Below are 54,951 nucleotides of genomic sequence, written 5' to 3' on the forward strand. Positions count from 1 at the left end.
CTTCAACAAGCTCAAGCACTTCAGACGCATAGCCACTCGATACGACCGGCGTGCCCTATGCTTCCTCAGTTTCGTCCAACTCGCTTGCGCAATGCTATGGATGCGGTGAATGTCGATTCAGCCTAGTCCTGTTTCGACGCGCCCGCATTGAACTTGCGCCGGGCGTTTTCCAGATGCTCGCGCATTGCTCGTCCCGCCGCTTCCGGGTCGTGACGCTCGATCGCCTCGAACACCGCCTGGTGGCCGGCGAAACTCCGGCGGTTCTCGACCTCTGTGTTGGCCATGTGGATGCGCTGGTTGATCAGCCATTCCACCAGCGCCTCATGCGCGGCGAGGAAGATCGGATTGCCGGGGATCTCGGTCAGCACGCGGTGGAAGGCGACGTCGGTTACGGCGAAGGCGCGGGCGCGGGGAATGGCGCGCTCGTTCTCGGCAAGTGCGGCAGCGAGTGCCGCAATCTGCGCTGATGTCGCCACCTCGGCGGCATGGCGCGCGATCGAGACTTCGAGGAACAGGCGCAACTGCTCGAAATGGCCGATGCCGTCGGGCTGGTCCATCAACAGATGCGCCGTTCCGGTCAGCTGCTCCAGCATGCTGCGCGGCGTCGGCCGCGTCACCTTCGGCTTCTCGCCGCTGTTGATGCGCACCAGCCCCATCTTCTCCAGCGCGAACAGCGCCTCGCGCACCGAGGGGCGGCCGACGTCGAACATCGTCATCAGTTCGCGCTCGGACGGCAGCGATCCGCCGACCGGATAGACCTCGTCGCGGATCATCTCCTCCAGGCGCAGGCGAACCTCGTCCGACAATTTTTTTCGTACCGGCATATTGTGCATGGTCTACCTTTTAAGCTAGTATACCAGTCGTCGCAAGTGAGGACTTGCGCGACCGAAGGGTTGGAGGGCCGCTGCTGGCTGATGGCGCGGCGGCCGGCGCGACAGGCGAGGCTGGCGCGGGAGCAAGCCCGGAGCAGGGGCATGCCCCCGATTTCGGCCGCCGGAAAACAACGGGAGGAGAATTCCATGAGACGATTGTTGATGAGCCTTGTGCCGGCTTTGGCCATGATGTTTGCCGCCGGTGCCGCCAAGGCGGATGGCGGCACGTTCCGTTCGGCCATGCGCACCGGCTGCATCGAGATGGGCACGCTGCACACCACTTGCGGCCACCGGCTCGACGAGACGGTGCTGCAGGGCCTCGTCCACATCAAATGGACCGGCGACGACGTGCAGCCGATCCTGGCCGAAAGCTGGAAGACGCCCGACGGCGGCAAGACCTACATCTTCAACCTGCGCCAGGGCGTCAAATGGCATGACGGCACGGCCTTCACCGCCAAGGACGTGATGTTCAGCCTCAACCTCTACGCCAACCCCAAGGTCGGCTCGCCTTGGTCGCAGAAGCTTGGCGCGGTGGCCGGATACAAGGCGTTTCAGGATGGCTCGGCCTCCTCGCTTGCAGGGGTGAAAGCACTTGACGATATGACCGTCCAGGTCGAGCTCGACAGCGCCAAGCCGCTCTGGGTCCAGTTGCAGCTTATCGCCATCAGCATCTTTCCCGAACACATTCTGGGCAAGGTCGCTCCGCAGGACATCAAGGGCAATGCCTTCTGGGTCAACCGCGTCGGCACCGGCCCGTTCATCTGGAAGAAATACGAGAGCGACCAGTATGTCGAGGTCGACCGCAATCCCGACTATTTCCTCGGCGCGCCCAAGCTCGACCGCATCATCTACCAGATCTACAAGGACGTGCCGCCGATCATCGCCGCGCTGGAGACGAAAGAGGTCGACGCCATGTCCTATGAGGGCGGCGGCGTGCCGATCTCCGAACTCACCCGGCTGCAGAAGCTCGACTATCTGACGGTGTTGCCGAAATTCTCCGCCGGCCTGCCGACCTATCTGCAGTTCAACCTGGCCGACAAGCGCTTCGCCGATGCCAAGGTGCGTCAGGCGATGCTCTACGCGATCGACCGCAAGGCGATCATCGAGACGGTCAAGCAGGGCGCCGGCGAATTGTCGAACACGCTGTTCCCGCAGGACTGGGCGCGCGCCAAGGACCTCGAGCCCTATGACTACAATCCCGACAAGGCCAAGCAACTGCTTGCCGAAGCGGGCTGGGACGGCAGCCAGCCGGTCGATTTCATCTACTATTATTCCGACCAGATGAACGTCGACACCGTCACCGCCATCCAGAGCTATCTGGCCGCCGTCGGCGTCAACATCCAGCCGCGCCTGCTCGATCCGGCAGCCATCAACCAGGTCTATGCCGACGGCACTTTCCAGATGGGCTTCTTCGCCAACGGCATGGGGCTCGATCCCTCGCTCGGCTCGCCGCTGGTCGTCTGCGGCGCCAAGCCGCTGGGCTTCGGCTACTGCAACCCGAAGCTCGACGAGCTGTTCAACCAGGGGCTGGAGTCGGCGGATCGTGAGGTGCGCGCCGAGGCGTACCAGGAAGCCTCGCGCATCCTCAACAAGGAATTGCCCAAGGCCTGGCTGTGGAACGAGGTGCGGCCGCTCGCCTTCAACAACCGCATCGTCGGCCTTGCCCAACACTTCAAGGAACAGCCGCTCGTGATCTTCAACCACGCCGTCTACAACGAAGTCGAGAAGTGGGAAGTGGCCAAGTAGATCGCCGCCAAAACACCCTCGACTGCATGGGGCTCCGGCCCAGCGGAGCCCCATGATTCCCCGCTTTCAACACTCGCGCTTGGCATAGGAGAGGCCGGTGCTCAGCTATCTCTTGCGCAAGCTCCTGCTCGGCGTGCCGGTGCTGTTCGGGGTCACGATCATCGTCTTTGCCATCGCCCACGCCATGCCGGGCGATGCGGTGCTGGCGATGATCACCGCCGAGGCGCCGTCGAGCGAGGAGCTGATCGCCATGCGGCGCGGCGAGCTCGGCCTCGACCAGCCGCTCTACATCCAGTACCTCAACTGGATCGGCCAGATCCTGCACCGCAATCTCGGACGCTCCTTCGTCAATGGCCGCAGCGTCGCCGCGATCATCGGCGAACGGCTGCCGATGACGCTGGAGCTGATGGGCGTGGCGCTGCTTGCCGCCTTCGTCATCGGCACCACGCTCGGCGTCATCTCGGCGCTCCGGCAATACAGGCTGACCGACTATGCGCTGACGTTGGGCGGCTTCGTCGGCGTCTCGATCCCGGACTTCTTCATGGGCCTGCTCTTGGTCTATGTCTTTGCGCTGGAATTGCGCTGGCTGCCCTCATCGGGCATCTCGACCGCGGGCGACAGCTTTTCGCTGGCCGACAATCTCAGGCACCTGATCTTGCCGGCGGCAGCACTTGCTCTGTTCCGCGCCGCGATCTTCATGCGCTATGCGCGTGCCGGCATGCTCGAAGTGCTGAACCAGAGCTATATGCGCACCGCCAGGGCCAAGGGGCTCAAGCCCAGCACTATCGTGCTGCGCCACGGCCTGCGCAACGCGCTGATCCCGCTGGTCACCGTCTTTGGCCTGGCGTTGCCGACTTTGTTCGGCGGCTCGGTGGTGATCGAGACCATCTTCCAGTGGCCGGGCATCGGCCTGATGTTCATCGACGCGGTGGTCAACCGCGACAGCCCGGTGATCATGGGCTACGTGCTGATCACCGCCATCATCGTCATGCTGGCCAACCTTGCGACCGATCTCGCCTACAGCGTGCTCGACCCGAGGGTGAGCTATGACTGACGCCGCCATCGACGCCGGCATTGCGGCAGGCGCCTCGCGTGGCCTGTGGGGCGAGGCGGCGCGCCGCTTCCTGCACCACCGGCTGGCAACGGTCGGGCTGGTGGTGCTCACCATCATCGTGCTCGCCTGCATATTCGCGCCGCTGATCGCCCATTACGGGCCGAACGACATCGACCTCAGGGGTCGCAACCAGCCGCCGGGCGGCGTCCATTGGCTCGGCACCGACGGCACCGGGCGCGATATCTTCGCCCGCATCCTCTATGGCGGCCGCATCTCGCTGTCGGTGGGCTTTATCGCCGTGGCGATCTCGGCTGCCATAGGCATCTTCGTCGGCGCCGTCGCCGGCTATTTCGGCGGCAAGGTCGACCTCTTCCTGATGGGCCTGATCGACATGGTGCTGACCTTTCCGCGCCTGGTCATCATCATCGCCTTCGTCGCCGTGGTCGGTCCCAGCATCGTCAACACCATGCTGGTGATCGGCCTTCTCAGCTGGCCCTCCATCGCCCGGCTGACACGCGGCGAGATCCTTTCGCTGCGCAACCAGGAATTCATCCTCGCCGCGCGCTCACTCGGCACCTCGCCATCGGTCATCATTCTCGAGCACATATTGCCCAATGTGCTGAGCCCGATCCTGGTGGCGATAACCCTCGACGTCGCGACCGTCATCCTGCTCGAGGCATCGCTGTCCTTCCTTGGCCTCGGCGCCCAGGCGCCGGCCGCCAGCTGGGGCAACATGCTGCGCGACGCCCGCACTTTGTCGATCCTGGAGAGCCAGCCCTGGATGTGGATCCCGCCCGGCGCCATGATCGCCATTGCCGTGCTCAGCATCAACTTCGTCGGCGACGGCCTGCGCGATGCGCTCGACCCGCAGCATATCATCGGCGGAGGCGGCAAATGATGCACGCCGATACGCTTGCGCGTGACAAGGTGGAAGCGGCCCGGCAGGGGCCATTGCTCGACGTGCAAGGGCTGAGCGTCGCCTTCGGTCCCGAAGGCCGCGCGGTCTATGCCGTCAACGACGTCTCGTTCCAGCTCGCCGAGGGCGAGTCGCTGGCGATCGTCGGCGAGAGCGGCTCCGGCAAGTCGGTCACCGTGCAGACGCTGATGGGCCTGATCCGCAAGCCGCCGGGCCGGGTGACATCAGGCCGCGCGCTGTTTCGCGGCAGCGACCTGCTCGCCATGCCGGACAGCGAGCTGCGCCAAATCCGCGGCCGCGACATCGCAATGATCTTCCAGGATCCGATGTCGTCGCTGAACCCGGTGCTGACCATAGGCCTGCAACTGACCGAGGCGCTGCGTGAGCACCAACGCCTCAGCGAAAAACAAGCCGAGCACCAGGCGCTCGACATGCTGGACCTCGTCGGCATCGCCAATGCGGCGCAGCGCATGCAGGCCTTTCCACACCAGTTCTCAGGCGGGCAATTGCAGCGCATCGGCATTGCCATGGCGCTGGTCTGCAAGCCCTCGATCCTGATCGCCGACGAGCCGACGACGGCGCTCGACGTCACCATCCAGGCGCAGATCGTCGAGCTGGTCGCCCGCCTGCAGAAAGAGCTCGGCATGGCGATCATCTGGATCAGTCACGACCTCAGCCTCGTCGCCGGCTTCGTCGAGCGCGTGGCGGTGATGTATGCCGGCAGTCTCGTCGAGACCGCACCGGTGGAGCGGCTGTTCGCAGCACCCACCCATCCCTATACGATCGGCCTGCTCAACTCGATCCCGTCGCTGACGGCGGCAAACACCAGGCTGGTGCCGATCAAGGGCGCGCCGCCCAACGTCACGTTGGCGCCGACCTTCTGCGCCTTCGCGCCGCGCTGCGATCATGCCGTCGCCCGCTGCCGCGAGGCAAAGCCGGTGCTGGAGCCGGTCGTATCAGGCCACGCCGCCGCCTGCTGGCGCTGGCGCGAGTTGCAAGGTTTTCCGCGCGCCCCGGAATCAGTCATGGCGACCGCACGGGCATCCGGCGCCGCGCCAAATGAGCCGCTGCTCACCGTCGCCGGCCTGAAGGTGCATTTCCCGATCCGCCGCGGCGTGCTCCGCCGTCAGGTCGGCGCGGTGCGCGCCGTCGACGGCGTCAGCTTTGAGGTGCTGCGCGGCGAGACGCTGGCACTGGTCGGCGAAAGCGGCTGCGGCAAGTCGACGACCGGCCGCGCCGTGCTTGGCCTCGAACGTCCGAGCGAAGGTGAGATCCTGTTCGAGGGCCGGGACTATGCCGATGCAACGTCCGAGCGGCTGAAAGAGCGCCGGCGCGACATGCAGATGGTGTTCCAGAATCCGTTCGGTTCGCTCAATCCGCGCATGACCGTCGGCCGCATCATCGGTGAGGGCTTGCGCGCCCAGAAGATCGGCACCCGCGCCTCGCGCGAGGCGCGCGTTAGCGACCTGCTGGCGCTGGTGGGTTTGCGCGAGGCGTTGCGCGACCGCTATCCGTTCGAGCTCTCCGGCGGCCAGCGCCAGCGCGTCGGCATCGCCCGCGCGCTCGCCGGGAGCCCGAAATTCATCATCGCCGACGAACCGATCTCGGCGCTCGATGTCTCCATCCAGGCGCAGATCGTCAACCTGCTCGACGATCTGAAGGCGCGGCTTGGCTTGACCTATCTGTTCATCGGCCACGATCTGTCGATGATCCGCTATCTCAGCGACCGCGTCGCGGTGATGTATCTCGGCCGCATCGTCGAGACCGGCACCACGGCTTCGGTATTCGGCACGCCGCTGCATCCCTATACGCGGGCACTTTTGTCGGCGATCCCGGTGCCCGATCCGAAGGCCGGCGGCCCGCGCCGGCGGATCGTGCTTGGCGGTAGCGTGCCCGATCCGTCGAAGCCGCCTTCCGGCTGCCATTTCCATCCGCGCTGCCCGAAGGCGACCGAGATCTGCGCCAAGGTGGCACCCGAGCCGCGCGACTTCGGCGCATCCATCTCCGGCCAGCACCTTGTCACCTGCCACCATGCCGGGGAGGCCTAGGCGATGCCTCTGAACCGCAGCCAGCTGCCGGAAAAGGTTACACTGAAACAAGACGATAGAGCCGGAACCGGAATCACTGGACCAGGCTCCGATATCTCCTGCAAAATCCTGAAAGCACCGAGGATCCCAGAATGAAGAGAGAATTGGCGGGCATGTATGCCGCCTTGATGACCGGCCTCAGCGACGCGGGCGAGTTCGATCCGCAGCGCCAGCGCAACATCAACGACTATGTGCTGCGCCAGGGGCTGGCCGGGCTCTATGTCGGCGGCAGCAGCGGCGAGTCCGGCCTGCTGACGGTCGACGAACTGCTGGCCCAGCAGGAACTGGTCGCCGAGAACGCCAAGCCAAGTGGCACAACGCTGATCGCCCATGTCGGCATGCCCAATCTGCGCGATTCCGTTCGCCTGGCGCGGCAGGCCGAGAAGCTGGGCTACCACGCGCTGTCGGCGCTGCCGCCGCATTCCTACCCGTTCTCCGACGAGGAAGTGTTTGGCTACTACCAGGCCTTGGCCGGTGCCACCGGCCTGCCGCTGATCGTCTACGAGATCCCCTTGCGCACCGGCCGGCCGCTGCCGCTGGCGCTCTTGGTGCGGCTGCTCGATCTCGCCAATGTCGTCGGTATCAAATACACCTCCACCGATCTGTTCAAATATTCGCTGCTGCGCAAGCGGCAGCCGCGAAAGCTGTTCTATTACGGTTTTGACGAGATCTATGCTGCCGCCGGAATGCTCGGCACTGAGGGCGGCATCGGCACTACCTACAATCTGCTGGGGCGGCTCTACGTCGCGGTGGACCAGGCGGTGCGCGCCGGCGACCTTGTCCGTACCCGCGCCTTGCAGATGGTATCGCAGGACTTTGTCGAGGCGCTGATGGAAACCGGCGTGCTGCCCGGCATGAAGGCGGCCTTCCGCGTCATCGGCGTCGACTGCGGCCCCACCCGCGCGCCGATGACGCCTGCGGTCGCCGACGCCGAAGGGCGCATGCGTGAGGTCCTGGCCCGCCCGGCGATCCGGGAATGGCTGGCCTGAGGCAAGCGCCGTTGACGCTCAGGCTGGTGCGTAACGCAGCAGCGTCACGCCTTGGGAAAGGCTTTCCGTGCCAAGCGGCGTCAGCTTAAGCGACAGGCCGGCGTGGAAGTACGGCTTGCCGCCGCCGAGCACGACCGGATGCATGTAGAGCCGGTACTCGTCGATGAGGCTCGATCGTGCCAGATGCGCGGCAAGTTCGGCGCCGCCGACGACGATCTGGCCATCCGTCTCCGCCTTGAGATCCCTGGCCACGGTCTCGGCGTCACCGCTCGCCAGCCGGGCGTTCGGGCCAACGTCCCGCAGCGTCGTCGAAAACACGATCTTCGGCGTTTCTCGCCAGGCGCGGGCAAAATCCCGCTCGACTTCGGCGCCGGTCTCGCGGTCCGGGCTGTCCCAGAAGCGCATCGCCTCATACAGCCGCCGTCCGCAGAGCATGATCGAGGTCTGTCTCATCTCGTCGTTGAAATGCTGGTGCAATTCCTCTTCGGGCACCGGCAAGTCGATGTTTCCGTCCGGCCCGGCAATGTAGCCGTCCAGCGACATCAGCATGGAATAGATGATCCTTCCCATTGGGGTCTCCTTGTTCACCAAGGATACAAAACAGATTGCATTTTGCAATCGGTTTTCACGTGACGGGTAAAAATCACCCGACGCGGCGCAGCGCCGAAAGGAACAGCAAAAGCAGCGCCAGCGCATTGAGGCAGGCGGCGGCCGCATGCGAATATTCCCACTGCCGCCGCAGCATCTCCCAATTGTCGGGCAGCATGGTCCAGTTGTGGGTCGCCCGGTTGACTGGGAACGTAAACGTCCAGAAAGCGAACTGCGTGGCGCCGATGGCGATGAAGGCGAGGGCGACGAGGCCGAAGGCGCCGCCCGAACGGTAGAGCAGCACCGCAAGTGCTGCGGTCGAGAGAAGCGCTCCCAGCACGACGATACCGAACAGGCTCCAGCCGTCATAGGCGCGCTGGGCGGCAAGGTAGCTGGTGCCGTCGAGCCTAAGCTTGTTGAACATCGCAAAGACATGCGCGCCGGCCGGCACGAAGGCCAGCGCCGCGAAGATGAAGCTCACCACCCTCAGACATAGACCGCCATGCCGATCTTCCTTTCGAGGAGACAGCTAGCGCGGCAGGCAGGCTTGGGAAGGAGACGAGGCGGCTGGCGGAACTGCCGGAGAAGGGAACCTGTCGGTCGCCCCTGCCGTTGTGCCGTAAGCAGGGAGGTGCGTTATGAACAAGTTCGGCAAGGACAACATTCCGCGAGACGATCAGACCATCGACCCGGACAACGTGCTGGACGTCGAGGCGCTGGCGCTGCGAACCGGCATCACCGGCGATCAAGCGCAGGCGCTGGTCGACCGCATCGGCAATGACCGCGCCGCATTGGAACAGGCGGCGCGAGAGCTGAAGCAGCAGGAAAGTGAAAAACCGTGACGGCCAACCGCAAATCCGTACGCAAGTCAAAGACCGAAAGCGTGGAGCGGAAGGCAATGCGCCTGGCCGAGACCACCGATGTCTCGCCCAAGCAGGCCAGGGATTTGACGCGCGAGCACGGCAAGGACAGCGAAAAGGTCGACAAGGAAGCGAGGAATTTCAAGGCTGAAGGCTGAGCCTTCGACGCCTCGGTTCAGAAGCCGAAGAACTGCTTGCCGACCATGTAGCCGAGCGCCACCACCGCCAGCGGGAACAGCGCCGGCGCTACCTTGCCGAGGGGCGACGGCCTGGTCTCGTTCGCTGGACTGTTGGGCTTGGCGTTGTTGAGGTTCTTGGTCATTGGCTCGTGGTCGACGGATCAAGCATATTAGCTTGTCCTCAATAGCTTAATTTTTGGCAAACAGGATCTGGCAAACGAGTGGCTGGTCGGCCGTTTGTCCTGCCGCCAGGCCTTCCGCCTGACACCGCGAATGGTCGCGCAAACAACTCGTTGCCGCGCGCATCAGAACGCGCCGGCAAGGGCATCACACCCAATATTTCATTAGTGAAATCTAATATGATCGATTCAAATGGCTGTTCCGCGCGCCCGCTCGTGCCGGGGTTTCTTGACTTGATCAGCAAAAACGGGCAGCAAGGCAACTGAGGGAGAGCATTTTTACCATAGCGAAGACTGTGGAGGGCTCTTTTATCGTATCGACCGCCGTGCAATCGGCGACCGATGGAGGGATTGGTTAACCAACTTTGTCCATCTTTTGATTCAATCGGCAACAGACGCAGGAAGGTGCAGGGGGCACCAGGCGAACTGTAATCGAGACGGATGCCAGGTCCATAAGCCGGCACGCCGATTGAGAGTGGTTGTATGGCGTTTGTGCGTTTGAAAGACCGGGGCGACAATCCTGATCGTGGATTGACTTCGAAGAAGCCCGGCTTGCGCTGGGTCGCGGTTCCCGCCGTCGGCGCGGTGATCGCTCTGTGGTCGGTGGCGACCATGGCCGGCCTCGATTCCGTCGGCACCTCCCTCACCGCCGCTTCCAACGGACTGCCGCAAAGCCTGCTTGCGCCCAGAACCGTTGCGCTTGCCGACCCGCGCCGGACGCTCGCCTGGGCGCCTCAGCTTTCCGCCGGCGGCCGGTCGGCTTCGCTGCTCGGCCAGTGCGATGCCGGCTGCCTGCGCGCGGCTTCCAGCTTCGGCCATGACGGCAAGATGGCGCGGCTGCAGCCGGCGGCAAAACCGGATAGGATCGCGCCGAAGACACCGAATGCGGTAGCGCTTGCCGCTCTGCCCGGCGACCGCTTCGACGGTGTGGTGGCGAGGGCAAAACTGTCGCCGCAAAAGCTCGCTGCCGCCTTTGCCCGCGCGCAAAACAGGCCCTTCATGCTGGCGAGCCTGCCATCCGATGCCCGCTTCGCCGAGCCCGTTGTTCGCCTGCCCGACCAGAACGGCCCGGCTTCAGTGCGCTTCGGGCCGCAAGTGGCTGAGATAGAACGCTCGTCGCGCCTGGCCCTTGCGCTGGCCAATGCCATGCCGGAGGCCGCCGATATGTTGTCGCCGCCGCCGTCCGTTGCGCTGGCAGCGCCTGACACGCAGCAGGCCGAGGTTCAGGTAGCCTCGCTGCCGCCACAGGACGAGATGCCGGACGCAATTCCGTTGCCGACTGGCCGGCCGCAGGCGGAGATCGACCAACCGGCCCAATCTCCCAAGATCGAGTCCCCCAGGGCCCGTGCCTCCAAGACAGAGACCGAGGCGCCAAAGGCTCAAGTCCCAAAGGCGCAGGCTACAAAGCCCACCAGGACCCAGTCGGCCAAGGCCGCGGATGTGCCGACGGCCGAGGCACCCCGCGCGCCGGCCATGTCGCCACGCAGCGCCGAGCACGGGGTCCTGCCGGGCGTGCAAGCCAACCAGGTCGTGCAAGCCAGCCAGGGCAAGCCGGCCAAGCCAGCCAAGCGGTCGAAGGCTCAGGACGGCGAAATGCTGGCCTATGCCAAGCCCGACATGCCCGAGCGCGGCGCAGGCGGCGTGTTCGGCAATTTGTTCACCAGCCGGCCCAGCATGGGCAATGGCGTTGCCGTCTACGACATCTCGGCGGCGACGGTCTACATGCCCGATGGCTCGAAGCTCGAGGCGCATTCGGGGAAGGGCGCCATGGTCGACCAACCGCGCTTCTCCAACCGCAAGAATTCCGGCCCGACGCCGCCCGACACCTACAATCTGTCGCTGCGCGAATCGCGCTTCCACGGCGTCGAGGCCATCCGGCTGACGCCGACCAGCGGCAGGAACAAATATAACCGCAACGGCCTGCTCGCCCATACCTATCTGCTGCGCAACGCCCCAGCCCAATCCAGCGGCTGCGTGGCCTTCAAGGACTATGGCCGCTTCCTCGCTGCCTTCAAGAAGGGCAAGATCAAGCGCCTTGTCGTGGTGCCGCGCATGTCCAAGCCCTTGACGCAGGTCGCCCAGGAAGGCCGCCAAGGCTAGGTCCGACTTGAATCGCAACGGAGCCCGGACTGCGGTCTAAACACTCACTGCGTCATTTCCGCCAGCGCCCGCTGCAGCGGCGCCGGTGAGATTTGGATCGGCCCCGAAAACGGCAGGTCCATATCCAGGATCAGATAGAGTGCCGAGGCGACAAGTGCTGCCGACACGATGAAGGTGCCGACGACGGTGGCGTTGCGCGGCGCCCGGAAGCCGAAACTCGCGAAGATCAGCGTCAGCCACGCGACGAGCAGCGCGATCAGCGGTGCGGGGATCGCGCCTTCCGATTGTTCGACAAGCACCCAGCGTTGCTCGATTACCTTCTGCAGCTGCTGGGTCGCATTTTGCAGCAGGGCCGCATGCCTGGCCTCCGGCGGCGTCAGTGCCGCCAGCATGTCGCCGACCTGGTTGAGCAGCAACTCGGACAGCCGGTTGGCGACGGCCGGGGTCTGCTGGCTGGGGGAGGTGGCATCGACAACCCGCTGCGCGTAGGCGGCGAGCGACTGGCGTGCCGGGTCCGTCTCGGGTCCGTATTGCCTGAGCGAACGGTCGAGCAGGATCAAGTCCGTTGCGAAGACGTGGACGTTGTGGTCGATGGATTCGAACGTGTTCTTGGCCGAGTTGATCATCAGGCCGAGCACCAGCGAAGACATCACCACGAACAGGTTCGCGGCATGCCACACGACGGCGCTCGTGTCGTCCTGGCGATGGTGGCTCGGAAATCTCTCATAGATCATCAGGCTGGTCAGCGAAGCGCCGGCCAGACAGATGAAGATCCCCAATCCAATCAGGCCCTCCCTCATGACTGATATTGTGCACGACATTGGGCAAATGTCGCGCTGAATCATTTTGGCAGGACTGGCGGCTACGGCATTGCGCGGAAAGCGCTTTCAATGCCAGCCGAAGGCACTATGTATGACCGGGGCGGCTCCGGCTTCACACCATCAAGAGGATATCATGACAATACGCGCTGTCGTCTGGGGCGAGAATATCCATGAGCGCACCAATGAGGTCGTCGCCTCGATCTATCCCGAAGGCATGCACGCCACCATCGCCAAGGCGTTGAACACGGACACTGGCATTTCCGCCTCGACCGCGACGCTGGAGCAGCCGGAGCACGGCCTGCCGGCCGCGCTCCTGGCCGAGACCGACGTGCTGGTCTGGTGGGGCCACAAGGATCATGGCGCCGTCGCCGACGAGGTGGTCGAGCGCGTGGCGCGCCGGGTCTTCGAGGGCATGGGGCTGATCATTCTGCATTCCGGCCATTTCTCGAAGATTTTCAAACGGCTGATGGGCACGCCCTGCACGTTGAAATGGCGCGAGGCCGGCGAGCGGGAACGGCTCTGGGTGACCAGCCCGAGCCACCCGATCGCCGAGGGCGTCGGCGAATATTTCGAGCTCGAGAACGAGGAGATGTATGGCGAGCAGTTCGCCGTGCCGGAGCCGCTGGAGACGGTGTTCATCTCATGGTTCCAGGGTGGCGAGGTGTTCCGCTCGGGGCTGACCTACAGGCGCGGCGCCGGCAGCATCTTCTATTTCCGGCCGGGCCATGAGACCTATCCGACCTATCACGATGCCACCGTGCAGAAGGTGCTGCGCAACGCCGTGACATGGGCGCACAACCCGCAAGGTGCGAAGCCGGCCATCCTCGATGCGCCGAACGTGCCGGTCGACAAGGCGCTGGAGCCTATCGTCGAGCGCGGCGGAAAACTCCACGCCGCCGGCGAAGCCGGCTTTCGCTAGCCTATGAAGCTTCGGTTCTGGCAAACATCGGACAAGACAGAACCCGTCACGCTGGAAGGTAAAAAGATGCGACTTCTGATACTCGGCACCGGATGGATGGCGCAGGAGCATGCCCGGCAGTTCGGCAAGATAAAGGGCGTCGAAATCGTCGCCGCCGTCGATGTCGATGCCAAGCGCGTCGGCGACTTCGCCGACAGCTTCGGCATCCCCAACCGCTTCGCGTCGCTGGAGGAAGCGCTGAACTGGGGCGCCTTCGACGCGGTCGCCAATGTCACGCCGGACCGCATCCATCACCCGACCACCATGGCGCTGATCGCCGCCGGCAAGCCGGTGCTGTGCGAAAAGCCGTTGGCCGAGAATTTCGGCAAGGCCAACGAGATGGCGGATGCCGCCGAAGCCGCCGGCATCGTCAACATGGTCAACCTCACCTATCGCAATATTGCAGCACTGCAGAAGGCACGCGCCATGGTGCTGGCGGGCGAGATCGGCACGGTCAGGCATGTCGAGGCGTCCTATCTGCAGAGCTGGCTGGTGTCGAAGCACTGGGGCGACTGGCGCACCGACCCGAAATGGCTGTGGCGCCTGTCGCGCGACCATGGGTCCAATGGCGTGCTCGGTGATGTCGGCATCCACATCCTCGATTTCGCCAGCTACGGTGCCGCCCTCGACATCGACTATGTGTTCTGCCGCCTCAGAGCCTTCGACAAGGCGCCCGGCAACCGTATCGGCGAATACGGGCTCGACGCCAATGACAGCTTCGCCATGACACTGGATTTCGCCAATGGCGCCTTCGGCGTGGTGCATGCCAGCCGCTGGGCGACGGGCCACTTCAACGAGTTGAGGCTGCGCATCTATGGCGACAAGGGCGGCCTCGAAGTGGTGCACAATCTGGAAGGCTCGGAACTCAAGGCATGCATGGGCGCCAACATCGAGACCGCCAAATGGCAGGTGCTCGATGCCGGCACAGTGCCAACCAACTACCAGCGCTTCGTCGACGCGGTGCTGAGCGGCGTCCAGCCCGAGCCGTCCTTCCACCATGCCGCCGAATTGCAGAAGGTGTTGGACCTCGCGGTGGTGTCGGACGAGAAGCGCGCGGAGCTGAGGGCAAACGCGGATACGCAGTGAGGCCATTTTGCCTGGTCTGGAAAGGAGCCCGTCTTGGTCACGCGTCGCGCGGAATGTTCTTGCGGCCAGCTATCGGCCACTTGCGTGGGCGAACCGGTCCGCATCTCGGTCTGCCATTGCCTGGACTGCAAACGGCGCACCGGCAGCGCCTTCAGCTTCAATGTCCGGTTTGCCGAGGAGGGCGTATCGATCCAGGGGCGATCGGCGGAATTCACGCGCATCGGCGAAGCGGGCGGCCGCGTCACCTACAATTTCTGCCCTGACTGCGGCACTACGGTGCATTATCGGATCGATGTCCAGCCCGGCGTGATCGCCATCCCGGTGGGCGCCTTCGCCGACCCATCGTTTCCGCCGCCCTTCCAGTCCTTCTATCACGACAGCCGGCGCTGCGAGTGGATTGAGATCCGCACCGAGCCTCTGGCGACCTTCGGGTGAAGACGCCGGCCGGCTGAAGCCTAATGCCGCAGGATCTTGCTGAGGAAGGCGCGGCTGCGGTCGGTCTTCGGCTGCGAGAAGAATTCATCGGGCGTGCCGCTCTCGACGATGGCGCCGGCATCCATGAACACCACACGCTGCGCGACCTTGCGGGCAAAGCCCATCTCGTGTGTCACCACCATCATGGTCATGCCCTCCTCGGCCACCGCGACCATGACGTCGAGCACTTCCGAGATCATCTCGGGGTCGAGCGCCGATGTCGGCTCGTCGAACAGCATGATCTTGGGGCGCATGCCGAGGCAGCGCGCGATCGCCACGCGCTGCTGCTGGCCGCCGGACAGCTGTGAAGGATAGGCGTTGACCTTGTCAGCCAGGCCGACCTTGGCCAGCAATTCGCGCCCGGCTTGTTCGGCCTCGGCGCGCGCGATCTTGCGCACATGAATCGGCGCCAGCGTCACGTTCTCCAGCGCTGTCTTGTGCGGATAGAGGTTGAACGACTGGAAGACAAAACCGATTTCGGTGCGCAGCCGTGTCATGTTGGTGGCGGGGTCGCCGAGCCGCTGGTCGTCGACCACCAGGTCGCCGTCCTTGATCGTCTCCAGCCCGTTGATGCAGCGGATCAAGGTGCTCTTGCCCGAGCCGCTCGGGCCGCAGACGACGACGACCTCGCGCGGCTCGACGCTGAGCGTGATATCCCGAAGCACGTTGAGCGCGCCGAACCATTTGTTGACGCCGCGAAACTCGATCATGCTGGTGCGACCTTTGGGTTTGGGAGATGACTTCACAGCTGCACCTCGCCATGCGCCGCACCCATGCGGCGTTCCAGCCGGCGGGCCAGCATGATCAGCGGGTAGCAGACGATGAAATAGCCGAGGCCGACGAGGAAGAACACCAAGAGGCCGTTCGGCACACGCTGCACCACCAGCCAGCCGACGCGGGTGAGGTCAGTGAGCCCGATGGCCGAAACGACCGAGGAATCCTTGATCAGCAGCACATATTGCCCGACTAGCGGCGGCAACACGATGCGCATCGCTTGCGGCAGCACCACCTGGCGCATCCGCTGCCAGCGCGACAGGCCGGATGCAAGTGCTGCCTCGACCTGACCGGTCGGCACCGAGCGGATGCCGGCGACGACGATCTCGCAGATGAAGCAGGCCGCCAGATTGGTCAGCGCGATGATGCCGGCGGTGAAGGCGTCGAGCTCGATGCCGAATTCCGGCAGGATGAAGAAAATCAGGAAGATCTGCACCAGGAACGGCGTACCGCGGATCAGGTCGACCCAGGCGCCGATCACCGCACTGATCAGCCGGTTGCCGCCGGTTCGCAAGATGCCGAGACCAAAGCCGAGCAGCGTGCCCAGCACCAGGCTGATCAGCGACAGCACCACGGTCATGCCGAGGCCGCGCAGCGCCAGCGGATAGCTTCCGGCGAGGCTTTGCAGCTGCTGCCAGATCATGTGCTGCTCCTTGCCGGCTGCAAGCCGAGCCAGCGACTGGACAGCGTCGCCAGCCCCTTCAGGCTGTAGTAGAGCAGGAGGTAGAAGGCGGCGATGGTGACAAAACCTTCTGCCGGCATGAAGCGGTCAGACGCCAGCAACTGGCCGGCGCGCGTCAGTTCGGAAACCGAGATCAGCGACAGCAGTGCCGAATCCTTGACCAGCACGATCGCCTGGCCGAGCAGTGGCGGGATCGTCACCTTGAACGCCTGCGGCAGGATGACCAGGCGCATGCGCTGGACATAGGTCATCCCCGAGGCGACGCCGGCTTCCATCTGGCCGCGCGGGATCGACAGGATGCCGGCACGGATGATCTCGGCGACATAGGCGCCGCTGTTCAACGACAGCGCGAGGATGCCGACGACCAACTCGGGCAGCACGAAGCCGAGCCGGGGCAGGCCGAAATAGAGGAAATAGAGCTGCGCCAGCAAAGGCGTGGCGCGCACCGCGTCGATATAGGCCTTGGCCGGGACGCGAAACAGCCAGCCGCGCTGCAGGTTCATGGCAGCGAGCACGATGCCGACGGCAAGCGCCCCGGCAAAGGACAGCGCCGACAGCCACACGGTCGTGACGAGGCCCTGCCCGAACAGAGGCAGATATTCGACGATGGTGCGGAAACTGAAATTTTCGAGCATCGCTAAACGGAGTCCCCGAGACGAACGAAGCGGTGGACAAAGCGAATTCCGAGCGGTTTCGCGCCGCCGAGGCGCGCGAAGCCGCTCGGATCTATCGCTGCTTAGTGGTCTTTCTTCCAGGCGTCGGAATTGACCCAGTAGTCGAGGTTCTTCTGCAGGCGGCCGTCGACGCTCACCTGGTCGAGGAACAGGTTCATCCAGACCAGCAGGTCCGGCTCGTCATAGCGCGTGGCGAACGCAAGCGGCTCCTTCGACAGGAGGTCCGGCATGATGGTGAAGCTGCCGGCCGGATAGGCGGTCGACTGACCCTTGACCGCCGAGACGTCGTTGACGCCGCAATCGGCTTGGCCGTTATTGACGGCGTCGAGCAGCAGCGGGCCGCCGCCCTTGTAGCTCTTGATGTCGGCATCAGGGAAGGCGGTCTTGGCCTCCTTCTCGCCGGTGGCGCCAAGCAGTACGGCGATCTTGGTGCCCTTGGCCTTGCAGTCCTCGGTGGTCTTGAACTTGCTGTCGGCCTTGGTGAAGACGGTGCTGCCCGTATACATGTAAGGTTTGGTGAAGGCGACCTTCATGCCCCGCGCCAAGGTCGGCGTCATGTCGGCGACCAGCAGATCGGCCTTACCCGACAACAGCGCCGGGATCAGCCCGTCCCAATCAAAGTCGAGGAAGGTGATCTTGACGCCCATTTCCTTGGCCATCAGTTCGGCGAGTTCGACCGAACTGCCTGTGCGTTCGCCGGCGGCGCCGACCAAAGAGAAGGGCGGTCCCTGCGTCTGCACCGCGACGCGCAACTCGCCGCGCTTGGTGATGTCGTCGAGTGTCCCGGCACCGGCAGCAGTGGTGAGGCCGGCGAGCGCAAGGCCGGCGATGAAAAGCTTGGCAATCTTCATTGGGCATTCCTCCTTGTTGTCGTTGTTATTTTCACCCTTCGGGGTGCTTTTTGAGCGGCAGCGCCGTTGCCGGCGGCGACCACCGTCCGAAAATCTGTCTCCTCAGTCCCAGTCGACCGTTTCGGTCACCCGGATGCTGCGCCTGGCCAGTTCGTCGAAGAAGCGGCCGTCGGGCACATGCAGCAGCGGGTTGAGCAGGCCGGGCGTGGTGATCTCGCCCCGCGCCAGCATCTGCGCCACGATGCTTGCGGGGTAGCCGACGCCGAGGCTCATGCCGAAAAGGCCGGATTGGAGGTCGCGTTCGATGATCAACTCCGAGGTCACCGTTTTGCGGCGGCCGCCTTCGATGCCGGAAAAGACATTGCGCATCACGCAAAGGTCCTTCTCGTCGGCGCCGTACTGCAATTGCGGGCCGAGCAGCCGGCCGAGAAATTCGCGCGGGCTGGCGCTGGTGCCGGGCACTTTGTCTTCGGAGAGGAAGCCAAGCTCCTTCAGCGGCGCCCAGAACGCCGACCAACCGGGCCATCGCAGCGTGTAGCGGCCTGAGCGCTGCAGCCCCTTGGCGGCGGCCAGCATCTCGACGTAATGCAGCGCGTCGCCATTGGGGAAGGCCTCCAGCCGGCCCAGGCCCGTGACCTCGATCTCGTGGATGAAGCGGTTGTCGTGTTGCCGGCCGGCCGGCACCGAGACGCGCTCGCCGTCTTCGATCATCACGCTGTCGCGGTTCTGGCTGACCAGAACCATGTCGAAGTTCCAGCTCACCTTGTAGCAGAGCGGCGTGGCCATCGCCTTGGGTTCGGGGATGCCGCCGCAATAGGAATCGATCGATGCAATGCTGTCGAACTGCCTTGCGGCGCGCGCGTAAAGCACAAGGTCGATGCCGGGGTCGAGCCCGCATTCGGTCATGATCGAAACGCCGGCCTTTTCCGCCGCCGGTGCCAGATCGGCGATGGCCTTGCCGTAATTGGTGGTGACCAGCGGCGTACGCGTCGCGATCGCCGCCAGCACCGCCTCGCGCATCAGCGGCTGCGGCAACAGATCGATGACCGCATCGACATCGGCCAGCACTTCAACGAGTGCCGGGCCGATCGCACCTTCGGGCACGACGAAACGCACGCGCGAAAGGTCGGTCAGGCCCTCAAGCCGGGCTGGGCCGTCAGAGGCAGTGTCGACGCAGACGACTTCTTCGACGCCGACGCTGGCGACGAGATCGGCGATGGCTGCCCGGCCTTGCAGGCCAAGGCCGCCGAGAACCGCAATCTTCATGCCGGCTCCTTGCGCGCCGGTGCTTCTTCCGACCAGCAGCCTTCCGGCAGGCTGACCCATTTGTTGCAGGAAGCCATGACGACGAAGGTCTCGCTGCGCACGACTTCGCCCGGAATACCCGCGCCGGGGATCAACTCGCTGGTGATGCGGTAGAGGTCGGCGACATCGCCGGCCACGGTCACGTCGACGATGATGTCGAAGCGCCCGGTGACGACGGAGGCCGAGTTGACGAAAGGCAGTTCCGAGATGCGCTGCGCCAGTTCGCGGGCGCGGCCGCGTCCCTGCGCATTGATGCCGACAATAGCCGAGATCAATTCAGGGCGTTCGGTCAGGTTGAGCAGTCCGACGATCTTGAGCAGGTTGCGGTCGAGCAGGTTGCGCAGCCGCGTGCGCACCGTCGGCACCGAGACCGCCATTGTCTCTGCGAGCCGATTGATGCCGGGCTGGGCATCCTGCGACAGCAATTTGACCAGTCGGCGGTCGGTCTGGTCGAGGTGCTCCCGCAAAGGCTAAAACTTTCACAAAAGAGAAGAATTTTGAGACGTTTTCTTTCTTATATGAAAATATCATAGGGACAATATTTTAAAACAGCAAGAGCAGTTCCGACGGTTGTCAACACGCCGGATACACCCGACGCCCGACCAGGTCGCATCGCCGCGCGAAACATCGTTTCGGCGCAAAGGGTCTACCTGGATGGATCAGCGACTATCGCCCAGCGCGGAAGATCGCCACCGCGGCCGCCGTCAGTGCGGCATTGCCGGAGGCCACCGTTCCGTCAGGCAACTCCTTGCCGTCTTCCAGCCCGACGCGCGTCGACCTCTTCCGCTCCGCCGCCCGCTCGACGAAGGGCCACACGGTCGCGTTCTCGCCATGCAGCAGGATCGAGCGCCGGATGCCGGCGCGTTCCAGCACGGCCTCGATGCCGTCCGAAACGGAGAAAGCCTCGTCCAGCGTCTGCTCTGAAATCTCGATCAGGATGCGCAGCACCCGTCCGCCATGGTCGAGGCTGACCAGGCGTTCGGCGTCGGCGATCGACGCCAGCCCGGCCTCGATGCCGATACCGCGCTGGCGCAGGCTCTCCATCACCAGCGGCGCCGCCGCCTCGCTGAGATTGACCGAGGCATAGTCCGGCAATTCGCGCCAGCCGGCGATGGCCACAAGCGTGCGCTGGTCGTCATTCTCGATCCAGGCGCCGGTGGAGACGCCGATCAGCGTGCCCGGGCAAGCCCGGCGCAGCGCCAGAACCGTCGCGCCCATCGCCGCCGGTGCCAGGCTTTCCCGTCCGTCGAGCCCGCGCGCATGCACATGCAACTCGGCCGCACCGGCGGCCACCGAAGCAGCACCGTCGCGCGCCATGGCGTCGGCATCGAGCGGCAGTTGCGGATGAAATTCGGCGCCGCGCGCGCCATTGATGCAGGTCTGGACGATCATCGGAAAAGCAGCCCGGTTGCGGTTGCGACCAGTCTAGCCGAGGACCGGCGAAAACCGGAATCGGTCGGCGAAGGCTCCTGACAGAAGGACGTGACCCCGGCCTGAATCAGCCACTGCGCGGCTCGCATCGCCCGCTACAAGGTGCCGAAGGAATCTCTGCTTACCAAAACCCTGCCGCGCATCGCGTCCGCCAAGATCCAGAAGTATATTTTGCGCGGGTCTACGCGCTGACTGCGATCCCCTAGTTGCAAATCGGTGGCCGCAGGGAGACGTCTTCCCTGTCCCACAAGCAGGAGGAGGGAAGCGGCCAGGCGCGTTGCCTGGCTAGCCAAAGGCCGTAAGAACCGGAACGAGTGCCGGCAAGAAAACTGGCAGATGAACAGCCGACCAGCCGCTGATGCGCACCCGATGCGTTGCTTTCCCGCCATGAAACTTCATCATTTGCCACAGCGGCGAACCATTGGGCCTCACTCGACGTCAAACCAAAAAGGACGCGACCAGAGTAGTCGGTGGGCTCATCGATGGTCGTGTCGAACACCGCCCAGGTGTCGGGCGGCTCCTGCACTGCGACGAACCTCATTTGAGCCTCCATTGTGCGAAGAGGCTAATATAGCAGTCAGTGCCCTGCGGCCGTGTGAATGAGCCCACATATGGAAGCTGCGCCTTCGCGCTTGTTCGTATCGGCTTGAAATCGGGCAATTTTTTACGCCCTGGATGCACCCAGGCGCTACTCGATCAGCAGCAAACCGCGCTTCTTGTCGCCATCGCTGTCGATCGTGTCCATGGCCGAGAACAGGCGTTCACGCTCGACCAGCCAGGGCTTGTAGCGCTCGTTGACGTCGAGGACGAAAACCATGTCCTCGGCCTCCAGATAGCCACCGATCGGGGAAAAATGGCCGCTGCCGGCGCCGAAGATATTCTCGCGGGTGAAGTTGACGATGTAACGGCGGCCCGGGTCGTTGGCGCGCTTCATGTGCTCGCGGAATTCGTCGGCGCTCAGGTTCCGCAGCACGGAGACTTTCCGACTGGTCTTCGTTCGGGCGACCTCGGCAACCTCGTCCAGTGTCAGCCCGACGATGCAAAATCCTGTCCAGCACTTTCCCGTGCCCTCGAGGACTTCGGCCTCGCTTGTCTCCTCCTCGCCGATGGAACGGAATGTGTTTGCGACGCTGGCCGGACCGCACCGCGAGCCGTTCGATTGCCAGTCAAGGCCGGCGTTGAACGTGGCCGCCACCGGCAGCTTCCAGGCGCTGTCGATCAGCGCAGGGGTACGGATAACCGACGATTGGATTGCGTCGGGCGAAACCGCGGTCTGGCCAACAAGCAACAGGCCGCCGCCAAGCAGGCCAAGGCCGGCAACTGCAATCAAACCAAAGGCGAGACGGCGATTCATTGCCGAACCTCGAAACAGTGCAGCAACAGGACAATTCAGAAGTGCCACAGCGTAGCGAAATCGGAGACAACAGTCGATGTTGCGGCGTCGACCCCGGGCATACCATATAGCGGGGCAGGGCGCGCGCCACGGCGGCTGCGCCCTTGATTTTTGTCTGCCGCGGTCGAAAAGGATTTTGCCATGGGTGAACTCAAGGTGAGGACCCGCGTCACCGGCGCGCTGGCCGTCCTGCCGCCGGGCGGCCTGCCGGTCGTCACCACGCCGACCGGCGGCACGGTCGATGTCGTCACCGCGGTCAGCGCGCCGGGTTTCAATCCGCTCGACCTGCTCTACGCCTCTTTGGCCGCCTGCATGGTGCTGAGCGCCCGCATCGCCGCCACGCGCCTCGGCGTTGCCGCTAGCCTTGGCGAGGTGCGTGCCGATGTGTCAGGCGAAAAGGCGGAGGGCGACTCTTCCCGCGTCGGCCGGATTTCGATCACGCTCGACATTTCGGGCGATCTCGATCAAGCGACGAAGCAACGGATCGTCGAGGACGCCGAGACGATCTGCACGGTGAGCAACACGCTAGGCACGCCGCCGGAGTTGCATGCTGCGCTTGGCGGGTGAGAAGTTGCAGAACTTGGGTTCCTCGCCCCTGCCAGGGGCGGGGGAGAGGTGGCCGCGAAGCGGCCGGAGAGGGGGCCCTCGCAGGGCAAATGACATCGGTCGAAGAAACTCGGGCCACGGTCGCGCCAGTCCCCTCTCCGTCTCAAATTCGCCGAGCCACCTCTCCCCCACTCCCGTGGGGGCGAGGAACCGCCAATCGTCGAAGCTTCAAACCAAGGACCATCCCATGGCCATGATCCCGCCGATTGAGTACGCCACGGCATCGCCCGAGATCCGCGCCGCGCATGACGAGGAGCTTCGCCTGCGCGGCCGCATGACCAACATGAAGCGCATCCAACTGCACTCGCCGGCCGCCCACCGCATCTACGCCGAATGGTTCACCCTGCGCGACCTGCTCAGGCCCACGCTCGGCGATCGCGCGATCTGGCTGCTGTCGCTGGCGATTTCTGAAAGCTGCCGGGCCGAGATCCCGGTCACCTTCTTCCGCCGCGCGCTGATCGAGTCAGGGCTCGACCCCGGTAGCATCGAACCCAACGCCGACGAGGCGCTGCTGATCGACTTCGGTACTGCGGTCGCCACCGACGCCAACGCGGTTTCCGCGATCTGGGCCGGGCTGAAGGCACGCTACGATGAGCCGACGCTGGTCAATCTCGTCGCCTTCGCCGGCATCATGGTGGCGACCTGCGTGTTCACCAACGCGGTGCGCGTCGATCTCGATCCGGAGCTGGAGGGTTATCGGAGGCGGTGACGTGCGATCTTCCCTTCTCCCCTTGTGGGAGAAGGTGGCCGAGCGAAGCTCGGTCGGATGAGGGGTGTTCCAGCTTGGCATTGTGTCTGAAATCGCCGCCGCCTCATTCCTTCCAACACCCCTCATCCGTCTCGGCGCTGTCGCGCCGATCCACCTTCTCCCACAAGGGGAGAAGGGAAAGTGGCGCCCAATCTCCGCATGAAACGGGTGGCTAACGCCCTCTGTTCGCCCCACTTTGGGCAACCAACCGACCGGGAGCAACCCCATGACCATCCATTCGATAAGTGCTCGTCGTGCAAATCGTTCGGCGGAGGCGCGTGTCGCCGATCAGGACTGGAGCGAACTGGCTAGCGAACTGAACAACCATGGCTGCGCCGTCATGGAAAAGCTGCTTTCGCCCGAGGAATGCGCCGAGATCGCGGTGCTCTATCCGCACGAAGAGCACTTCCGGAGTCATGTCCACATGGCACGTCACGGTTTCGGCAAGGGCGAGTATCGCTATTTCCGTTACCCTTTGCCTGATCTGATCGGCGCCTTGCGCACCGCGCTCTATCCGCGTCTGGCCGAGGTCGCCAACGATTGGAACGAGCGCTTGGGGCTGGCGCAGCGCTATCCCGCGGACCACGCCGCATTCCTGAAGCAATGCCACGACAACGGCCAGATGCGGCCGACGCCGCTCTTGCTGCAATACGGCCCCGGCGACTTCAACTGCCTGCACCAGGACCTCTATGGCGATCTCGCCTTCCCGCTGCAGGTGGCAATCCTGCTGTCGGAGCCAGGCGAGGATTTTACCGGCGGTGAGTTCGTGCTGACCGAGCAGCGCCCGCGCATGCAGAGCCGCGCCGAGGTCGTGCCGCTCACCCAGGGCGACGCCGTGGTCTTCGCCGTCCACAACCGCCCGGTGCAAGGCACCAAGGGCCATTATCGGGTCAATCTCAGGCACGGCGTCAGCCGCCTGCGCTCGGGCATGCGGCATACGGTCGGCATCATCTTCCACGACGCGAAGTAGAGGCCTGGCGCCGCGGCTGCCAATCTCCCCGCGAGGGGGGAGATCGGCTGTCACTGCCGCCGTCGCTAGCCTTCACTGTCGGCGCTGCGGCGCTTCTGCCTCTTCCCCCGGCACCCTCATTCGCGTATGGCCCCGGGCAAATCCCTCAACCTCGCATCGGCCTCCCGGAACACCCCATGATTCGTCTCGAAAGCATCGGCAAGCAGAATGGCCGTCAGATCGTCTTCATCGAGGCTTCGGCCGCGCTGCAGAAGGGCGAGAAGATTGGCCTTGTCGGCCCCAACGGCGCCGGCAAGACGACTTTGTTTCGCATGATCAATGGTGAGGAACAGCCCGACGAGGGCCAGGTGCAAGTCGATCGCGGCGTCACTATTGGTTATTTCAGCCAGGATGTCGGCGACATGGCAGGCCACAGCGCAGTCGCCGAAGTGATGAACGGCGCAGGGCCGGTCAGCGACGTGGCGGCCGAAATGGCGGAACTCGAGGCGGCCATGGCCGATCCCGACCAGGCCGACCGGATGGACGAGATCATCGAAAAATATGGCGAGGCGCAGCACCGTTTCGAGGAACTCGACGGCTATGCGCTCGACGGCCGCGCGCGTGAGGTGCTCGACGGCCTCGGCTTTTCCCAGGAGATGATGGATGGCGACGTCGGCAAACTCTCCGGCGGCTGGAAGATGCGCGTGGCACTGGCCCGCATTCTGTTGATGCGCCCCGATGTCATGCTGCTCGACGAGCCGAGCAACCATCTCGATCTCGAAAGCCTGATCTGGCTGGAGCAGTTCCTCAAGGGTTACGACGGCGCGCTGCTGATGACCTCGCACGACCGCGAGTTCATGAACCGCATCGTCAACAAGGTGGTGGAGATCGACGCCGGCTCGCTCACCGCTTACTCGGGAAACTACGAATTCTACCAGCAGCAGCGGGCGATCGCCGACAAGCAGCAACAGGCGCAGTTCGAGCGCCAGCAGGCGATGCTGGCCAAGGAGATCGCCTTCATCGAACGCTTCAAGGCGCGCGCCTCGCATGCCGCGCAGGTGCAGAGCCGGGTAAAGAAGCTGGACAAGATCGACCGCGTCGAGCCGCCGAAGCGCCGCCAGATCGTCAATTTCGAATTCCAGCCGGCGCCGCGCTGCGGCGAGGACGTGGTGACGCTGAAGAACGTCCACAAGGGCTACGGCAGCCGCTCGATCTATGAGGGGCTGGATTTTCAAGTCCGCCGCCGCGAGCGCTGGTGCATCATGGGCGTCAACGGCGCCGGCAAGTCGACGCTGTTGAAGCTGGTGGCCGGCGCGTCCGACCCCGATGCCGGCACGGTGGCGCGCGGCCCGAGCGTCAAGATGGGATATTTCGCCCAGCACGCCATGGAGCTGCTGGAGGGCGAGCGCACCGTGTTCCAGACGCTGGAGGATAACTTCCCGCAGGCCGGCCAGGCACCACTCAGGGCGCTTGCCGGTTGCTTCGGCTTTTCCGGCGATGAGATCGAGAAGAAATGCCGCGTGCTGTCAGGCGGCGAGAAGGCCCGGCTGGTGATGGCGCTGATGCTGTTCGATCCGCCCAATCTGCTGGTGCTGGACGAGCCGACCAACCATCTCGACATCGCCACCAAGGAGATGCTGATCACCGCCCTCTCGCAATATGAAGGCACGATGCTGTTCGTCTCGCACGACCGCCATTTCCTGGCCGCACTCTCCAACCGCGTGCTCGAACTGACGCCCGAAGGCATCCACACCTATGGCGGCGGCTATACGGAGTATGTCGAGCGCACCGGGCAGGAAGCGCCGGGGCTGAGGAGCTAGGGGCTAGGCGGCAATTGGCACAAGGCGGACGCCCACTCGCGTCTGCCGCAAGTGATCTGGAGCGGCCCTCATCCGTCGTTTGATGCGGTGGTGAAAACCGCCAATTGAGCTTCGAAAGCACGCTTGAAGGCCGGCCGCGCTTGGCCGCGGGCGACATAGGCGGAGAGGTTCGGATATTCGTCCAGCAGAGCCGATCGGTTCAACCTGCGCAGCACCATCACCATCAGGAGGTCACCGGCGCTGAACGCACCATCGAGCCAGTCGGCATCGCCAAGGCGATCGGAGAGTTCGCTCAGCCGGCTACGGATACGATCCTCGACCATGGGCAGGCGCTGCTTGTGCCAGGCCTCGTCGCGCTCCAGGAGGATGGCGGTTTCCCGATCCACGATCGGCGGCTCCAGCGTGCTGACCGCGGCAAACATCCATGTGATCGCTCGCGCCCTGGCATTCGCGTCGTCCGGCAGCAGGCCCGCATTGCGCTCCGCGATATGGAACACGATGGCCCCCGAGTCGAACAGAGCGAGATCGCCTTCTTCATAGGTCGGGATCTGCCCGAAAGGCTGAAGCGCACGATGCGCGGGTTGCTTCATCGCGCTGAACGAAACAGGACGAACGTCGTAAGCTTGGCCGACTTCTTCGAGCGCCCAACGAACACGCATGTCACGGGCCTGTCCCCTGCCGCGGTCGGGCGATCGTTCAAAGGCTGTGATGGTGGGGGTCATTGAAAGGCTCCGGGTGATTGCATGACGTTGTCGATGTGCGTGATTGCGACGATCTTTCTCATGGTCAGGTATCCGGTTCTTGCGCTTTTGCATCCAGAGGACGAACGAGCCGCGCGGCTCCCGACAACTATCTCGTTTTCATGGGTTTTCGCGGTCCGTGTCTTCTGGGCGCGGCCGATAGCTGTGCTTACTGGCTGCCTTGCCGGAGCTATGGCCTTGTGGGGGTTGTGGGGAGAAGAGTTCTGTGTACTCTCCGCAACGCTTTAGGAGAGGCTTACGGAATGAGAATTGCAATGTTGGTCGCGTTGGCCGCGATATTGGCTGGATGCGTGACCTCCCCGGTCGACTACGAAACGTCGCTTTCGAAGCAAGACCCGAAATGGGTGTCGCCGGAATGCCAGCAAGCTCGAATGGCGGCTTCGGACTACGACGCCCGCGAAAAAGAGCACCCGGGGTGGGGCTTCGGCGTCCTGCTTGGCCCGTACTCACTAGGGCTCGTAGCAGCGACCAAGGAGCATGAGCAGAAGCAACGAAAATTGTTTTCCCGCGAGGTGCACTTGCGGTGCTCAAGCCTTCCACTGCCAAAGGAGTTGCAGGGCGATTCAAGCGCCCAGGATGCGATCGCAAGGCGGACGAAATATCCGTAGGCATCACTCCTTCGAGACGAAGCGGACTGCTCAACGATGCCGTGGCCTCTGCCGCGATCGAATTCTGATAAGCGCGCAGCGGTAATCGACTTGGGATTTTATGGGCAAGGAGCACCGGCCTCCTGGTCGCGTCGATGAAACGATGAACCGCCCTATCTGTCTAACTATTGCCTGGATGGAACCACTATCGGCTGTGGAAGGCGGCTGATCCGGTGGAATGGCCAAAGAAGGAGGGGGCAAAAGAGGAGTGCGGCAGCGCCGAAATCGAGCGCGACGGTCGCGGTGCCGGCCCAAGTGGCAAGTTTGCCGCCGATCGCCGGTCCGGCCAGCATGCCGGCATAGTAGACGGTGTAGAACACTCCCATCCCGATCGATCGCGTCCTCTGACCGAGCACGCGCGTCGGCAAGCTCATAATCGCGCCGGCAGGCAAGCCGCATACGATCCCCATGGCAATGATGAGGGGCAGCACTAGTCCGCTTCGTGACAGAAGAAGCATGAGGAACGCAAGGCCGGCACAGCCCGCGACGAGAACCGCGCCGCTGCGTTTGGTGCGATCGGCCAGGAAGCCACCCAAGGGGACAGAAAGGGTGGCCAGCCAAAGCACGACGCTGATCGTCGATCCCGCCGCAGAGTTGGACCACCCGCGCTCGACGAGCATCGACGGACCGAAGCTGAAGACCATTGCGAAGCCGACATTGTAGAGGCACCAGATCAGGCCGGCGGCGATCAGGGCATAGGTCGTCCAGGCCGAGATGCCGTGGCGCTCATCTCCACCGGCGGGTGGTACCTCCGGGGCGCGATAGACGAAGGTCATCAGGCCGAGGCTGACGATAATCAGTACCGAAACGGCAATGCCCACGGCGGTCATCCCGAACGCCGTTCCGATTGCCGGCAGCAGTATGAGAGCAATGGCGATGCCCGCTGGCCACGAGTTGATGTAGATGGCCAAGGCGGTTGCGATTTCCCGGCCGGCAAACCAGTCGGCGACCATCTTGGTCATCAGGACGTTCAAGAGAACGCCGCCAGTTCCGCCAATCAGTCGGCCGCTGATCTGCAGGCTCCAGAACGTAGACGACGTCATCAGCATTTCACCCGCCAGCATCATCAGGAGGCCGGCGAGAACGGTCGCCTTGTCGCCATAGCGCTGGCCGATGGTCGCGCCAGGCAGGGCCAACGCTACTCCCGGTGCAAGATAGAGACCGATCAGAATGCCGATGTCGGCCAAGCTCACACCGATGCTATCGCCGACAAGTGGCGCGACGGCGGCGACGCTCTGAAATTGAAATGCCATTGCCGTGCGGGCGACGAACAGGACAGCAAGGATCGTCCAGCGACTGCGCACGGTTCCCCCGCGATATTCCGAACTATTCAGGACTGATATTCTGGTTCAATCGGAAGAAATTGGTCGGGTCGTATCGTTTCTTGATTGCGGCGAGGCGCGCATAATTTCCACCGTAGGCATCACGCACGCGCTCGTCACCCTCGTCACCAAGATTGTTGGCGTAGACACCGCCGGTGGAGAACGGTCTGACCGCGTTCCACAAGTCGCGCGCCCAGCGGATATTTACCTCGTCATCGACCGGATCGTCCCAGATAGCGATGGGGAAGCAGTCGAGGGCCGCGTCGCGATTGGCGTAGGGCGAGTGGGAGGCCGGCACACGAGCGATTGCTCCGCCGACCTGCTGGAAAACCAGCAGGGACGAGTGATTGGGAGCCTTCGCGTAACTGTCGAGCAGCGCGTTGATCGCACCATCGCTGATCTCACGCAGGAACTGCGCCTTCCAGTAATAGCGTCGCCCGCGTGGAAAGAGGCTATCACCCGCCGATTGAATCTGAAGATAGGGAACGGCGTGAAGGTGGCTTTCGATGGGGGATCCGAATGTCATCAGCGGCGCGATGACGGATTCGCCCGCTTCGGGTGCCCCGACATAGCAAGCCGAGATGCTGAAGGCACTGTCGCCCGAGGGCAGTGTGACGAGCGCCGCATCGACGCTCACTTCGTCCGGAGCGTCGCGGGAGAATTTGTCGTAAAACCGCATGGCCTCGCGCGCCTGATCGTAGGCGTGAAGCACCGAGCCCATCAGAAGAGCTGGGCCGAGCGGGTGCAGCCGGTATTCGAACGCCGTCACTATGCCGAAATTGCCGCCGCCGCCTCGCAGGGCCCAGAACAGTTCGGGATGCTCGCTTGCGCTTGCTCGCAACAGCCGTCCGTCGGCCGCGACAATTTCGGCCGCGATCAAATTATCGCAGCTCAGACCGTGCTTTCGCCCGAGTTTGCCGAAGCCTCCACCGAGTGTGAGGCCGGCGATACCGGTGTCGCTGTTGACGCCCATGGTGGTCGCAAGACCGTGCGCCTGTGTGGCTGCGTCGAACTCCCCGAGGGTCAGACCAGCTTCGGCCCTGGCGATGCGGCGCTCAGGATCGACTGCGATTTTCTTCATGCGGGATAGATCGATCACCATCCCATCGTCGCAGACTGACAGACCGGCGACATTGTGACCGCCGCTGCGAACTGCCACGACAAAGCCTTGTGACCTGGCATAAGTCACGGCACGGACGACGTCATCGGCATCGGCGCAAAAGACAATTGCAGCAGGGTGTTTGTCGATCGCCCCGTTCCAGACCCTCCGTGCCTGATCGTAGGTAGCGTCCGTCGGCAATACCACTTCGCCCCGCAAGCCTTGCCGTAGCTGTTCGATCGCAGTGGTCGAAGAATGGGATCGACCCAATAGCGCACCGGTCTGTCGTGGAAGCTCCATCGATATCGCTCTGCGGTTTCAACAGGACGATGGTCTCACAGGGGCGCAACCTTCTGCAAAAGCGAAATTCTTGGCTGCCAGATGAGCAAAATTCATCTACGCTGCCGGCATGACAAATCGCCCGCCTCTGCGCGCCTTGCACGCCTTCGAGGCCGCCGCTCGGCACGGCAGCTTCAAGGCCGCGGCGGCGGAACTCGGCGTGACGCCGACAGCGATCAGCCACCAGGTCCGCTTGCTGGAAGAGATATGCGGTCTCAAGCTGTTCCAGCGCCGGCCACGTCCGCTCGTGCTGACGAGTGCGGGAGCGCGGCTGTTTCCGATCCTCCGCAACGGCTTTGATCTTCTCGCTGGCTCCCTTGCCGCAGTGGCCGAGCCGGATGTTCAAGCGCCATTGCGGGTGACGAGCCCGAACGCTTTCGCGAGCCGATGGCTGGTGCCTCGATTGCCGAAATGGCGAGAGGCCAACCCGGCGATCCCGCTGGAGATCATCGGGACGGACGCGCTGCTCGATCTGCGCGCCGGCGCTGCGGATGTGGCGATCCGCTACACACGTCGCCCGCCTTTGGGCTTTGCCGCGCAGGAAATATGCCGCGATTCCTTCTTTCCCATTTGCAGTCCCCGACTATTGGCAAGCGACGGACGAGCGATTGAGCGTGCTGCAGATCTCCTGCGCTATCCGTTGATCCACTTTGACTGGATGAACCGGGATCCGGACGCTCCCACCTGGTCCCGGTGGCTAGCGACGGCCCGTTCAATCGATCCAGAGCTGATCCCGGACAAAGCTTGGGATTTGAGCTTCCGCGAGGAACTGCATGCGATCGATGCGGTTGTCGCCGGGCAAGGTATTGCGATCTTTAGTGACGTGGTGGTTGGCCGTGAATTGGAGAACGGCTCGCTCGTCAAGGCGCATCCATTGTCCTTGCCGGGCTACAGCTTTTATGTCGTCTGGATGCATCACAGTCCGCGATCCACGATCATAGAGTCTTTCCTGGCGTGGATGAGAAACGTCGCTTGAGACTGTCTACCGAGCTGATTTCCTGCGACGTCAGCTTTCAGGAAATGGCAAACCTGAACTGTACGGCCGACATGCGGCGCATGGCCGCCGGGACTGAGGGCGTAGGGCGCCCCGCTACCCTACCGCCAGCCATTTGCGCGACTGGGCGAAGGCCTTGAAGGCCTTGGCGTCCATCGGACGGCCGAAGGCGTAGCCCTGCAGGATGTCGCAGCCCAATTCCTTCAGGATGCGCGCGTGTTCCATCGTTTCGACGCCTTCGGCCACCACTTCGATGCCGAGCGATTTGCCGATCTCGATGATGGACGACACCAGCCGCCGCTGCGCCCTCGAGTCGATGATCGGCGTGATCAACTGGCGGTCGATCTTCAGCCGGCGCGGCTGCAGCTTGAGCAGGCTGACGATCGAGGCGTGGCCGGTGCCGAAATCGTCGATCTCGATGTCGATGCCGAGTTCCTTGATCTGCTCGATGTTCCAGGAAACGAAATCGTCGTTCTCGTCGAGGAAGATCGACTCGACCAGTTCGAACGACACGGTCCCTTCCTTGATGGCGAGCGTGCGCAACCCCTTGATCAGGTCCCGGTCCTCCAGGCGCCTGGCCGAGACGTTGACCGACACGCGCGCGATGTTGAGATGCGACCAGCGCTCGAAATTCTCCAGCGCCTGTTTGAGGGTGACGCTGTCAATCAGCGCCACGACATTGAGCTCTTCGGCCACCTTGAGATAGGCGGCGGGGGCGAGGATGCCGCGCCGCGGATGCTTCCAGCGCGACAACGCCTCGACGCCGACGATCTCGAGCGTCTTGGCGTCGAACTGCGGCTGGTAGTAAGCGATGAATTCGTTCCGTTCCAGCCCGCCCAGGATTTCATCGGCGGTCTGCTTGGTCCGAACGATCTCGCTCTGCAGTTCCTCGTTGAAGAATTCGTAGCGATTGCGGCCATGGCTTTTCGCCCGGTAAAGCGCGAGATCGGCATTGACGAGCAACTGTTTGGCGTCGACCCCGCTGTTGGCGGCAATGCCGATGCTGACGCCGAACCGGCACTGGTGGCCCTGGTAGGTGATCGGCTGGCGCATCTCTTCGATGATGCGGTCGGCAAGTTCGGCAAGTTTGTCGTCGCCACGGCCATGGCTCACCACCACGAACTCGTCGCCGCCGATGCGCGCCACGAAATCGGCTGCCCCGGCATTGGCCTTGATCACCTTCGAGGCATGCAACAGCATGGCATCGCCCGCTGCGTGGCCGAGTGTGTCGTTGATTTGCTTGAAGCGGTCGAGGTCGAGATGCAGCAGCGCCGTGCGCCGGCCGGCTTCGCCGCTTTCGGCCAGCATCTCGTCGAGATAGCGGCGATTGGGCAGGCCGGTCAGCGAATCGTGAAGCGCCACATGCTCGATGCGCGCCTTGGCGGTCTCCAGTTCGGCGTTCTTCGATTCCGACAGCTGCCGCTCGCGCACCAGGTTCTCGTTGAGCAGCACGTCACTGGTCACGTCCCATTCGGCGCCGATCATCTTCGGCGTGCCGCCAGTGTCCTGGAAGAAGGTCGCGCGCGTGCGGACATGGCGGATATGGCCGTCAGCATGGACGAGGCGGTATTGCGAGGAGTAGAGGCCCTTGGTCGCCGCGGCCTGGTCGAAATCCTGCCGGGCACGCTCGATATCGTCGGGATGGATCGTCCCCGACCAGTCATCATAGGCGCGCGGCTTGCCGTCGGCGGGCCTGCCGTAGATCTCGTTGACGCGGTCGTCCCACACCAGTTCGTTGGTGGCGAGGTCGTGCTCCCACACGCCGATGCCCGAGGCCTCCAGCGCCAGCTCCAGCCGCCCGGACAGGCGTCTCAACTCGGCATAGTTTTTCTGCCTTTCGCCGAACAGCCGCCCGGCCACCAGGATCGGCAGCACCACCAGCACGCCGGCGAGCGCCATGAGTGCCTGCAAGGTCCGCTCATTCTTCGGCGCCGCTGGCCAGCCGCCCTTGGGAATGGCCGAGATCCGCCAGGAGCCCGAAGGCAGCTGCACTTCGGCCGTCACGGGCTCGCCGGCGATGACATTATCGCCGCCGAAGAAACGTTCGCCACCGCCGCCCAGCGCATCCTTGCCGGTCAGCGCGACATCGATGTCGAGTTGGGGGTCGTTGAGGCCGCTCGCCGCATAGAGCCTCTCGACATCGACTACCGCCGAGACGATTCCCCAGAAGCGCTCGCCGCCGCCCGCCGTCGCCACGAAGACCGGGATGCGGCCTATGAAGCCGCGTCCGCCTTGCGCCAGGTCGACCGGACCGGCGAACACCAGCGTGCGTCCGTCGCGCGCCCGAAGCGCCGCCGTGCGTTGCGCCTCGTTCTTGCGGTAATCGAGCCCGATCGCCTTCTCGTTGCCTTCCATCGGGTACATCAGCGAAATGACGAGGTCCGGCGCGCCGGCGATGTTGCGCAATTGCGATTTCTGCTCGAACAGATTGCCGGCGAGCGAGGCAAATCTCTGCTGGCCCATATAGGGCTCGGTGACGATGGCCGATACCAGGCCGCGCACGAGCTGGAGATTGCCGTTTATGTTACCCTCGAGCTTGGCGCGGATAATGTTGACCTTGGCCAGGACATCGGCGCGCGCCAGTTGATCGGAGACTTGTCTGTTCTGCTGGTCGGCAAAAACGGCGCAGATCAGAAGCACGACAAAGGCTATCGCCGCCGGCAAGTTGGCGGCAGAAAAAACGGCCTGACTCACGCGGCCGAGATTGAATCCCGTTCTGGTCAATTCGACCCGAATACCTTTCCTGGACAATAGCCCATCGGGCGAACCTAGTAGAAAGTGCTTAAATTTAACCTTCCAGGCCAGCCGCAAGTTTCAGCATTGGGCCCATTGTTGCCGGCATTCCTGTCCGCGGGCTGAAGCAGTGCTTAACGGACAGACGGAGAGGGTTTTCCAGCGATTTGAAGCAACCAACTCACTTTGCCAGGCATTAATTTGTGAAAAGCATCGGGAGGAAGTCCATGCTGCATTTTAACATGCCTCGGGAATTTGAGATCGGTGACGAGGTCGCGCTGACAGGTACCGTCATCACCATTCTTCCTAGCGGACGCGCCAGGGTGAGCATCCCATCGTATGACCATCCTTATGCGATCGACCCGCCACCCAAGACCCGCGCCGGAGACAAGGTTCTCCTTGTCGGGGACGTCACCCGCATCGATCGCGAAGCCGACAAGCTGACTGTGCGGATCGACTGCGGCGGCGTGATTACGGTCGACAAGTCGGCGATCACCAGGCTGAGAAAGCACCGCCGGGCGTCAGCGGGCTGACGCGCACAGCGATGCAACGGCCGGCGACCGTTGATTGGCACGCGCGACAGAGCGCGTATCCTTTGGGTTGCCACTGTCTAGCCTAAGAGAGGTTCGACACTCACAACCGATGGGAGAGTTGGCCTCGCGCGCGCCGGCCTGTACAATCACCAGGTGAATACAGGGGAGGAGGCTCGATCGTGCGGCTGGATCGGAATCTCTGCCATTGGCGCATCTGGGCCTTCATCGTCGTCATGGCGTTCTGGCCGCGTGCGGCATCGGCCGACGACATCACGCCCGAACGCATCGCGGCTGCCCTGTCGAAGCTCGAAGCGCTCGCCGAAGCCGCCGTCGCCGACGGTGCCGTGCCCGGTCTCTCCATCGGCGTCGTGCACGACGACGAAGTGATCTTCCTCAAAGGTTTCGGGCATCGCGAGGCCGGCAAGCCTGAGGCCGTCGACGCCGACACCGTGTTCCAGATCGCCTCGCTCTCCAAACCGGTCTCCGCCACCGTCGTGGCGGCGCTGGTCAGCGACGGGATCGTGTCCTGGGATTCGGAAATCGCCGACCTCGATCCGGCCTTCCGGCTGGCCGATCCCTATCCGACCAGCCAACTCACCGTCCGTGACCTCTTCGCGCATCGCAGCGGGCTTCCGGGCACCGCCGGAGACGACCTCGAGGACATCGGCTACGACCGCGCCGAGATCCTGCATCGGCTGCGGTCCGTGCCGCCATCGTCGAGCTTTCGTGCCGGCTACTCCTACAGCAATTTCGGACTGACCGAGGGTGCCATTGCTGCCGCCAAGCCGACAGGCAAACCCTGGGAGGAGGTCGCCGAGGAAAAGCTCTACCGTCCGCTTGGCATGGCCTCGACCAGCTCCCGCCATTCCGACTTCGTCAAGCACGCCAATCGCGCCGCGCTCCACGTCAAGGTTGATGGCGCCTGGGCCGCGAAGATCAAGCGCGATCCGGATGCGCAGGCGCCGGCGGGCGGCGTCAGCTCCACGGCACGCGATCTCTCGCAATGGGTGCGCCTCATAACCGGCAACGGGGTCTATGCCGGCAAGACGCTGATTGCCGCCGATGCGCTGGCGCAGACGCATGTGCCGTTGATGACGCGCGGCAAGAACCCCGTTTCCGGCGGCGAGAGTTTCTACGGCCTCGGCTGGAATGTCGAATTCGGCCGGCACGGTCTTAGCTGGGGCCATGCGGGCGCCTTCAGCGTCGGCGCGCGCACCCTAGTGACAGTCTTCCCGAAGGAGAAGCTTGGCATCGTCATCATCGCCAATGCCTTTCCGACAGGCGTGCCCGAGGGGCTGTCCGACAGTTTTGCGGACCTCGTCTTCGACGGAACGGTCGAGAAGGATTGGATCAAGGCATGGGACGGGATCTATGCCGGCCTGTTCGGTCCGGCGGTCGAGGCGGCCAAGGCCGCCTATGCCGCGCCGCCGTCTCCGGTAAGGCCCGCCGGACCGGCCGGTGCCTATGCCGGCCGCTACGCCAACGACTTCATCGGCGATGCGGTCGTGTCGAGTGCAGGAGACGGCCTTGTGCTCAAGGTCGGCCCGGCTGGCGCCCGGTCCTATTCGCTGACGCATTTCGACGGCGACCTGTTCCTGACCTTCCCCGATGCCGAGACACCGGACAGGCCAACGGGCGTCAGCTTCGTCGTCGGCCCGGACGGCAAGGCGTCGGCGATGACGATAGAGTTTCTCGACGACAATCATCTCGGCACGCTGCGGCGCGTCAGCGACCAAGATGGCCGGTAGACAGCGGACATGCCGGCGCAAGCGCTGAAGCCGACCTTATCCAGGGTAGTGCCGACCGCTTCGAGGCGACGGGCGCCAAGGGCCGACTCTATGTTCCCTTCACGATTCTCGGTTTAGTCGGTCGGCGGGATTGAGCCGCGCTCTCGAGGGTCAAGGCCAACCGCTTCTCGTCTTCAATGGCGCGATCGACTGCCTCGATTTCCTCCTGGAGCGCCTTCAGCTCGGCTCCGTAGCTGGAGCCGTCGCTGTCCCCGATCTGAAAGCCACTTGCCCGCATTGCGTCGCGAGTATGGTGCACGTTACGGATTCCTTCGCGTCGAGTCGCGACCAGGATTTCCCTGAACTCTCCAAGACGTTCAACGTGATTGCGAGCCATTGCGTTCTCCTATTTCGTCGTCATCGTCGCTGACGGCGATTCAGCACGGCTAAAACTTACGGCGCAGAAGGTTTAAGCGACTCTAAGAGATACGCTCGACAAAGCATGAATGCGGAAGCTCAAATTTGACCGTCTCGCAATAGCGTGGAGCGCGGCAGCGGGAAATTGGCTGCGGGATCGTACAGTGAAAGTCCCATGATGTTTCTCCTTTGGCCACCACGGCCGGAAGGAAACGGATGGATCGCAGAGCTCGCTTCCGGGTGGCCGGAACCGGGACGGCAGCTTCTGGCTTCCTGTGTAGTGAACGCGAACGTCCGTTCAGGGCAGCGAGCGACGCGCAGTATTTACCTTAACGTGAGAGCAGGAGAGAGATCTTGACCCGAGGTGCGAAAAAGCAACGCAAATACAGCTGATTGGTTATGACGTATGTATTCTCGCAGATGTGGTATTGGCCGTCTGGGGATTCCTGCACGCGATCCTTCGGGATGATGAAATTATGCGGCAAGTAAATGTAGCCCCCATCAATTCTGGACCGTACCGAAGAGCTAGGTATGGCGCGGCAATCAGATCCGCCGCAGCACTTGAATTTCGTCAGCGGGTCAATCCTGTCTTCGTACCAATCATGGGCGTTGGCGCCTGTTGCCGCGGCGATGCACATTGCCGTGAAGATGAACCTCCGCATGGCATTCCTCAAACATTCGGCAGGCGCTGCTGGTTCGAGCGTCTATGTATATTAGCCTTCCACTAAAAATACCATTGGTCTCCGAATGACTAGGGCGTCGTGCGCGCGCCGAGATGGTCCAGCAGCGTGTTGGCGATCTGTCCGTCATGCACCTGGCCAGCGGTCGGGCCGACCACCGACAGGAAACCTTTTGCACGAGATGACCGTTGTGGCCACAAAACCGAGGAGAAGGTTGAATGGCATCCGTCCGATACATCGTTGCCGACGTCAACGAGGCGGTCGCGTTCTATCGAGACAATCTCGATTTCAAGATCGACAAGCACAATCCGGGCAAGTTCGCCGCGCTGCTGCGCGACGACTTGACGTTATATCTCAGCGCCCCGGGTGCGGGGAGCGGTGGTCAGGCGGGCGGCGATCCGAAGCCGGGCGGGTGGAACCGATTTATGATCGTTACGAACGAGATCGATGTCCTCATTGAGCGGTTGCGCCGGGCTGATGCAAGATTCCGCGGGGAAATCAGCGACAGCGGTGCTGGCCGCGCCATCTTGCTCGAAGATCCATCGGGCAACGTCATCGAGCTATTTGAGTTCAAGAAGGACGGAGCCTGACGCAGAGCTGACGGCGGCGGGCTGTTGGTTTTGATAAGGCGGTGAGCTTTCGCCGCCGGTTTCGGACTTGAGTCAGGACGCGTGTGCGTACTGCAGCAGTTCACATTTGTCTGGGATAGCGCCGCCTTACTTAACCTGACGCCGCCTTGCGGCAGAAGTGCCTGAGCCCCACAAGGCGCGCGAGAGAAGGTTCCGTCTGCCCTTGCGCGGGACAAGCTCGATATCGCTGACCAGCTTGGCGCCGCCCTTGCGCCGCTCCAGGGTGATCTTGCGGCTGTGGAAGGCTTCCAGCTCGGCGCGGTGCGCCACGCTTATGATGGTGACCTTCGGCAGTTCTTGGATGATCGTCTCCATCATCTTGTCCTGGCTCTTCTCGTCGAGCGCCGAGGTTGCTTCATCGAGCACGACGATATCGGGGCTGTGCAGCAGGAGACGCGCTAAGGCGAGCCGCTGCTTCTCGCCGCCCGACAAGGTCTGGTCCCATGGCGCGTCTTCCTCGATCCTGGCGGCGAGATAGGCGAGGCCTACCTTGTCAAGGGCAGCCTTGATCTCGTCAATCGTCCAGTTGTCGGCGGCGGCAGGATAGGCGGCTGCACGGCGAAGCGTGCCTGAGGGGATGTAGGGACGTTGCGGCAACATGAACAGTCGCCTCTCGGCGTGGAAATTGACACTGCCGCCGCCCCATGGCCACAGTCCCGCGACGGCCCGCACCAGCGTGCTCTTTCCTGAACCGGATTCGCCGGCTACCAGCACCCGCTCGCCCGGTTCGATCACGACCTCGGTTTCCTTGACCACGGACGTGCCGTCGTCGAGCGTCACGGAGAGATTGTCGAGGCTGAGCATCGCACCGTCTTCGGTTTCACCACGCTGGATGCGTCCCAGGGCGTCGCTCTGTTCGGCTCGCTCCAGCCCGTCGAGCGACATCATCAGCGAGGCGATGCGCCGCGCACAGGCGTTCCAGTCGGCGAGACGGGGATAGTTATCGACCAGCCATCCGAACGCTCCTTGCACGATGCCAAAGGCAGAGGCAGCCTGCATCACCTCGCCAAGCGTCATTGAGCCTTCGAGGAATTTTGGCGCACACAGCAGGATCGGCACGACCGGCGCAAACAGGCTCGACCCCTGCGACACCGCCGCCGTACGCATGTGCTGGCCGGTCAGCAGCGCCCATTGCCTCAGCACATGGCCGAAATTCCTGTCGATGCCGCTGCGTTCTTCGTCCTCGCCGCCGAGCAGGGCGATGCTCTCGCCGTTTTCGCGCACGCGCGTCAGCGTGTAGCGCAGTTCGGCCTCCGCCTGGTTCTTCCGCTCGGAGAGCTGGACGAAATTGCGGCCGATGACCACCATCGAGGTCGAGGTGATGGCGGCATAGATCATCGCGGTGATGACCAGGAAGCCGGGAATGGTGATGCTCTCGCCGCCGATCGGCAGGGTCAGCGCGCCGCCGATGGTCCACAGCACGACGATGAAGGTCGAGGCCGACAGGAACGCGTTAAGGACGCCGGCGATGAAATCGACGGGAGATTCGGTGGCGATGCGCAGATCCTCGGTCATGCGGGCTTCGGGGTTCTGGTGATCGCCGCCGACGAGGTTCAGCTGGTAGTAGCGGCCGCTGGCGAGCCAGCGCGCGATGACCGCGGTGGTCAGCCAGGAACGCCAGCGGCGCTGGATCGTCATGCGCAGGTAGACCTGCGTGACGACAAGGCTGCCGCTGCAGATCACCAGCGGCACGAATACGGCGCTGAGGAAATAAACGCTGCGGGCGTTGCGCTGCTCAAGAGCATCGAACATCGAGCGGTTCCAGACATTGATGCCATACTGGAAGCCGATATTGATGCAAATGAGCAGCAGCACCCCGATGGTGAACGGCCAGGCGAGCCGGTCGCCGCGCCGGCTCCAGTAGCCGCGCGCGCCGATCCAGAAACGCCGCAGCAGATATTTCTTGCGCGCCTGCTCGGCCTGCTCGGGCGTCAACTCCGGATCGGGCTCGACGGCCTCCGGCGGCGGCGCGGCCTCGCCGACGACCTCCTCGGCTTCGACTGCCAATGGCTTCTCTTCGCGCGACTTCTCTCCGCGCGATTTCTCTTGGCGCGATTGCTGCTGGCGCGACTTCCGGGCGCCGCCCGGCCTGGCGCCGTCGGCCGATTTCGGTTTGACAGCTTCTGACATCAGGCCGACAACGGCTTAAAAATCAGAAGGTTTCATGATGTCCGCTGGAGATGCCAGCGGGCAGCCCGCTGAGTGTCGGCTACGTGGTGTCATTGACGGCGGGAATGGATCGAACCCGGTGGGTTTTCGCCGCCGGCTCGTTCTCAGGACGCCTGGCCGTAATGGAGCAATTTGAAGCAGTCGCCGCTTCCCGACTTCGACTGCGTCAGCAAGGGCTTCGCGCGGTCGATCCAATCCTGGTGCGATCTGGCATCGGCTTCGATCGCATCGGCCGGTGCAAGGGCGACGAAGCCGCGCCCCTTGCTGAACAGCCAGCACGCGCGGCCGAGATGTCTCCTGCTGCTGAGGCGCAGCAGGTCGGCATCGTAGAAGATATCCAGCACCTCCTGCTTGATTTTGCGCTCCTTCTCAGGATTGGCGACCGCAGCCTCGACCGGCTCGCCGCCGATCGCATCCAGCAAATCCTTGTAGTCGAGGGCGAGCTGGGTGGTGGCATATTTGATGTCGTTCTCGTCCCGCACGATGTTGAACCACAGCGTCGGATCGAGTTCGTTGACGACGAACGAGGTTTCGAAATCGCTCGACAGATTGAGGATATCGAACGCTTGGACATCGACGTCGCGCTCGACCAGAAGGATATCGGCGACCTGCTTGCCGAGTTCCGTTCCCTGCGCGCTGACCGCGGCGTTGGTTCCGCCAAGGTCGGGACTGACATAGGACCCGCCTTGGTCCAGCAGCTCGTCGAATTCGCCGAGCGATGCGACGACGGGGGTGCCGCGGGCAATGCGCGCCGCCAGTTTGGCCAACACCTGTTGCAGCTCCGTCTCGCGTCTTTTCTGGTCCTGATAGTTCTGCTGGAAGAAGAAGATGAACAGGGACACGCCGATGCCGATCAGGATCACGCCCAGCTGCGAAAAGATGTTGCGATAATATTCCAGCAGCTTTTCGCGATGGCGCACGTCGTCGCGCACGCTGTGAGCGACGCGAAGATTGACGATCAGCGACAGGATCAGCAGCCCGGCACCGACCAGGATGAGGCCGCCGATGAGGAGGTAGCCATGGCCCGTGCCGAAATCCATTCGTCTGCCCCGAAACCCCAGGCTGCGCAGATTAATGCCATTTTGCTTAAATACCTATGGGTTCGTAGAGCATCGCAGCGCTCGGCAGAGAGACGTCGCGCTTCTCGGAGGACGAAGGATCTTGCCGACATGCCGCAGTTCGATCGGGAGCCTGGGCCGGCGCGCCCTGCGAGAAGCTGCATTTCCAATGCGAAAACGACCCCCCGCTGGTGCCGCCTAGGGTTGCTGCTCATACGCTGCGAGTGCCTTGGCGACGCCGGCAACGAGGTGTTCAACATCGCTCGCATGTTCGAAGGCGATTCCGGTTTGCGCAAACTCCAGTGGCGAATAATCAGGCGCTATCCGCTTGACCTCTGCCATGATGCGCTGAGCTTCCTTCAGGTCGCCGAGTTGCGCGTGGCACCCCGCCAGCCTTGTCAGTCGCCAGGGGGTTTTCGGGGGGACCTTGGACATGCTGACAAGCGCGGCCTTGTAATCTCCAACGGAGTATTGCGCGATGGCGCGATCATAGTGGTACCAGTCCGGATGGATCGGGTTGATCCGTATCGCACTGTCAAGCGCCGCGAGTGCTTCAAGAGGCCTGCCTCTCATCGTGAGCAAGAACCCCATTTGCGCAATCGTATCGGCGTCATACGGATTGAGGTCGAGCGCGCGTTGAAGGTGATGTTCAGCCGCGTCGAACCGACGGGCAGAGATGAAAGCCTGGGCGAGTACGCGATGGCAGCGTGGCTCTTCCGGCGCCAGGGTCACCGCACACACCGCGCGGTCGATCACTGAACCAAGCAATGCCGGGGGTGCCTCGGCATAACCACCTATAATGAGATCGGCGAGCGCGATGTAGGCATGCGCCAAGGCATAGGTCGGGTCCTTTTCGACCGCAGCCTGGAAGAGACCGCGCGCAGCCTCGTTGTCATCATCACCATAACCGCGCAGCCGGGCCAGTCCACGCAGGAGAAGCTCGTATGCGGCCAGGCTTTCGGGAGGCTTTGGGCTTGCCTGCTTGAGACCTGCATCGTCGAGCCGAGCGACCAGCCGGTTCACCACACGGCGGGCGATTTCTTCCTGCATGTCGAAGATCTGGCCGCCAGACGCGGAAAAGGTATCGCTCCATAGGACTCCACCCGTCGAGGCAGTAATGAGACTGACGGTGACCCGCATGCCGTCTGCCCGGGTCGTCGCCCTGCCGCGGACCAGGTAGGTTGCGCCAAGGCTGTCGCCAACGGCACGCCAATCGGACGCGGAATCCGAGACAAATGCAAATCCGGAATTGCGCGCCAGCACAACGACCGTTCCGAAGCGAGCCAACGCATTGACAATGTCCTCGGCGAAACCGTCGACCAAGGGGGTGTCTTCCGGCGCACCTTCATTGCTGAAACGCAGCACGGCAACGCGCGGCTGCCCGGCGCGCTCTTGCTTTGGCGCGTCGGGAGGCGAGAAGACGTAGCCGCGCTTGGCGACCGTGCGGATAATGGTTTGGCTTTCGTCCTGCAGCGCCTTTCGCAACTCCCTGACCGCCTGCGTCAGTGAATCCTCGGTCACAAAGACATCGGGCCACACCGCTGACATCAGTTCAGACTTGGTCGCGACACGCCCGACATTCCTGCTGAGGTAGGTCAACAGGTCAAACGCCTTGGAGCGCAGAGCGACAGGTTTTCCGTTGCACAACAGCAGCCCGCGGGCAAGATCAAGCTCGCAACTGCCAAGTGCCAGTGGTGCGTGCCCTGGGTTTTCTCGCGACATTGAATGCCGATCTGACCAGCTCGACCAAACGCTGCCTGATTGGGGTCTCAATCGGCGCGGACGTCAAGGGATCAGGAGAATTTGATCCGCCTTCACTTTGGCCGGAAGTCATGCGCCTCTCCATGGCCATGATCTCCAGCATTTCGAACATTGTTCCAGGCATGGGCGCACAAGGTGACGCAGCCATGACGGTGGATGCATATTCCAGGAGTTCCTGCCGGGCGGCTTGGCGCGTGTTCTCATTCGGTGACATGTTCGACCTCATCCGGTTCGCTCTTGAGAACAATGAAGCCAAGGAAAGGGCGCGTACCGGAAGATTTCTGAAATTCTGCTGAATCTCTTCGTCGATCTACCGTACTTGCCGGGGGAAGCGGCGGCCACTTCCGCTTCCGGCACGGACTATCGCGGCGCTGACTTTCGACCCATCGCTTTCCATTCCGTGAAAAACTTATGGTTTCGTAGATGTGCAAGGCCGATCCCGCGCGGTCGCCAGGGGCATGGCGTTGTCTCAGCCATGCATCGAAGGCTTTTGCGCGCTGGCCGCAATGCTGTATCGAGCAGCAAGAATTCAAGGAGCCTTCGATGACTTTGAACGATGCCGCGCCGACGGGCACAAGCGGCGGAGCGACGGAAGCGGCCTCCGGCACTGCCGATGCCGTGAACGACGGCACGGCGGCCGGCGATGCCTCTTGGCAGGACGATGTCCGCGCAGGCGTGCGTCATGTGCGCGATCTGGAGTCGCTGCCGTTGTCGCCGGCCGAGCGCGCGGCAGCGCAAGCGGCGGCCACGCGCCACAAGGTGCGCATCCCAAAAGCCTATCTCGACCTGATCGACTGGAGCGATCCCGCCGATCCCATCCGGGCGCAAGTCATCCCGTCGCCGCAGGAACTGGCGGAGCAGGACGGCGAGCTCGACGATCCGATCGGCGACCATGAATTCAGCCCGGTGCCGCGATTGACGCATCGCCATGCCGACCGGGTGCTGCTGTTCCCGACCTATCAATGCGCGGTCTATTGCCGATTCTGCTTCCGCAAGGAGTCGCTGACCTCGATCGGCCGCGGCTATACGCGCGAAGCCCTTGAGCCGGCTTTCGCCTACATCGCAGCCCACCCCGAAATCCGCGAGGTGATCCTGACCGGCGGCGACCCGCTTTCGCTGCCGGACAAGGCGCTGGCCGAAATCCGCGCCAGCATCGAGGCGATCCCGCATGTGCGGCTGCTGCGCATCCACACCCGCGTGCCGGTTGCGCTGCCTTCGCGCGTGACGTCAGGGCTGGTCGGGGCCTTGCAGGGCCGCCTGATGGTCACAGTGGTCACCCATTTCAACCATCCGCGCGAGATCACGGACGCTACCGAAGCGGCCTGCCGCACCTTGCGCCACGCAGGCTTCATGCTGCTCAACCAAAGCGTTCTGCTCAAGGGCGTCAACGACACTGTCGAGGTGCTGGAGGAGCTCTGCCGCGAGCTGATGTACCGCCTCGGGATAAAACCGTACTACCTGCACCACGGCGACCTCGCGCGCGGCATGGCGCACCGGCGCACCACAATCGCCGAAGGCCAGGCGCTGGCCGGCGCCCTGCGTCGGCGGCTGTCGGGCATCTGCAACCCCGTCTACGTGCTGGACCTGCCGGACGGCGGCGGCAAGGTGCCGCTCGGGCCGTGCTATGTCGAAGGGCGGGACGGGGAGACGTGGCGCATTCGCGGGCAGGATGGCGAGGTGAGGGCGTACCGGGAGGTGGTTGGGGGGTAGGGATGCTGGCGCCCACCATCATTTATCGCGGGCCTGCTGCAGCGTCCGCGTACTCCGCCAGAACCAGATTGCCAGCGCGCCGGATCGCCCACGGATTTGTGTTTCCGCAGGCCCTCTCAGAACACCGGATTTGAACAGTGCGCAGTCGCGACCGGCGGCTTGCAGCATCTTGTCACTCACCGCGACTTCGGCATTCTGCTCGGCCGCGATCTCCATCAGGCGACTGGCGACGTTGACCGTGTCGCCGGTGGCCGCGATGTGCTGACGGCCTGCGCCGCCGAGTCGAGAGGCAACGATCGTTCCGTGGTGCGCTCCAATCTTGAAGCCGAGCCGGGATGCCGTCGATGCAGGCAACGAGGCGAGCCAATCGTTGGTACGGCTGGAGAGCCTTGCACAACAGCGGGCAGCATTGAAGGCGTCATCTGTCGCCGGTTGCGGCAGACCGAACAGGATCATGGCGCCGTCACCCATGAAAGAAGTGACGACGCCACCGCAGTCTTTCACATCCTCGTCTACCAGCGCATGAAACGCGTTCAAGAGTTCGCGCGTGGCGTTCGGCCCCAATGTTTCACTCAGCCCGGTGAAGCCGGACAGATCGATGAACAGGATGGCGGCGTCTGCCCGGACAGGTTCCGCGAGGAAGTCGCCATGGCCGGCGAGCCACGCCCCCAGGCCTGGGGCTTCGACGCGTTGCAGCAATTGGCTCTGCGTGGCGAAATATTGGGCCCGGTTCCTGCCCAGCCAAAGTTGTGCTGCCCCAAACAGAAGAGCCGGCGGAACGGCAGCGGCCATCGGCAGCGCAGCGCTCAGCCAGATATGGTGTGAGAAAGCTGCCATATTGACCGCGAACCAGATCAAGATCACGCCGGCGACCGCCCATAGGCCGATGGCGTTTCGCCGCCACGCCAGCAACCCCACGAGAACCATGGGCAGCACCACCGCAAAGCCGGCATCCGCGAGGCGAACGGACTGGTCTCGGACTATGCCGTCGCCGGTCATCAGATGGGCGATCGCCGTCGACATGACTTCGACACCCGGAAGCACGGGATCGAACGGAGTCGGGAAAACATCGCCGGCGCCGGTTGCCGTCGCTCCGATCACGACAATTCGATCCCGGATGATGCCGCGATCGAGTTGGCCCTCCAGCACGGTCGTGGCGCTGATCGTGCGGATCGTGCCGCGCGGGCCGTAGAATGTCAGCGGCAGGATGTGACCGATGTCCGTCCTGACCCGACGGCTGCCCAGCGACAGATGATCGGGCGCTATGGCCGGATCCTCGCCCGCAGCCAGCGCAGCAACACGCAGGGAGAAGGACGCTTCCAACTGATCTCCGGCCCGAAACAGCAACGGCACGAACCGGGGCGTTCCCGTCCGGTCGGTGACCACGTTGACGACGCCGACGGCGGCGGCGTCCGAAAACGCTTTCAGCGGCCACAGAAACCGCTCGGCATTCGCCACCCGGGCGAGAGGGCCTTCACCCTCGGCCACTGCCCATTGTCTGCCTCCCGGGTAGACCGCTGCCGCAGCGATGACGCTGGCACTCCTGCCCAGCGAACGCGCGAGCGCCGCGTCATCGTCTTTCGCCCCGGGATCGACCAGCAGAAGGTCGAGCGCAATGGCTTTCGGCTCAAAGCGCGCGATCGTATCGACAAGCCGGGCAAGCGTGGCGCGGCTGAGCGGATAGCTGCCCTCAACGCGCACCGTTTCGTCGTCGATCGCGACAATGGTGATCACCTCCGGTGGCTTTGCCGTTCCTCGAACGAGCGTTCGAAGATCGGTCATCGTCGCTTCGACGCGATCGAGAAACCCCAAATTGCCGCGCCAATGGGCGAAGCCCAGGCCGGCGCCCCAAAGACCGGCCAGAATGAGCGCGATCAGCGTCGCAAGCGCTCGACCGCTCATCCTCGCTCACTGACCCAGACGAGCCATCAATGCGGAAACGCGCTTGGCCGGCCAGCGCTTGACGGTGAGCTTGCCCGTCCCTGCCTCGACGTCGACGCCTTCGCCCGGCGCCAGCACCACGCCGGCATTGGACGCCGGCCGTTGCACGGCGACGCGGCCTCTGAGGACGAAAACGGACGTCTTGCCCTGGCCGACGTCGACCGTCCATTTTGTGCCGCGCACCGCGGCGATCGCCTGCGGGGTGACGACCACGAAACCGCCCTGGACCCCGCCGGCAGGAGCCTCGAGCAGCAGCGCCTTGCGCCGCAATCTGACCGCATCGGCATTGCCGTTCCGATCGCGGTCCACCAGCGAAAAACGCGCGCCGTCTTCGACGATGATGGTAAGGCCTTCCTGGCACCGCAGGATCTGTCGAGAGGTTCCGGCCACCGGCTCGAACCTGCACCCCGCCTCGCTCGACTGCGCCAAGGCGGTATCCATCCAGAAGACACCGGCAAAAATGCCGGCCACCAGCCTACGGAAATATCGGCCCCTTGCGCTCATGAACCCCTCCTTGCTTCGCGAAAATCTGCGGCAGGAAATTCGCCTGCCGTCAGCCTGACGGTATGCGCACGAGCCGGCACTTGCAGCGGCGTTGCCCTGAAGCAGCAGGATACCGACCGGCAATCCTAACACGACAACCTGCTCCCGCGCTAAGCCAGACGTGCGACGGGGAGGTGGGTTCACGGAGGTGTGGGGCAAGCTCGGGTTCCTCGCTCGCCCGCAGGCTCCCTGGAACCGGACTCAATATCCCGCATTGTATGAGCGGGGCCTTAAGGAGTGCGCGGCGTGAAAGCTTTGTTGGGAATAGTCGGCGGCTTCGTGCTGACCCTCGCCGTCTTCGCCAGCGGCCTTGCCTTCGCCGTCTGGCTTCTCGCCGCAAAGCCCGTGCGCCAGATCACCCCCAGCGTGGGCGTCGCGGAACTCTGGACCAAGGACGCGCGCCCTGTGAACAAGGCGGCGCCGACCTTGGAGCGTATCCCGGCCGAGCAGGCTGCGATGCCTGACGCCAAAGCGGAAGCGGCCGCCGCGTCGCAGACCACCCCGGCGACGACCGACGCCATCGCGACCTCCGCCATCCAGCCTTCGACGGATGAGGAGCAGGCCTCGGCAGGACTGCCCGCCGCCCATGTCGAATGGTGCGCGAGCCGCTACCGCTCCTATCGTCCCGGCGACAACAGCTACGTGTCCTACAGCGGGCAGCAGCGCCCCTGCATCTCGCCCTATCTCGACCCCGGCACCGCCGGACCCACGGCGCAACCTCCCGCCGATGCCGTGCGCTACGTCGAGGCGAACGACGCTTCGATGGACGGCTACGCCACGACATATGAGACGGACGGCGCCCAGCTTTCGCCCGACCACGTGGATTATTGCTTCAGCCGCTACCGCTCCTACCGGCCGGAAGACAACACATACCAGCCTTATTCCGGTGGCCCGCGCCGGCAGTGCGAATAGGGAGTGACGGGGGTGCGAAAACAACCGAATACAACCTGAAACCGGATTGAGACGTATCTGAAACATCGACGCGAGCGGGCGACATGCCTGCGAACGCCCCAAGGGGATGGTCAACCCAAGCCAGAACCCAGAGGAGCGCGCCGATGACACCCGACCAGATCAGACTTGTGCAGGACAGTTTTCGCGAGGTCGTCCCGATCCGCGCGGCTGCCGCCGCTCTGTTCTATGAACGCCTGTTTGCGATCGACGAAAATCTTCGGGCGCTGTTTCCGGTGCGGGACATGACCAAGCAGGGCGCCAAGCTGATGGCTAGCCTGGGTTTCGTCGTGCATGGACTGGATCGTGCCGAGACAATTCTGCCGACCGTGCGCGAACTCGCCAAGCGGCACGTCGCCTATGGCGTTGAAGAGCATCATTACCCGATCGTCGGGCAGGCGCTGATCGAGACGCTGGCGGCCGGCCTCGGCCCCGCCTTTACCGCGCCAGTGCGCGAGGCCTGGGAAGCAGCCTATGGCCTGCTCGCGAGTGTCATGATCGCGGCCGCCCGCGAGGACCAGCTCGCGGCGTGACGTGACGTGATGGGCTGCGGCCGAAGGCGGTTCGTTTCGCCCGTTCCAACGGAGCGGGCATTCAACCGCCGAACTCTTCATCGAGAACGCGCAAGCCGTCCTCGTATTTTGACGTCGAGGCACCAATCTGGCGTGCCTGCCAGAGATTATCGGCAAGGTCTGCGCGCTTGACCGGGAGTGCCACCGGGTTGGCGGCTGCCCTGCGTACGAAAGCGAGATCGTCCTCTTCGGGTCGTCGGGTGAGCGCGTCAACGGCCGATACGATCGATGGTCCGAAGCCTGCCTCTTCGAGCCGGTCACGGCTCCAGCCCTCACTCTTCTCGAGAACGTCATGCAGGTAGGCGACAGCCTTCTGGTCAATCGTCTCGACCGCGTCGGCAACCCGGTGGCAATGCTCGATATAGGGTTGCCCCGTTTTGTCCGTCTGCCCGGCATGGGCTTTTTCGGCGATCTTTGCCGCCTGGTAGAGAACGCTCATGGCTTCGATCCTGTATCCGCCTCTTGGATTTAACCGGGAATTGCGCTGCGGGTTCCACGTGTCCGATGGCTCGCCACGTTCGGGGTCCGCAAGTTGCCATCCCGTAGGAACGAAGGGCGGTGCGTCGCGTTTGAGGCAGCGGAGGGCCGCATGTGTGGCGAGATGGTCATTGTCGAACGGCTGCGTATCGCCGTAGCCGTCGCGCGAGCGACATCCTGATGTCAGTGCCAGGACTGGCCTATGGCCCGTTGGGTGACAAGTGCGTGCACCTTTGCGTGGACATGCAGCGACTGTTTGCGGAACCATCGCCCTGGGCCACACCTTGGATCACCCGTGTGTTGCCGCGGATCGAGAGCCTTGTCGCGCGCCGCGCCGCGCAAACCGTCTTTACCCGCTTCCTGCCGGCACAGAAACCAGGCCAGGGCATCGGCACCTGGAAGCGCTACTACCAGCGTTGGGCGTCGATGACATTGGAGGAGATCGGTCCCGAAATGGTCGATCTCTTGCCTTCGCTGGCGCGGCACTGTCCACCCGCGACCATCATCGACAAGCATATCTACTCGCCCTGGTTCGAGGGCAGGGTCACGAATTTTCTGGCAAGGCGGGGGATCGACACCTTGGTGATCACCGGCGGCGAGACCGACGTGTGCGTGCTCGCCACTGTGCTCGGCGCCATCGACCTCGGCTACCGTGTGGTGCTGGTGACGGATGCGCTGTGCAGCTCGTCCGACGCCACGCATGACGCATTGCTGACCGTCTATCACCAGCGCTTTGCGCAGCAGGTGGAAACGGTGGAAATGGAGACGATCCTGTCGAGCTGGACTTGATGTAAGGCTGAGCTCCCCGCTTGCCGTACTCGTCAGGAGCGAGCGAATCCGAAGAGCTTCGCATCGGTGTCCTCGGCACCGCCGATCGCCGACAAAACGATCTCCGAAGCGATTTGCGAAAAGGTGATGCCATTGCCACCATAGCCCATGACGGCATGAACGCGCGGGTGCCCGGGCAGCGCACCGATATAGGGCAGCCCCGTTGTCGTCGTGCCAAACGAACCGGTCCAGGCAAATTCGGGGGTGGGATCGAGCTGCGGCAACAGCCGCAATAGCTTTGCGGCCAGTCGTTCGGCCTTGCCTGCGATGAGCCGATCGCGATTTCCTTCGTCGGTGAAGTCTTCATCCTCGCCGCCGCAGAGGACGCGGCCGTCGGCTGTCGATCGGACGTAGAGGTATGGCTCTGATGCCTCCCAGATGAGAGCGGCGCCCGGCCAGATGTTTTTTGGCTGCCGCTTTGTGGCGATGGCCCAGGTAGAGACGATGCGGTGCGCCGTCGACGGGATGATGTTGGTCAGCTCATAGCCGGTTGCCAGCACCAGATGTTGCGCTGTGATCGTCGGGCCATGCTTGGTACCGACGACGACTCTTTCGCGATCGTGGTCGATCGCCGTCGCCTCGACCGGTGCATAGAAGCGCGCTTTGCGTGCCAGCGACCGCAGCAGCAAACCCGCGGTTAGCTTGCGCGGGTCCAGCGCGAGATTGCCATGGCTGAGAATGGCGCCGGCGCGATCGACGCCGAAACCCTCCGCCAGGGCCTGACGGCTCAAGTAAGTTGCAGCGATTCCGGTTCGTTGGCGGGCCTCTGCCTCGGCGCGCAACGCGGATGGCCGAAGCACATTGCCGGCCAGATAAAGCGCGGGATGGCAGGTGAGGTTGCAGTCGATCGCCAGTTCGGCGATCCGCCCTTGCAAATTGAGTACGGCCAGGCGCGATCGGCGCCATGCCTGCTCGGCATCGGCCTTTCCCCTCATCGCCGAAAGTTTTTTCAGCGGCTGGTCGAGCTCGAATTGCACCAGGGCCGTCGTGGCCGAGGTCGATCCGTCCAGCGGTCCGCGCCGGTCGATGCAGATCACCGAATGGCCGGCGCGCGTCAGTGCTTCGGCGGCCATGGCGCCGCTGACGCCCATACCGACGATCAGTACGCCGGTGCTTACGTCCCGCGTCAGTTTTTCTATCGGCACCGATGGCGCGCGGTAAGAAAACCAGACAGGCCGACCGCTCCTCAGGTCGAGTTTGCGCGCCACCAACTCCTCCAGCACCTGGACGCAATGGGCGTCCGGCGATCGATGCCTGCGCGCTAGAGGCGCCCGAGAACAACCAGAATGATGATGATGAGCAGGACCAGACCCAGCCCGCCACCGCCATAGTAGCCGGTGCCATAGAAGGGCCCGCCGCCAAGGCCGCTGAAACCGCCAAGCAAAATCAGAATCAAGATGATGATCAGAATCGTGCCGAGACTCATGGATGTTTCCTCTCTCCAATGAGCTGCCAGCCCGGCAGCGCCAGATGCTGAAGAAGCGACCGTTTGACCTTGGTCAGACCCGTCTGGACCATTCGTCTATCTGCCGCTCCGCCTCTTCCTTGGCGATCCCATATCTCTCCTGGATCCGCCCGAGGAGCTGGTCGCGATTGCCGTCGATCCGATCCAGATCATCGTCGGTGAGGTCGCCCCATTGTTCCTTGGCCTTGCCTTTGAACTGCATCCATTTGCCCTTGATTTGATCCCAATTCATCGTTGCCTTCCTTCTGTTGAGATGACGCGCTCAACCGCGCCCGCGTCTTCCTTTTTAAGGGGAGACGCGGGCTGATCAGGGGATACCTGATCGGCAGCAGTTGAGGGGACAGCTGCAGAGAAACAACCGGGTCGATGGCGAATTGTTCCGGAGTTCCAGGCGAAATGCTCCGGCACTGCAAAAAAGACCCGCCGGCGGTCAGCCAGCGGGTTCGGAGTTCTGGAGTAGCCAGAGTGAACTGGCAGAAGGTCAACGCACGGTGGCGGGCTTTGTTGCACGGCGCATCCGCCTTCGTGTCGGCGAAGAGCGTCTTGGTCGCTCCCCCGCTATGGAACCATCATGCCCACGGCGGGTTTTTTCCACGCGGGCCGCGTCAGCCGGACCAGGTGGCAAAGAGAACAGGGTTGGTTTCTCCGGCTTCACACCTTGGCCAACGAAATGGCAGTCGAGCTCTTGTCCCACCCGGCCCGCCCCTTGGAGCAAAGGGCAGTGCATGGAACTCGATGATCGCGTCAAAATAGGCGCGAAACGGAGATGGTGAGGCAATGCCAGGCTGGGTGGGTGAGGGCTGGGAACTTCTGAAGGAAAGCATCAGCGGCTTCGCAAACGACAACGCATTGAGCCACGGTGCCGCGATGGCCTTTTATGCCACCACGTCGCTGGCGCCGATCCTGCTCATCATCGTTGCCATCGCAGGCTTCGCCTTCGGCAATGATGCCGCCGAACTCGCCCTTTCGGCGCAGATATCAGGGGTGATGGGTCCACAGAGCGCCGACCTTTTGCAGGCCGCGATCGAAACCGCATCGCAGAAATCGGCGAGCACATTGGCCACGATATTGGGCTTGGTGACCCTGATTTTCACCGCATCAGGCGTCTTCGGCGAAATGCAGCTTTCGCTGAATGAGATCTGGAAGGTCAGGCCGAGCGGTACGTCGTTTTCACGATTGGTGCGGGCTCGCGCGGCAAGTCTGGGTCTGGTGGCCGCGTTGGGTTTCATACTGCTCGTGTCTCTGGCGGCAAGCACGGCGATCTCGGCCCTCGGCGACATCATCAACGCGCATCTGCCTTTTGGCGAACTGATCGTGAGCGCAATCAACACGATCGTGTCTTTTGTCCTGATCGCCCTGCTGTTCGCCGCAATCTACAAGGTCCTGCCTGACAGGACCCTGAGATGGCGCGACGTGGCCATCGGCTCCATCGTGACCGCATTTCTTTTCACGGTCGGCAAGTCGCTGATCGGCTGGTACATCGGAACAAGCGCCATCGCGACGTCATATGGGGCGGCCGGCGCGCTGCTGGTCGTGCTGCTATGGGTATATTATTCAACGCAGATTTTTCTGTTCGGCGCGGAAATCACCCGAGCCTATTCCATCAGGCAGGGGAGCCGGCCCGATCTGGCACCGGTCGTAGCGGCGAGCACTGGGGCAAGGCGGACCGATCGAACCGCGTCGAAAACCGAGGTCGTCATGTGGATTGTCCTCAGCAGTCTGGTCACCGCGGCCATTTCACGAATCCGGCGGACCGACAAATAGGTCTGAGGCACTTCGACAGCGGTTCGACGCCGCCAACCTTTTGTGTCCGCCGGCGTTGTTCCTTCTTGAGCGAAGGAGAAACCGATGCTGACAAAATCCAATACCTCGAAAGCCACGCAAAAGCAGCGGCGCGTGCAGCGCAAGGTCGATGCCGACGATCGCCGCAGGTCGAAGGCGAAATCCGCCGGCGCCATGCAGGCGGGAGCTCGCCTCTATCCCGAGCCGCCTTTCCCGAAGCAGCATCACCCCAAGCCCGGCGAAGAGTGGAAGATCGAGCCGGCGCCGCTCTATGACGCGCCGTTCTGGCAGGGCTCGAAAAAGCTCGATGGCAAGGTGGCGCTGATCACCGGCGGCGATTCCGGCATCGGCCGGGCGGTCGCCGTGTTGTTCGCGCGCGAGGGCGCCGACATCGCCATCGCCTATCTCAGCGAGGACCGCGACGCCGAGACGACGAAGCAGGCGGTCGAGGCCGAGGGCCGGCGCTGCCTGGCGCTGCGCGGCGATGTCGCCAGCCGCGCCTTCTGCCGCCGCGCGGTGGAACGGACGGTGAAGCAGTTGGGCGGTCTCGACGTGCTGGTCAACAACGCCGCGTTCCAGGTGCATTCGGTCGATTTCACCGACCTTACCGAGGAGCATTTCGACACCACGCTGAAGACCAATCTCTACGGCTATTTCCATATGGCGCAGGAGGCGGTGCCGCACATGAGGCCGGGTTCGGCCATCATCAACACCGGCTCGGTCACCGGCATCGACGGCTCGAAGCATCTGGTCGACTATTCGATGACCAAGGGCGGCATCCACGCCTTCACCCGTGCGTTGTCGGGCAGTCTCATCGGCAAGGGCATCCGCGTCAACGCGGTGGCGCCGGGGCCGGTATGGACGCCGCTCAACCCGTCGGAGAAAGAGGCCGAGGACGTCTCGGTGTTCGGTGCGAAGACGCCGATGAAGCGCCCGGCCCAGCCGGAGGAGATCGCGCCGGCCTATGTGTTCCTGGCCTCGCCGCAATGCTCCAGCTACATCACCGGCGAGATCCTGCCGATCGTTGGCGGGTATTGATCTGGGTTGGCTCCTGAAATCGAGCCGCTCACTCAGCATTCAAGGGCGGAACCCTATGCCCCATGACAGGGCTCGACTCCGTGCGGAAAGAATTTCGTTTCGTTTGGAACAAGGCGAGAGACTGGCTGTTTCCTAAGACCTCATGTCGAGGCGAGGGAACAACCAAGAAGGACCAACCCCATGGCGACCAAGGCTGCATCGAAGGGTCTGAATGAACTCTTCCACGACACACTCAAGGACATGTATTTCGCCGAGAAGAAGATTCTCATCACGTTGCCGAAGATGGCAAAGGCAGCGCAAAGCGAGGCTCTGAAATTGGCATTCGAAAAGCATCGCAATCAGACCGAAGAGCATGTTGCTCGCCTCGAGGAAGTCTTCGAGGTCATCGACAAGAAACCGGCTGGCAAAACGTGTGCCGCCATCATGGGCATCACCGAGGAAGGCGCCGAGATCATCAAGGAATATAAGGGCTCGCCGTCTCTGGATGCCGGCCTCCTGGCGGCAGCACAGGCCGTCGAGCACTATGAGATTTCGCGCTATGGCACGCTACGGACCTGGGCATCCGAACTCGGACTGACCGAGGCGGTCAATCTCCTGGACCTGACGCTGATCGAGGAGAAAGAAACCGACGCGGCA

General features: G+C 63.4%; 56 protein-coding genes and 1 pseudogene (1 of these 57 only partly in view). 29 read left to right on the forward strand and 28 right to left on the reverse strand.

Annotation, left to right across the window (positions count from 1 at the left end; genetic code table 11):
* Positions 1 to 109 (forward strand): annotated as a pseudogene (locus ACFX5Q_RS26155) (IS5/IS1182 family transposase); the annotation flags it as partial.
* Positions 110 to 122: 13 nt separating this feature from the next.
* Here ACFX5Q_RS26155 and nanR read toward each other — a convergent pair.
* Positions 123 to 833 carry a transcriptional regulator NanR gene (nanR, locus tag ACFX5Q_RS26160; protein WP_404282708.1) on the reverse strand — a complete coding sequence of 237 codons (711 nt, stop codon included), beginning with the start codon at positions 831 to 833 and terminating at the stop codon, positions 123 to 125.
* Positions 834 to 1,019: 186 nt separating this feature from the next.
* Here nanR and ACFX5Q_RS26165 point away from each other — a divergent pair, with 186 nt between their 5' ends.
* The 5 genes from ACFX5Q_RS26165 to ACFX5Q_RS26185 all read left to right on the forward strand — a co-directional run bounded on the left by ACFX5Q_RS26165 (position 1,020) and on the right by ACFX5Q_RS26185 (position 7,664).
* Complete coding sequence (locus ACFX5Q_RS26165) at positions 1,020 to 2,618, forward strand: ABC transporter substrate-binding protein (RefSeq protein ID WP_404282709.1); 1,599 nt, start codon at positions 1,020 to 1,022, stop codon at positions 2,616 to 2,618.
* 97 nt (positions 2,619 to 2,715) lie between these two features.
* Positions 2,716 to 3,672 carry an ABC transporter permease gene (locus tag ACFX5Q_RS26170; RefSeq protein ID WP_404282710.1) on the forward strand — a complete coding sequence of 319 codons (957 nt, stop codon included), beginning with the start codon at positions 2,716 to 2,718 and terminating at the stop codon, positions 3,670 to 3,672.
* Positions 3,665 to 4,570, forward strand: a complete 906-nt coding sequence (opp4C, locus tag ACFX5Q_RS26175) for an oligopeptide ABC transporter permease (RefSeq protein ID WP_404282711.1) — start codon at positions 3,665 to 3,667, stop codon at positions 4,568 to 4,570. Before ACFX5Q_RS26170 ends, opp4C begins: the two co-directional genes overlap by 8 nt.
* On the forward strand, positions 4,567 to 6,636 hold the full coding sequence (locus tag ACFX5Q_RS26180; RefSeq protein ID WP_404282712.1) for a dipeptide ABC transporter ATP-binding protein: 2,070 nt from the start codon (positions 4,567 to 4,569) through the stop codon (positions 6,634 to 6,636). Before opp4C ends, ACFX5Q_RS26180 begins: the two co-directional genes overlap by 4 nt.
* A gap of 131 nt (positions 6,637 to 6,767) precedes the next feature.
* Entirely contained in the window at positions 6,768 to 7,664 is an 897-nt protein-coding gene (locus ACFX5Q_RS26185) for a dihydrodipicolinate synthase family protein (protein ID WP_404282713.1), read from the forward strand.
* A gap of 18 nt (positions 7,665 to 7,682) precedes the next feature.
* Here the strand turns inward: ACFX5Q_RS26185 and ACFX5Q_RS26190 are convergent, their stop codons facing one another.
* On the reverse strand, positions 7,683 to 8,234 hold the full coding sequence (locus ACFX5Q_RS26190) for a dihydrofolate reductase family protein (protein ID WP_404282714.1): 552 nt from the start codon (positions 8,232 to 8,234) through the stop codon (positions 7,683 to 7,685).
* A 73-nt stretch (positions 8,235 to 8,307) separates the two neighbouring features.
* Positions 8,308 to 8,733, reverse strand: coding sequence for a hypothetical protein (locus tag ACFX5Q_RS26195; RefSeq protein ID WP_404282715.1), 426 nt, complete (start codon positions 8,731 to 8,733; stop codon positions 8,308 to 8,310).
* A 157-nt stretch (positions 8,734 to 8,890) separates the two neighbouring features.
* On the opposite strand from ACFX5Q_RS26195, the gene ACFX5Q_RS26200 reads away from it, so the two are divergent.
* Positions 8,891 to 9,094, forward strand: coding sequence for a DUF3606 domain-containing protein (locus ACFX5Q_RS26200; protein WP_006201503.1), 204 nt, complete (start codon positions 8,891 to 8,893; stop codon positions 9,092 to 9,094).
* Positions 9,091 to 9,270, forward strand: coding sequence for a hypothetical protein (locus ACFX5Q_RS26205; protein ID WP_404282716.1), 180 nt, complete (start codon positions 9,091 to 9,093; stop codon positions 9,268 to 9,270). The genes ACFX5Q_RS26200 and ACFX5Q_RS26205 overlap by 4 nt, the downstream gene beginning before the upstream one ends.
* 17 nt (positions 9,271 to 9,287) lie before the next feature.
* Here the strand turns inward: ACFX5Q_RS26205 and ACFX5Q_RS26210 are convergent, their stop codons facing one another.
* Positions 9,288 to 9,434, reverse strand: a complete 147-nt coding sequence (locus ACFX5Q_RS26210) for a hypothetical protein (protein WP_006201500.1) — start codon at positions 9,432 to 9,434, stop codon at positions 9,288 to 9,290.
* Between the two features lie 519 nt (positions 9,435 to 9,953).
* Between ACFX5Q_RS26210 and ACFX5Q_RS26215 the strand changes: the two genes are divergently transcribed.
* Entirely contained in the window at positions 9,954 to 11,570 is a 1,617-nt protein-coding gene (locus tag ACFX5Q_RS26215) for a tlde1 domain-containing protein (protein WP_404282717.1), read from the forward strand.
* 44 nt (positions 11,571 to 11,614) lie between these two features.
* Here the strand turns inward: ACFX5Q_RS26215 and ACFX5Q_RS26220 are convergent, their stop codons facing one another.
* Positions 11,615 to 12,370, reverse strand: a complete 756-nt coding sequence (locus ACFX5Q_RS26220) for a DUF4239 domain-containing protein (RefSeq protein WP_404282718.1) — start codon at positions 12,368 to 12,370, stop codon at positions 11,615 to 11,617.
* 154 nt (positions 12,371 to 12,524) lie between these two features.
* Between ACFX5Q_RS26220 and ACFX5Q_RS26225 the strand changes: the two genes are divergently transcribed.
* The 3 genes from ACFX5Q_RS26225 to ACFX5Q_RS26235 all read left to right on the forward strand — a co-directional run bounded on the left by ACFX5Q_RS26225 (position 12,525) and on the right by ACFX5Q_RS26235 (position 14,870).
* Complete coding sequence (locus ACFX5Q_RS26225) at positions 12,525 to 13,310, forward strand: ThuA domain-containing protein (protein ID WP_404282719.1); 786 nt, start codon at positions 12,525 to 12,527, stop codon at positions 13,308 to 13,310.
* 66 nt (positions 13,311 to 13,376) lie between these two features.
* A complete protein-coding gene (locus ACFX5Q_RS26230) occupies positions 13,377 to 14,435 on the forward strand; it encodes a Gfo/Idh/MocA family protein (protein ID WP_404282720.1) in 1,059 nt (352 codons plus the stop codon).
* 84 nt (positions 14,436 to 14,519) lie between these two features.
* A complete protein-coding gene (locus ACFX5Q_RS26235; protein WP_404282722.1) occupies positions 14,520 to 14,870 on the forward strand; it encodes a GFA family protein in 351 nt (116 codons plus the stop codon).
* A 20-nt stretch (positions 14,871 to 14,890) separates the two neighbouring features.
* Here the strand turns inward: ACFX5Q_RS26235 and ACFX5Q_RS26240 are convergent, their stop codons facing one another.
* From ACFX5Q_RS26240 to ACFX5Q_RS26280, 9 genes are all read right to left on the reverse strand, one after another.
* Positions 14,891 to 15,619 carry an amino acid ABC transporter ATP-binding protein gene (locus ACFX5Q_RS26240; RefSeq protein WP_404282723.1) on the reverse strand — a complete coding sequence of 243 codons (729 nt, stop codon included), beginning with the start codon at positions 15,617 to 15,619 and terminating at the stop codon, positions 14,891 to 14,893.
* 32 nt (positions 15,620 to 15,651) lie between these two features.
* Positions 15,652 to 16,326 carry an amino acid ABC transporter permease gene (locus ACFX5Q_RS26245; RefSeq protein WP_404282724.1) on the reverse strand — a complete coding sequence of 225 codons (675 nt, stop codon included), beginning with the start codon at positions 16,324 to 16,326 and terminating at the stop codon, positions 15,652 to 15,654.
* Positions 16,323 to 17,000 (reverse strand): amino acid ABC transporter permease, encoded by a 678-nt coding sequence (locus ACFX5Q_RS26250; RefSeq protein ID WP_404282725.1) that lies wholly within the window; start codon positions 16,998 to 17,000, stop codon positions 16,323 to 16,325. The genes ACFX5Q_RS26245 and ACFX5Q_RS26250 overlap by 4 nt, the downstream gene beginning before the upstream one ends.
* A gap of 101 nt (positions 17,001 to 17,101) precedes the next feature.
* The gene (locus ACFX5Q_RS26255) at positions 17,102 to 17,890 is read right to left on the reverse strand and encodes an ABC transporter substrate-binding protein (protein WP_192181439.1); all 789 of its coding nucleotides are present in this window, start codon (positions 17,888 to 17,890) and stop codon (positions 17,102 to 17,104) included.
* Positions 17,891 to 17,992: 102 nt separating this feature from the next.
* Positions 17,993 to 19,156: a saccharopine dehydrogenase family protein gene (locus ACFX5Q_RS26260; RefSeq protein WP_404282726.1), complete on the reverse strand. Its 1,164-nt coding sequence runs from the start codon at positions 19,154 to 19,156 to the stop codon at positions 17,993 to 17,995.
* Positions 19,153 to 19,662, reverse strand: a complete 510-nt coding sequence (locus ACFX5Q_RS26265) for an Lrp/AsnC family transcriptional regulator (protein ID WP_404282727.1) — start codon at positions 19,660 to 19,662, stop codon at positions 19,153 to 19,155. The genes ACFX5Q_RS26260 and ACFX5Q_RS26265 overlap by 4 nt, the downstream gene beginning before the upstream one ends.
* Before the next feature lie 199 nt (positions 19,663 to 19,861).
* On the reverse strand, positions 19,862 to 20,587 hold the full coding sequence (locus ACFX5Q_RS26270; protein WP_404282728.1) for a 3-keto-5-aminohexanoate cleavage protein: 726 nt from the start codon (positions 20,585 to 20,587) through the stop codon (positions 19,862 to 19,864).
* A 241-nt stretch (positions 20,588 to 20,828) separates the two neighbouring features.
* Complete coding sequence (locus ACFX5Q_RS26275) at positions 20,829 to 21,167, reverse strand: hypothetical protein (RefSeq protein WP_404282729.1); 339 nt, start codon at positions 21,165 to 21,167, stop codon at positions 20,829 to 20,831.
* Between the two features lie 147 nt (positions 21,168 to 21,314).
* Positions 21,315 to 21,980, reverse strand: a complete 666-nt coding sequence (locus tag ACFX5Q_RS26280; protein WP_404282730.1) for a phytochelatin synthase family protein — start codon at positions 21,978 to 21,980, stop codon at positions 21,315 to 21,317.
* Between the two features lie 180 nt (positions 21,981 to 22,160).
* Here ACFX5Q_RS26280 and ACFX5Q_RS26285 point away from each other — a divergent pair, with 180 nt between their 5' ends.
* The 4 genes from ACFX5Q_RS26285 (at position 22,161) to ACFX5Q_RS26300 (ending at position 26,142) form a co-directional block, all read left to right on the forward strand.
* Positions 22,161 to 22,586: an OsmC family protein gene (locus ACFX5Q_RS26285; protein ID WP_404282731.1), complete on the forward strand. Its 426-nt coding sequence runs from the start codon at positions 22,161 to 22,163 to the stop codon at positions 22,584 to 22,586.
* 226 nt (positions 22,587 to 22,812) lie between these two features.
* A complete protein-coding gene (locus ACFX5Q_RS26290) occupies positions 22,813 to 23,334 on the forward strand; it encodes a hypothetical protein (protein ID WP_404282732.1) in 522 nt (173 codons plus the stop codon).
* Positions 23,335 to 23,599: 265 nt separating this feature from the next.
* The gene (locus ACFX5Q_RS26295; protein ID WP_404282733.1) at positions 23,600 to 24,343 is read left to right on the forward strand and encodes a 2OG-Fe(II) oxygenase; all 744 of its coding nucleotides are present in this window, start codon (positions 23,600 to 23,602) and stop codon (positions 24,341 to 24,343) included.
* Between the two features lie 176 nt (positions 24,344 to 24,519).
* Complete coding sequence (locus ACFX5Q_RS26300) at positions 24,520 to 26,142, forward strand: ABC-F family ATP-binding cassette domain-containing protein (protein ID WP_006201480.1); 1,623 nt, start codon at positions 24,520 to 24,522, stop codon at positions 26,140 to 26,142.
* Positions 26,143 to 26,210: 68 nt separating this feature from the next.
* Here the strand turns inward: ACFX5Q_RS26300 and ACFX5Q_RS26305 are convergent, their stop codons facing one another.
* Entirely contained in the window at positions 26,211 to 26,864 is a 654-nt protein-coding gene (locus ACFX5Q_RS26305; protein ID WP_404282734.1) for a glutathione S-transferase family protein, read from the reverse strand.
* Positions 26,865 to 27,145: 281 nt separating this feature from the next.
* Here ACFX5Q_RS26305 and ACFX5Q_RS26310 point away from each other — a divergent pair, with 281 nt between their 5' ends.
* Positions 27,146 to 27,511 carry a hypothetical protein gene (locus ACFX5Q_RS26310; RefSeq protein ID WP_404282735.1) on the forward strand — a complete coding sequence of 122 codons (366 nt, stop codon included), beginning with the start codon at positions 27,146 to 27,148 and terminating at the stop codon, positions 27,509 to 27,511.
* Between the two features lie 164 nt (positions 27,512 to 27,675).
* On the opposite strand, the gene ACFX5Q_RS26315 is transcribed toward ACFX5Q_RS26310, so the two are convergent.
* Together ACFX5Q_RS26315 and ACFX5Q_RS26320 are read right to left on the reverse strand one after the other, a co-directional pair.
* The gene (locus ACFX5Q_RS26315; protein WP_404282736.1) at positions 27,676 to 28,854 is read right to left on the reverse strand and encodes a CynX/NimT family MFS transporter; all 1,179 of its coding nucleotides are present in this window, start codon (positions 28,852 to 28,854) and stop codon (positions 27,676 to 27,678) included.
* A 22-nt stretch (positions 28,855 to 28,876) separates the two neighbouring features.
* A complete protein-coding gene (locus ACFX5Q_RS26320; RefSeq protein ID WP_404282827.1) occupies positions 28,877 to 30,178 on the reverse strand; it encodes an FAD-binding oxidoreductase in 1,302 nt (433 codons plus the stop codon).
* A 202-nt stretch (positions 30,179 to 30,380) separates the two neighbouring features.
* Between ACFX5Q_RS26320 and ACFX5Q_RS26325 the strand changes: the two genes are divergently transcribed.
* Positions 30,381 to 31,286, forward strand: a complete 906-nt coding sequence (locus tag ACFX5Q_RS26325) for a LysR substrate-binding domain-containing protein (RefSeq protein ID WP_404282737.1) — start codon at positions 30,381 to 30,383, stop codon at positions 31,284 to 31,286.
* A 114-nt stretch (positions 31,287 to 31,400) separates the two neighbouring features.
* On the opposite strand, the gene ACFX5Q_RS26330 is transcribed toward ACFX5Q_RS26325, so the two are convergent.
* On the reverse strand, positions 31,401 to 33,998 hold the full coding sequence (locus ACFX5Q_RS26330; RefSeq protein WP_404282738.1) for an EAL domain-containing protein: 2,598 nt from the start codon (positions 33,996 to 33,998) through the stop codon (positions 31,401 to 31,403).
* Positions 33,999 to 34,264: 266 nt separating this feature from the next.
* Here ACFX5Q_RS26330 and ACFX5Q_RS26335 point away from each other — a divergent pair, with 266 nt between their 5' ends.
* Positions 34,265 to 34,570, forward strand: a complete 306-nt coding sequence (locus tag ACFX5Q_RS26335) for a hypothetical protein (RefSeq protein ID WP_404282739.1) — start codon at positions 34,265 to 34,267, stop codon at positions 34,568 to 34,570.
* Between the two features lie 179 nt (positions 34,571 to 34,749).
* Complete coding sequence (locus ACFX5Q_RS26340) at positions 34,750 to 36,318, forward strand: serine hydrolase (protein WP_404282740.1); 1,569 nt, start codon at positions 34,750 to 34,752, stop codon at positions 36,316 to 36,318.
* 88 nt (positions 36,319 to 36,406) lie between these two features.
* On the opposite strand, the gene ACFX5Q_RS26345 is transcribed toward ACFX5Q_RS26340, so the two are convergent.
* Positions 36,407 to 36,694 (reverse strand): hypothetical protein, encoded by a 288-nt coding sequence (locus ACFX5Q_RS26345; protein WP_404282741.1) that lies wholly within the window; start codon positions 36,692 to 36,694, stop codon positions 36,407 to 36,409.
* 918 nt (positions 36,695 to 37,612) lie between these two features.
* Between ACFX5Q_RS26345 and ACFX5Q_RS26350 the strand changes: the two genes are divergently transcribed.
* The gene (locus tag ACFX5Q_RS26350) at positions 37,613 to 37,984 is read left to right on the forward strand and encodes a VOC family protein (protein WP_404282742.1); all 372 of its coding nucleotides are present in this window, start codon (positions 37,613 to 37,615) and stop codon (positions 37,982 to 37,984) included.
* 126 nt (positions 37,985 to 38,110) lie between these two features.
* On the opposite strand, the gene ACFX5Q_RS26355 is transcribed toward ACFX5Q_RS26350, so the two are convergent.
* From ACFX5Q_RS26355 to ACFX5Q_RS26365, 3 genes are all read right to left on the reverse strand, one after another.
* Positions 38,111 to 40,153, reverse strand: a complete 2,043-nt coding sequence (locus ACFX5Q_RS26355; RefSeq protein ID WP_404282743.1) for an ABC transporter ATP-binding protein/permease — start codon at positions 40,151 to 40,153, stop codon at positions 38,111 to 38,113.
* A 143-nt stretch (positions 40,154 to 40,296) separates the two neighbouring features.
* Positions 40,297 to 41,232: a hypothetical protein gene (locus ACFX5Q_RS26360; RefSeq protein WP_404282744.1), complete on the reverse strand. Its 936-nt coding sequence runs from the start codon at positions 41,230 to 41,232 to the stop codon at positions 40,297 to 40,299.
* A 216-nt stretch (positions 41,233 to 41,448) separates the two neighbouring features.
* The gene (locus tag ACFX5Q_RS26365; RefSeq protein WP_404282745.1) at positions 41,449 to 42,972 is read right to left on the reverse strand and encodes a winged helix-turn-helix domain-containing tetratricopeptide repeat protein; all 1,524 of its coding nucleotides are present in this window, start codon (positions 42,970 to 42,972) and stop codon (positions 41,449 to 41,451) included.
* Between ACFX5Q_RS26365 and ACFX5Q_RS26370 the strand changes: the two genes are divergently transcribed.
* Both ACFX5Q_RS26370 and ACFX5Q_RS26375 read left to right on the forward strand, forming a co-directional pair.
* Positions 42,942 to 43,307: a hypothetical protein gene (locus tag ACFX5Q_RS26370; protein WP_404282833.1), complete on the forward strand. Its 366-nt coding sequence runs from the start codon at positions 42,942 to 42,944 to the stop codon at positions 43,305 to 43,307. The genes ACFX5Q_RS26365 and ACFX5Q_RS26370 overlap by 31 nt on opposite strands.
* A gap of 247 nt (positions 43,308 to 43,554) precedes the next feature.
* Positions 43,555 to 44,721, forward strand: a complete 1,167-nt coding sequence (locus ACFX5Q_RS26375) for a KamA family radical SAM protein (RefSeq protein ID WP_404282746.1) — start codon at positions 43,555 to 43,557, stop codon at positions 44,719 to 44,721.
* An 18-nt stretch (positions 44,722 to 44,739) separates the two neighbouring features.
* Here the strand turns inward: ACFX5Q_RS26375 and ACFX5Q_RS26380 are convergent, their stop codons facing one another.
* Both ACFX5Q_RS26380 and ACFX5Q_RS26385 read right to left on the reverse strand, forming a co-directional pair.
* Positions 44,740 to 46,623, reverse strand: coding sequence for a CHASE2 domain-containing protein (locus tag ACFX5Q_RS26380; RefSeq protein WP_404282747.1), 1,884 nt, complete (start codon positions 46,621 to 46,623; stop codon positions 44,740 to 44,742).
* 6 nt (positions 46,624 to 46,629) lie between these two features.
* Complete coding sequence (locus tag ACFX5Q_RS26385; protein ID WP_404282748.1) at positions 46,630 to 47,166, reverse strand: FecR domain-containing protein; 537 nt, start codon at positions 47,164 to 47,166, stop codon at positions 46,630 to 46,632.
* 285 nt (positions 47,167 to 47,451) lie between these two features.
* On the opposite strand from ACFX5Q_RS26385, the gene ACFX5Q_RS26390 reads away from it, so the two are divergent.
* Entirely contained in the window at positions 47,452 to 48,117 is a 666-nt protein-coding gene (locus ACFX5Q_RS26390) for a BA14K family protein (protein ID WP_404282749.1), read from the forward strand.
* A 143-nt stretch (positions 48,118 to 48,260) separates the two neighbouring features.
* Positions 48,261 to 48,686: a globin family protein gene (locus ACFX5Q_RS26395; protein ID WP_404282750.1), complete on the forward strand. Its 426-nt coding sequence runs from the start codon at positions 48,261 to 48,263 to the stop codon at positions 48,684 to 48,686.
* A 61-nt stretch (positions 48,687 to 48,747) separates the two neighbouring features.
* Here the strand turns inward: ACFX5Q_RS26395 and ACFX5Q_RS26400 are convergent, their stop codons facing one another.
* Positions 48,748 to 49,164, reverse strand: a complete 417-nt coding sequence (locus ACFX5Q_RS26400; protein WP_404282751.1) for an HD domain-containing protein — start codon at positions 49,162 to 49,164, stop codon at positions 48,748 to 48,750.
* 218 nt (positions 49,165 to 49,382) lie between these two features.
* On the opposite strand from ACFX5Q_RS26400, the gene ACFX5Q_RS26405 reads away from it, so the two are divergent.
* Positions 49,383 to 49,991 (forward strand): cysteine hydrolase family protein, encoded by a 609-nt coding sequence (locus ACFX5Q_RS26405; protein ID WP_404282752.1) that lies wholly within the window; start codon positions 49,383 to 49,385, stop codon positions 49,989 to 49,991.
* Between the two features lie 32 nt (positions 49,992 to 50,023).
* Here ACFX5Q_RS26405 and ACFX5Q_RS26410 read toward each other — a convergent pair whose 3' ends face one another.
* The 3 genes from ACFX5Q_RS26410 to ACFX5Q_RS26420 all read right to left on the reverse strand — a co-directional run bounded on the left by ACFX5Q_RS26410 (position 50,024) and on the right by ACFX5Q_RS26420 (position 51,727).
* A complete protein-coding gene (locus tag ACFX5Q_RS26410; RefSeq protein ID WP_404282753.1) occupies positions 50,024 to 51,238 on the reverse strand; it encodes an NAD(P)/FAD-dependent oxidoreductase in 1,215 nt (404 codons plus the stop codon).
* Positions 51,239 to 51,291: 53 nt separating this feature from the next.
* Positions 51,292 to 51,456 (reverse strand): DUF3309 family protein, encoded by a 165-nt coding sequence (locus tag ACFX5Q_RS26415; protein ID WP_404282754.1) that lies wholly within the window; start codon positions 51,454 to 51,456, stop codon positions 51,292 to 51,294.
* A 73-nt stretch (positions 51,457 to 51,529) separates the two neighbouring features.
* A complete protein-coding gene (locus tag ACFX5Q_RS26420; protein WP_404282755.1) occupies positions 51,530 to 51,727 on the reverse strand; it encodes a CsbD family protein in 198 nt (65 codons plus the stop codon).
* 545 nt (positions 51,728 to 52,272) lie between these two features.
* Here ACFX5Q_RS26420 and ACFX5Q_RS26425 point away from each other — a divergent pair.
* From ACFX5Q_RS26425 to ACFX5Q_RS26435, 3 genes are all read left to right on the forward strand, one after another.
* Positions 52,273 to 53,259: a YihY/virulence factor BrkB family protein gene (locus tag ACFX5Q_RS26425; protein ID WP_404282756.1), complete on the forward strand. Its 987-nt coding sequence runs from the start codon at positions 52,273 to 52,275 to the stop codon at positions 53,257 to 53,259.
* 84 nt (positions 53,260 to 53,343) lie between these two features.
* Positions 53,344 to 54,315: an SDR family oxidoreductase gene (locus ACFX5Q_RS26430; RefSeq protein ID WP_404282757.1), complete on the forward strand. Its 972-nt coding sequence runs from the start codon at positions 53,344 to 53,346 to the stop codon at positions 54,313 to 54,315.
* Between the two features lie 180 nt (positions 54,316 to 54,495).
* Positions 54,496 to 54,951 carry the 5' portion of a ferritin-like domain-containing protein gene (locus ACFX5Q_RS26435; RefSeq protein WP_404282758.1) on the forward strand. It continues 51 nt past the right edge of the window, so 456 of the gene's 507 nt are visible here — the first part of the coding sequence; it begins with the start codon at positions 54,496 to 54,498; the stop codon falls past the right edge of the window.

Source organism: Mesorhizobium sp. IMUNJ 23033, assembly GCF_044778005.1.
Taxonomy (GTDB): Bacteria; Pseudomonadota; Alphaproteobacteria; order Rhizobiales; family Rhizobiaceae; genus Mesorhizobium; species Mesorhizobium amorphae_A.

Excerpts from the sequence above, each read along its gene's own strand:
- nanR (WP_404282708.1), bottom strand. The coding sequence starts at position 833 with ATGCACAATATGCCGGTACGAAAAAAATTGTCGGACGAGGTTCGCCTG.
- ACFX5Q_RS26165 (WP_404282709.1), top strand. The coding sequence starts at position 1,020 with ATGAGACGATTGTTGATGAGCCTTGTGCCGGCTTTGGCCATGATGTTT.
- opp4C (WP_404282711.1), top strand. The coding sequence starts at position 3,665 with ATGACTGACGCCGCCATCGACGCCGGCATTGCGGCAGGCGCCTCGCGT.
- ACFX5Q_RS26180 (WP_404282712.1), top strand. The coding sequence starts at position 4,567 with ATGATGCACGCCGATACGCTTGCGCGTGACAAGGTGGAAGCGGCCCGG.
- ACFX5Q_RS26185 (WP_404282713.1), top strand. The coding sequence starts at position 6,768 with ATGAAGAGAGAATTGGCGGGCATGTATGCCGCCTTGATGACCGGCCTC.
- ACFX5Q_RS26190 (WP_404282714.1), bottom strand. The coding sequence starts at position 8,234 with ATGGGAAGGATCATCTATTCCATGCTGATGTCGCTGGACGGCTACATT.
- ACFX5Q_RS26200 (WP_006201503.1), top strand. The coding sequence starts at position 8,891 with ATGAACAAGTTCGGCAAGGACAACATTCCGCGAGACGATCAGACCATC.
- ACFX5Q_RS26210 (WP_006201500.1), bottom strand. The coding sequence starts at position 9,434 with ATGACCAAGAACCTCAACAACGCCAAGCCCAACAGTCCAGCGAACGAG.
- ACFX5Q_RS26215 (WP_404282717.1), top strand. The coding sequence starts at position 9,954 with ATGGCGTTTGTGCGTTTGAAAGACCGGGGCGACAATCCTGATCGTGGA.
- ACFX5Q_RS26220 (WP_404282718.1), bottom strand. The coding sequence starts at position 12,370 with ATGAGGGAGGGCCTGATTGGATTGGGGATCTTCATCTGTCTGGCCGGC.
- ACFX5Q_RS26225 (WP_404282719.1), top strand. The coding sequence starts at position 12,525 with ATGACAATACGCGCTGTCGTCTGGGGCGAGAATATCCATGAGCGCACC.
- ACFX5Q_RS26230 (WP_404282720.1), top strand. The coding sequence starts at position 13,377 with ATGCGACTTCTGATACTCGGCACCGGATGGATGGCGCAGGAGCATGCC.
- ACFX5Q_RS26240 (WP_404282723.1), bottom strand. The coding sequence starts at position 15,619 with ATGATCGAGTTTCGCGGCGTCAACAAATGGTTCGGCGCGCTCAACGTG.
- ACFX5Q_RS26245 (WP_404282724.1), bottom strand. The coding sequence starts at position 16,326 with ATGATCTGGCAGCAGCTGCAAAGCCTCGCCGGAAGCTATCCGCTGGCG.
- ACFX5Q_RS26250 (WP_404282725.1), bottom strand. The coding sequence starts at position 17,000 with ATGCTCGAAAATTTCAGTTTCCGCACCATCGTCGAATATCTGCCTCTG.
- ACFX5Q_RS26255 (WP_192181439.1), bottom strand. The coding sequence starts at position 17,890 with ATGAAGATTGCCAAGCTTTTCATCGCCGGCCTTGCGCTCGCCGGCCTC.
- ACFX5Q_RS26260 (WP_404282726.1), bottom strand. The coding sequence starts at position 19,156 with ATGAAGATTGCGGTTCTCGGCGGCCTTGGCCTGCAAGGCCGGGCAGCC.
- ACFX5Q_RS26270 (WP_404282728.1), bottom strand. The coding sequence starts at position 20,587 with ATGATCGTCCAGACCTGCATCAATGGCGCGCGCGGCGCCGAATTTCAT.
- ACFX5Q_RS26275 (WP_404282729.1), bottom strand. The coding sequence starts at position 21,167 with ATGAGGTTCGTCGCAGTGCAGGAGCCGCCCGACACCTGGGCGGTGTTC.
- ACFX5Q_RS26280 (WP_404282730.1), bottom strand. The coding sequence starts at position 21,980 with ATGAATCGCCGTCTCGCCTTTGGTTTGATTGCAGTTGCCGGCCTTGGC.
- ACFX5Q_RS26285 (WP_404282731.1), top strand. The coding sequence starts at position 22,161 with ATGGGTGAACTCAAGGTGAGGACCCGCGTCACCGGCGCGCTGGCCGTC.
- ACFX5Q_RS26290 (WP_404282732.1), top strand. The coding sequence starts at position 22,813 with ATGGCCATGATCCCGCCGATTGAGTACGCCACGGCATCGCCCGAGATC.
- ACFX5Q_RS26295 (WP_404282733.1), top strand. The coding sequence starts at position 23,600 with ATGACCATCCATTCGATAAGTGCTCGTCGTGCAAATCGTTCGGCGGAG.
- ACFX5Q_RS26300 (WP_006201480.1), top strand. The coding sequence starts at position 24,520 with ATGATTCGTCTCGAAAGCATCGGCAAGCAGAATGGCCGTCAGATCGTC.
- ACFX5Q_RS26305 (WP_404282734.1), bottom strand. The coding sequence starts at position 26,864 with ATGACCCCCACCATCACAGCCTTTGAACGATCGCCCGACCGCGGCAGG.
- ACFX5Q_RS26310 (WP_404282735.1), top strand. The coding sequence starts at position 27,146 with ATGAGAATTGCAATGTTGGTCGCGTTGGCCGCGATATTGGCTGGATGC.
- ACFX5Q_RS26325 (WP_404282737.1), top strand. The coding sequence starts at position 30,381 with ATGACAAATCGCCCGCCTCTGCGCGCCTTGCACGCCTTCGAGGCCGCC.
- ACFX5Q_RS26335 (WP_404282739.1), top strand. The coding sequence starts at position 34,265 with ATGCTGCATTTTAACATGCCTCGGGAATTTGAGATCGGTGACGAGGTC.
- ACFX5Q_RS26345 (WP_404282741.1), bottom strand. The coding sequence starts at position 36,694 with ATGGCTCGCAATCACGTTGAACGTCTTGGAGAGTTCAGGGAAATCCTG.
- ACFX5Q_RS26350 (WP_404282742.1), top strand. The coding sequence starts at position 37,613 with ATGGCATCCGTCCGATACATCGTTGCCGACGTCAACGAGGCGGTCGCG.
- ACFX5Q_RS26355 (WP_404282743.1), bottom strand. The coding sequence starts at position 40,153 with ATGTCAGAAGCTGTCAAACCGAAATCGGCCGACGGCGCCAGGCCGGGC.
- ACFX5Q_RS26360 (WP_404282744.1), bottom strand. The coding sequence starts at position 41,232 with ATGGATTTCGGCACGGGCCATGGCTACCTCCTCATCGGCGGCCTCATC.
- ACFX5Q_RS26365 (WP_404282745.1), bottom strand. The coding sequence starts at position 42,972 with ATGTCGCGAGAAAACCCAGGGCACGCACCACTGGCACTTGGCAGTTGC.
- ACFX5Q_RS26375 (WP_404282746.1), top strand. The coding sequence starts at position 43,555 with ATGACTTTGAACGATGCCGCGCCGACGGGCACAAGCGGCGGAGCGACG.
- ACFX5Q_RS26380 (WP_404282747.1), bottom strand. The coding sequence starts at position 46,623 with ATGAGCGGTCGAGCGCTTGCGACGCTGATCGCGCTCATTCTGGCCGGT.
- ACFX5Q_RS26385 (WP_404282748.1), bottom strand. The coding sequence starts at position 47,166 with ATGAGCGCAAGGGGCCGATATTTCCGTAGGCTGGTGGCCGGCATTTTT.
- ACFX5Q_RS26395 (WP_404282750.1), top strand. The coding sequence starts at position 48,261 with ATGACACCCGACCAGATCAGACTTGTGCAGGACAGTTTTCGCGAGGTC.
- ACFX5Q_RS26400 (WP_404282751.1), bottom strand. The coding sequence starts at position 49,164 with ATGAGCGTTCTCTACCAGGCGGCAAAGATCGCCGAAAAAGCCCATGCC.
- ACFX5Q_RS26405 (WP_404282752.1), top strand. The coding sequence starts at position 49,383 with ATGTCAGTGCCAGGACTGGCCTATGGCCCGTTGGGTGACAAGTGCGTG.
- ACFX5Q_RS26415 (WP_404282754.1), bottom strand. The coding sequence starts at position 51,456 with ATGAGTCTCGGCACGATTCTGATCATCATCTTGATTCTGATTTTGCTT.
- ACFX5Q_RS26420 (WP_404282755.1), bottom strand. The coding sequence starts at position 51,727 with ATGAATTGGGATCAAATCAAGGGCAAATGGATGCAGTTCAAAGGCAAG.
- ACFX5Q_RS26425 (WP_404282756.1), top strand. The coding sequence starts at position 52,273 with ATGCCAGGCTGGGTGGGTGAGGGCTGGGAACTTCTGAAGGAAAGCATC.
- ACFX5Q_RS26430 (WP_404282757.1), top strand. The coding sequence starts at position 53,344 with ATGCTGACAAAATCCAATACCTCGAAAGCCACGCAAAAGCAGCGGCGC.